The organism is Acidovorax sp. CCYZU-2555 (assembly GCF_018413525.1).
Taxonomy (GTDB): domain Bacteria; phylum Pseudomonadota; class Gammaproteobacteria; order Burkholderiales; family Burkholderiaceae_C; genus Comamonas.
The window spans coordinates 1-56770 of the sequence record NZ_JAHCDD010000001.1 but is presented as its reverse complement, the minus strand read 5'-3'; the positions used below and the strand labels follow the sequence as shown (position 1 = coordinate 56770).

Sequence of the window (56770 nt, the reverse complement as noted above, 5' to 3'; positions counted from 1 at the left end):
GCGCTGTGGCTGGCCTGGCTGGCCGTGGTGCAGGCGCATCGCATGGGCGTCAACTTCCTGCTGTCGGTGCTGCTGCTGGTCTGGGTGGCCGATATCTTTGCCTATTTCGCTGGCCGCGCTTTCGGCCTCAAGTTCACGCGCAACAAGCTTGCGCCCTCGATCAGTCCCGGCAAGAGCTGGGAAGGCGTCTGGGGCGGCATGGCCGGCGTGCTGGTGCTGGCCGCGGTCTGGGTGGTCGCCGACCGCCAGTTCGGCGCGGCGCTGCCGAGCTTCTATTCCCTTTTGCTGCGCCAGGGCCTGTGGTTCCTGGTGCTGGCCGTGGTCTTCATGGGCGCGATGAGCGTGGTCGGTGATCTCGTCGAGTCGCTGGTCAAGCGCAGCGTCGGCGTGAAGGACAGCAGCGCGCTGCTGCCGGGTCACGGCGGCGTGCTCGACCGCATCGATGCGCTGCTGCCGACCCTGCCATTGGCCATGATGCTTTCTTCTTTCGTATATCCATGAAACAACGTCTCACCATTCTCGGCTCCACGGGCTCCGTAGGCACCAGCACGCTCGACGTGGTGTCGCGCCATCTCGCGGATTACGAGGTGTTCGCGCTCAGCGCCGCGACCCAGGTCGATCTGCTGCTCGCGCAGTGCGCGCAGTTCAAGCCGCGCTTCGCGGTCATGGCCAGCCCCGCCCATGCGCGCGAACTGGCCGACAAGATCAAGGCCAATGGCCTGGCCACCGAAGTGCTGCAGGCGCCCGATGCGCTCGAGCAGATCGCCGCCCACGAAGAGGTCGATGCCGTCATGGCGGCGATCGTCGGCGCCGCGGGCCTGGGCCCCTGCCTGGCCGCTGCCAGGGCCGGCAAGCGCCTGCTGCTGGCCAACAAGGAAGCGCTGGTCGTCGGCGGCGCGCTGTTCATGGACACCGTCAAGCGCCATGGCGCGACGCTGCTGCCCATCGACAGCGAGCATTCGGCGATTTTCCAGTGCCTGCCCGAAGACCGCAGCACCTGGGCGCGGCGCGTCGACAGCATTTTGCTCACGGCCTCGGGCGGACCGTTTCGCACGCGGGATCCCGCAAGCCTCTCGCAGATCACGCCCGAGCAGGCCTGCGCGCACCCCAACTTCTCCATGGGCCGCAAGATTTCCGTCGACTCCGCGACGATGATGAACAAGGCGCTCGAAGTCATCGAAGCCCGCTGGCTGTTCGACATGACGCCCGATCGCATCAAGGTGGTGATCCATCCCCAGCAGATCGTGCACTCGATGGTGCAGTTCAACGATTCGTCGGTGCTGGCCCAACTGGGCACGCCCGACATGCGCGTGCCCATTGCCTGCGGCCTGGCCTGGCCCGAGCGCATCGAAAGCGGTGCGGCACGCCTAGACTTCTCCCAGTTGACGGCGCTGACTTTCGAGGACGCCGACGCCCAGCGCTTTCCGGGGCTGCACCTGTCATGGCAGGCGCTGCGCGCGATCGAAGGCACGACCACCGTGCTCAACGCGGCCAATGAGATGGCCGTCGATGCCTTCCTGCAGCGCCGGCTGACGTTCGACCGCATCCATGCGGTCAACCTCGAAACGCTGGCAAAAATGCAGCTGCCGCAGGCTCCGGGCTCGCTCGAAGACCTGCTGGCCGTCGATGCCCAGGCGCGCGATTGCGCGCGCGCCGCGGTCGAACGCTGGGCGCTGGCCTGAACGGCCGGGCCCGGTTCTCTTTTTCTAGGAATAGGCGCCACCCATGTTGATGACTGTTCTTGCTTTCGTGCTTGCGCTGGGCGTGCTGATCGCCGTGCACGAGTACGGCCACTACCGCGTGGCCGTGGCCTGCGGCGTCAAGGTGCTGCGCTTCTCGGTGGGCTTCGGCAAGCCCTTGCTGCGCTGGACGCCCAAGGGCTCATCGACCGAGTTCGTGCTCGCGGCGTTTCCGCTGGGCGGCTACGTGCGCATGCTCGACGAGCGCGAAGCGCCCGTCGAGCAAGGCGAGCGCCACCTGGCGTTCAACAACAAGCCCTTGCGTTCGCGCGCGGCGATTGTCGCTGCCGGCCCCGCGGCCAATCTGCTGCTCGCGGTGCTGCTGTATGCGGGCGTCAACTGGATAGGCGTGCAGGAGCCCAAGCCCTATGTGGCCAACCCCCAGGCCGGCTCCCTGGCCCAGGCCGCGGGCCTGCAGGGCGCCGACCTGGTGCAGGCCGTGGCGCGGGGCGACGGCCCCTTTGAGCCCGTGGTCTCGTTTGACGAACTGCGCTGGGCATTGGCCCGTGCGGCGCTCGAAGGCGAAGATGCGCGCCTTGAAATCCTGCGCCCCAAGGCTTCCGCCGCCACGGTGCTCAAGCTGCCCCTGGGCACGCTCGAAACGCGCGAAGCCGACGAAAAACTGTTCGAGCGCATAGGCGTGGTCGCGCCCTGGACGCCGGCCGTCATGGGCGAGTTGCTGCCCGACAGCGCGGCCAAGCGCGCAGGTCTGCGCGAAGGCGACAAGGTGCTGTCGGTGGGGCCGGTTGCGGTTGTCGACGGCCAGCAGCTGCGCGGCCTGATACGCGCTTCGGTGAGCGGCACCGAAGGCCTGGCGCAAGACTGGCGCATCGAGCGCGACGGCCAGCCGCTGCAGTTGTCGGTGCGCCCGGATGCCGTGCAGCAGGATGATCAATGGGTGGGGCGCATAGGCGCGTTCGTCGGCGCCGCGCCTGAAATGACGCTGGTGCGCCGCGGTTTCGTGGAAGGCCTGCAAAATGGCGCGCAGCGCACCTGGGACCTGTCGGTATTGACCTTGCGCATGATGGGCCGTATGGTCATCGGCGAAGCGTCGCTGAAGAATATAAGCGGCCCGCTGACGATTGCCGACTATGCCGGCAAATCGGCGAGCATGGGCTTCACGCAGTACCTGGCGTTCCTCGCGCTCATCAGCGTGAGCCTGGGCGTTCTCAACCTGCTGCCCCTGCCGGTTTTGGACGGTGGGCACCTGATGTATTATCTTTGGGAAGGCGTGACGGGCCGGCAGGTGTCCGAAGCTTGGATGGAAAGATTGCAGCGTCTCGGCGTGGCTGTGCTGCTGCTGATGATGTGCATCGCCTTTTTCAACGATATCAACCGGCTTTTGGGCTAACTATTTTTGCCGAATTTGCCAAGCAAGTCGGCGGCAATTCACTCATGAAAAAACACATCAATCGCTTAGGCGCGCGTACCGCTTCGGCCTTGACCGCCATGGTTCTCGCGGCCAATGCCGCCTGGGCACTGGAGCCCTTCAAGGTACAGGACATCCGCGTCGAAGGTCTGCAGCGGGTGGAAGCCGGCACCATCTTCGCGTCCATTCCCCTGCGCGTCGGTGACGATTACAACGACGAAAAGGGCTCGGCCGCGATCCGCGCGCTGTTTGCCCTGGGCCTGTTCAAGGACGTGCGCCTCGAAGCCAACGGCAATGTGCTGACCGTGGTCGTCGAGGAACGCCCGACGATTGCCGACGTCAACTTCGCCGGCACCAAGGAGTTCGACAAGGACACTTTGAAGAAGGCCATGCGCGACGTGGGTCTGGCCGAAGGCCGGCCTTTCGACAGCGCGCTCTCCGACCGTGCCGAGCAGGAGCTCAAGCGCCAGTACATCAACCGCAGCCTTTACGGCGCGGAAGTCGTGACCACGGTCACGCCCATCGAGCGCAACCGCGTCAACCTGACGTTCACGGTGACCGAAGGCGAGCCGGCGAAGATCAACGAGATCCATGTGGTCGGCAACAAGGCCTTCAGCGAATCCACGCTCAAGGGCCTATTCGACCAGGACACGGGCGGCTGGCTCAGCTGGTACACCAAGTCCGATCGCTATGCGCGCTCCAAGCTCAACGCCGATCTGGAAACCCTGCGCTCGTACTATCTGCAGCGCGGCTACCTCGAGTTCCGCATCGAGTCGACCCAGGTCGCGATCTCTCCAGACAAGCAGACGATTTCGCTGACGGTGAACATCCACGAAGGCGAACGCTATGTGGTGTCCGACGTCAAGCTCGAAGGCAATTTCCTCGACCGTGAGGACGAATTCAAGTCCCTGGTCGCGATCAAGGCCGGCGAGCCCTACAACGCCGACCAGGTAACGCAGACCACCAAGGCGTTTTCCGACCACTTCGGCAATTTCGGCTTTGCGTTCGCGCGCGTCGAAGCCGTGCCCGAGATCGATCGCGTCAACAACCGTGTTTCCATTGTGGTCAAGGCCGAGCCTTCGCGCCGCGCCTATGTGCGTCGCATTCAGGTCAATGGCAACAACCGCACGCGCGACGAAGTGATTCGCCGCGAGTTCCGCCAGTTCGAAGCCTCGTGGTACGACGGCGACAAGATCAAGCTGTCGCGCGACCGCGTCGATCGTCTGGGCTTCTTCACCGAAGTCAACATCGAGACCCAGGAAGTGCCGGGCTCGCCCGACCAAGTGGATATCGTCGTGACGGTGGCCGAGAAGCCCACGGGCTCGTTGCAATTGGGTGCAGGTTTTTCAAGTGCTGAAAAGATCTCCCTGTCGTTCGGTATCAAGCAGGAAAACGTGTTTGGGTCGGGTAACTATCTGGGTATTGATGTAAATACCAGTAAATACCGCCGCACCCTGGTGGTGAGCACCACCGATCCTTATTTCACCAAGGACGGCATCTCGCGCACGCTCGATGCCTACTACCGCACCGACAAGCCTTACGAAGACCAGGGCGGCAACTACCAGCTCGTGACCGCGGGTACGGGCGTGCGTTTCGGCGTGCCGTTCAGCGAACTCGATACGGTCTTCTTCGGCGCGGGCCTGGAGCAGACGCGCATCAAGCCGGGTACCAACATTCCCGCGGCCTACCTCGCCTATGGCGACACCTATGGCTACACCAGCACGGCCGTGCCGCTGACCATTGGCTGGTCGCGCGACAGCCGCGACAGCGCGCTGGCGCCCAATGACGGCCGCTATCAGCGCCTCAATACCGACTGGTCGGTGGCCGGCGACGCGCGATACGTGCGTGCCAACTACCAGATCCAGCAGTACGTGCCGCTGAGCAAGAAGTTCACGCTGGCCTTCAACGGTGAGCTGGGCTGGGGCAAGGGCCTCAACGGCCGTCCGTTCCCGGTATTCAAGAACTTCTACTCGGGTGGCCTGGGTTCGGTGCGTGGTTTCGACCAGGGCACGCTGGGCCCGCGTGACGTGATCGGTTCGTCGCTGGGCGGACCGAAGAAAGTCACGCTGAATGCAGAATTCATGGCGCCGCTGCCAGGCGCCGGCAATGACAAAACTTTGCGTGTGTTCACCTTTGTTGACGTCGGTAATGTGTTTGGCGACCGCGAAACGGTCGACTTCTCAATGATGCGGGCTTCGGCTGGCATTGGTTTGAGCTGGATTTCCCCGCTGGGGCCATTGCGCTTGGCGTATGCTCATCCCGTGCGTAAATTCGCTGGGGATAAAATCCAGAAACTTCAATTCCAAATCGGAACGTCCTTCTAATGAAATCACTCTCTCGCCAAATCTCTCTGGCCGTGCTGATGGGCACTATGGCTCTGGCTGCGCATGCGCAAGAATTCAAGGCCGGGTTTGTCAATACGGACCGTATCTTCCGCGAAGCCACCACGGCCAAGGCCGCACAGGCCAAGCTCGAACAAGAATTCTCCAAGCGCGAAAAAGAGCTCGTCGACACGGGCAACACGCTGAAGACCGCTTCGGACAAGTTCGAGCGCGAAGCGCCCACGCTGTCTGAATCGCAGCGCACTGCACGCCAGCGTCAGCTGGTCGACCAGGACCGTGAATTCCAGCGCAAGCGCCGCGAATTCCAGGAAGACCTGAACTCGCGCAAGAACGAAGAACTGTCGGCCGTGCTCGAGCGCGCCAACCGCGTGGTCAAGACCGTTGCCGAAGCGGAAAAGTACGACGTGATCCTGCAGGAAGCCGTCTACATCAACCCCAAGCACGACATCACCGACAAGGTGCTCAAGGCGCTCAACGCCGGCAAGTAAGCTGCTGAAGACGTACAGACAGTGAGCTTGATACTCGGGCAAATTGTGGGTGCGCTGGGGGGCACGCTGGAGCTGGCGGGTAGCGATACGGAGATTTTCCGTATTGCTCCGCTGGACTCCGCAGGCGCAGGAGACCTGAGCTTCCTGAGCAATCCACGCTACCAGCAGCAACTGGCCGCCTCCAAGGCGGCCTGTGTCATTGTGGCGCCCGCCATGCGGGAAGCTGCAATGCAACGCGGCGCGTGCATAGTCACGCCCGACCCCTACGTTTATTTCGCGCGCGCGACCCAGCTGTGGAAGCGCCTGCACGAGCGCGCGCTGCAAAGCGGCGTGCATGCGAGCGCGGTGGTCGACCCGGAGGCGGTGATCGATCCAACGGCCTATATAGGCCCGCTGTGCGTGGTCGAGCGCGGTGCGCGCATAGGCGCGGGCACGGTGCTCAAGTCGCGCGTCACGGTGGGTGAGAACTGCATCGTGGGTGCGCGTTGCCTGCTGCATGCGGGCGTGGTGCTGGGTTCCGACGGCTTCGGCTTCGCGCCCGAGCGTGGAACCTGGGTCAAAATCGAGCAGCTCGGTGCGGTGCGCATCGGTGATGATGTGGAAATTGGTGCCAATACCTGCGTGGATCGCGGCGCACTTGATGACACTGTGATTGAAAACGGCGTGAAGCTGGATAATCTCGTCCAGATCGGACACAACGTCCATGTCGGACAGCATGTCGCCATGGCCGGGTGCGTGGGCGTGGCGGGCAGCGCGCGGATCGGTGCGCATTGCACCGTCGGCGGCGGCGCGATCGTTCTCGGGCATTTGCAGTTGGCCGAAAATGTACATATTTCGGCGGCGACTGTGGTGACGCGTTCTTTGAACAAGCCTGGCGTCTATACAGGAATGTTTCCTGTCGATGAAAACAACAAATGGGAAAAAAATGCTGCCACTTTGAAGCAGCTGCATAGCTTGCGCGAGCGCATCAAGGCGCTTGAGCAACAGCAGCCGCAGGGCAGCAAGATCGGAACGCAATGATGGATATCCACGCAATTCTCAAGCAACTGCCTCACCGCTACCCGTTTCTGCTGGTGGACAAGGTACTCGAGCTCGAGAGCAACCAACGTATCAAGGCGATCAAGAACGTCACGTTCAACGAGCCTTATTTCCAGGGTCATTTCCCTGGCCGTCCCGTGATGCCCGGCGTGCTGATGCTCGAAGCATTGGCCCAGGCCGCGGGCCTGCTGGCGTTCGACGCCATGGGCAAGGTGCCGGACGAAAACAACATCTACTACTTCGTCGGCATCGATGCCGCGCGCTTCAAGCGCCCGGTCGAGCCCGGTGATCAGCTGGTGCTCGAGATCACCATCGATCGCGTGCGCGGCGGCATCTGGAAGTTCAAGGGCGTGGCCCGCGTCGGTGACGAGGTGGCCTGCGAAGCCGACCTGATGTGCACCATGCGGGCCGTGGGCTGAAAGCGCTGGATTGGTCGTGAGCCGCATTCACTCCACCGCGCTGGTTGATCCGGCAGCCCAGCTTGACGCATCGGTGACCGTGGGTCCCTATGCGGTCATCGGCCCCCATGTGCGCATTGGGGCCGGCACCACCGTGGGCGCGCATTGCGTCATCGAAGGCCATACGACCATAGGCGCGGACAACCAGATCTTCCAGTTCGCCTCGCTGGGCGCGCAGCCGCAGGACAAGAAGTATGCGAACGAGCCTACCCGTCTGGTCATCGGCGATCGCAACACCATCCGCGAGTTCTGCACGTTCAACACCGGCACCGTCCAGGACGAAGGGCTGACGCAGATCGGCAACGACAACTGGATCATGGCCTATGTGCACATCGCGCACGACTGCGTCGTGGGCGATCACACGGTGCTGGCGAACAACGCCACGCTGGCCGGCCATGTGAAGGTCGGCGACCATGCGATTCTCGGCGGGCTGACGGGTGTGCACCAGTTCACCCAGATCGGCGCGCATGTAATGGCCGGCTTTGCCAGCCATATCTCGCAGGACGTTCCGCCGTTCATGCTGGTCGACGGCAATCCGCTGTCGGTGCGCGGCTTCAACCTCGAAGGCCTGCGCCGCCGCGGCTTCACACCGCAGCGCCTGGCCGCGGTCAAGCAGATGCACAAGCTGCTGTACCGCCAGGGACTGACGCTGGAAGCCGCACGCCAGGCGATTGCCGAGCTGCCGGCGCAATATCCCGAAGCCGCTGTCGATATAGCCGCGTTGAGCGCGTTCATCGCGGGCTCCAAGCGCGGTCTCGCGCGCTGAACGGGAGCTTCCAATGACTGCAGCGCGTGTGGCGATGGTGGCCGGCGAGACTTCGGGCGACCTGCTGGCCGGCCTGATTCTCGACGGTCTCAAGACCCAGTGGCCGGCGCTGCAAAGCGCGGGCATTGGCGGCCCGCACATGCAGGCGCGCGGTTTCGACGCCTGGTGGGACAGCCAGCGCCTGGCCGTGCATGGCTACAACTGGGAAGTCTTCCGGCGCCTGGCCGAGCTGCTGCGCATTCGCCGGCAACTGCGCGATCGTCTGCTCGCCGATCCGCCCAGCGTGTTCGTCGGCGTCGATGCGCCCGATTTCAACCTCGGGCTCGAAGCCGATCTGCGCGCCAAGGGCGTGAAGACCGTGCATTTCGTCTGCCCGTCGATCTGGGCCTGGCGTGCCAACCGCGTGGAGAAGATCCGCCGTGCGGCCGACCATGTGCTGTGCATTTTTCCGTTCGAGCCCGAGCTGCTCGCCGGCCATGGCATTGCGGCGACCTATGTCGGTCACCCGCTGGCCAGCGTGATTCCGCTAGAGCCCGACCGCCTGGCCGCGCGCCAGCGACTGGGCCTGGCGCCCGATGCGCTGGTGCTGGCCGTGTTGCCCGGCAGCCGGACATCCGAAATTCGTTATATCGCGCCCGCGTTCTTCGCGGCCGCAGCCCTGGTCAGCAAGGCTTTTCCGGCGGTGGAAATCATCGTTCCGGCCGTGCCTTCGCTGATCGACACTGTGCGCCAGGCGGCGCGCGCCGCCGGCGTCGAGGCGCGGATCCGCATTCTGTCGGGTCAGTCGCACGATGCGCTCGCGGCCTGCGACTGCACGCTGATTGCCAGCGGCACGGCCACCCTCGAAGCGGCGCTGTTCAAGCGCCCGATGGTGATCGGCTACCGCATGCAGTCGCTGAGCTGGCGGCTGATGCGCCGCAAGCAGCTCCAGCCCTGGGTCGGCCTGCCCAATATCCTGTGCGGCGAGTTCGTCGTGCCGGAGTTGCTGCAGGACGCGGCCACGCCCGAAGCCCTCGCGGCCGAGGTGTTGCGCTGGCTGCGCGCGCGCGCTGATTCTTCTCCAACCATTGAAGCGCTAGAGCAGCGCTTCACAGCGCTGCACCATCTGCTGCGGCGCGATACCGCCAGATTGGCCGCTGATGCAATCCAGAAAGTTGTCTCTTCCACTTGAACAGGTCTGCTTGCCGTGGCATCCGCCCGGCCTGGTAGCTGGGGTGGATGAGGCGGGGCGTGGTCCTCTGGCCGGCCCCGTGGTGGCGGCCGCCGTGATTCTCGATGACCTGAACCCGATCGCGGGCCTGGCCGATTCCAAGAAGCTCACGGCCGCGCGCCGCGAAGCGCTGTTCGACGAAATCCGCGCGAAGGCGCTGTGCTGCTCCATTGCCGAAGCCAGCGTGCAGGAAATCGACGAACTCAATATCCTGCAGGCGACCATGCTGGCCATGCGCCGCGCCGTCATGGGGCTGCGCCTCAAGCCGGTGCTCGTGCTGGTCGACGGCAACCGCATTCCGGTTCTCGACATGCACGCCGAAGCCATCGTCAAGGGCGATGCGCTGGTCAAGGCGATTTCCGCGGCGTCGATTCTCGCCAAGGTGCACCGCGACCGCTGGTGCGAGCGCCTGGACGCGCAATATCCCGCGTACGGCTTTGCGGGCCACAAGGGCTATGGCACGCCCGCCCATCTGACGGCGTTGCAGGCGCATGGCGCCTGTCCCGAGCACCGTCGTTCCTTTTCTCCCGTGGCCCAGGTGCTGGCGCCCTCATTTTTCTGAACGGCCATGACTTCACCTGTGACCCCCATCCATTCGCGTGACAACGCCTTCGTCAAGGAGCTGCGCAAGCTCTCCCACGACAGCACGGCCTACCGCAAGCAGGGCCAGGTCTGGCTCGAAGGCGACCATCTGTGCCGCGCTGCGCTGGCGCGTGGTCTGCGCCCCAAGGTCGCGGTGTTCGCCGAATCGTTCTGGCCGCAGGCGCCCGCCGAATGGGTGCAGGCCGCCGACAAGGTGGTGGTGCTGGCCGATGCGCTGTTCGCCGACATCAGCGGCCTCGAGTCGCCGGCGCGCATGGGCTATCTGCTCGAATGGCTGCCGGGCCAGACGCCCCAGCCGGGCCTGGCGACCGTGGTGCTGGACCGCGTGCAGGACGCGGGCAATGTGGGTTCCATCCTGCGCAGCGCCGCGGCTTTCGGTTTCCTGCAGGTGGTCGCGCTCAAGGGCACGGCCGCGCTGTGGAGCCAGAAAGTCTTGCGCGCGGGCATGGGCGCGCATTTCGGCCTGCATCTGGTCGAGTCTGTCGATGTCGAAGCGCTGGACGCGCTGCAGGTGCCGCTGATCGTCACCAGCTCGCACCAGGGCAAGCTGATCCAGCACACAGAACTTCCCTGGCCTTGCGCCTGGGCCATGGGCCATGAAGGGCAGGGCGTGGGCCCTGCCGTCGAAGCGCGCGCGGCGCTGCAGGTGCGCATTGGCCAGCCCGGCGGCGAGGAGTCGCTCAATGTGGCGGCCGCAGCCGCGATCTGTCTGCATGCGAGTGCGCTGAGCGCGGCCGGCTAGGCGCGGCCGGCTAGGCGCGGCCGGCTAGGCGCGGGACTGTAGGGCAGGCCGTTCATGGTTCGACGGGTCCGCCCAGGCAGGCTCACCACGAACGGTTTTCCCCGTTCGCCCTGAGCGGGGTAAGCGAGGCGAAGCCTTGCAATGCGTTTGAAGGAAACAGAGCCAGGCAAGGCCTAAAAATCCCGTTCGTCCTGAGCTTGCCTCGCCGGCCGCGTCGAAGGATGAATGGGCGCGCTGGCCGAGGATGGAGACGCCCTTCGACAAGCTCAGGGCGAACGGCCATTAGTTATTCGTTTTAAAGACGTAACGGACGTTGGCAAGGCGCATTGCAAACGCGCGCAACGGGCGCCTATAGGTCTCCTGCGCTCTCGGGTAATCCCCGGCCCGGCCACGGGCCTGTCATGGCACACGGCTATAATGGGCGGCTTTCAAGCATTCCACATCTACGCCTAGCGCCGCTTCGAGCCTTCCCCCGCAACACAAGCTATAGCCAGACTCACGTCTAGGCTCGCTGGGCGTAACCGTAATTAGAACCGGAGAACCCAGTGCTTTTGTCTCTCAAGGGATCCTTCCCCCCAGCCATCCTGGCGCTCGCAGACGGCACGGTCTTTATCGGCAACTCGATCGGTGCAGTCGGCACCACCGTCGGCGAAGTGGTGTTCAACACCGCGATCACCGGCTACCAAGAAATCCTCACCGACCCAAGCTATTGCCAGCAGATCGTGACCCTCACGTATCCGCATATTGGCAACTATGGTGTCAACGCCGAGGACATCGAGGCTGAAAAAGTCCACGCCGCAGGTTTGATCATCAAGGATCTGCCGCTGCTGGCAAGCAACTTTCGCTTGACCCACACCTTGCCCCAGTACCTGGTGCGCGAGAACACCGTCGCCATCGCCAACATCGATACCCGCAAGCTCACGCGCCTGCTGCGCGACAAGGGTGCGCAAAACGGTGCGATCGTCGGCCTGGCCGAAGGCGAAAGCGTGACGCCCGAGCGCATCGCCGCCGCACTGGCAGCCGCCAAGGCCGCGCCGTCGATGAAGGGCCTGGACCTCGCCAAGGTGGTGTCCACGACCAAGACCTACACCTGGGACCAGACCGAATGGCAACTGGGACAGGGCTATGGTCAGCAGACCGCGCCGCGCTTCCACGTCGTTGCCTATGACTTCGGTGTCAAGCTCAACATCCTGCGCATGCTCGCCGAACGCGGCTGCAAGCTCACGGTGGTGCCGGCCCAGACTTCGGCCGCCGACGTGCTGGCACTCCATCCCGATGGCGTGTTCCTGTCGAACGGCCCTGGCGATCCACAGCCTTGCGACTACGCCATCCAGGCGACCAAGGAGCTGATCGAGGCCGGCGTGCCCACGTTCGGCATTTGCCTGGGCCACCAGATCATGGCCCTGGCTTCGGGCGCGACCACGTTCAAGATGGCCAACAGCCACCATGGCGCGAACCACCCGGTCAAGGACCTCGACACCGGCCGCGTGAGCATCACCAGCCAGAACCACGGCTTCGCGGTCGAAATGGAATCGCTGCCGGCCAACCTGCGCCCCACGCACGTGAGCCTGTTCGACGGCACGCTGCAAGGCCTGGAGCGCACCGACAAGCCCGCGTTCTGCTTCCAGGGTCACCCCGAAGCGTCGCCCGGCCCGCACGACATCGCGTACATGTTTGACCGCTTCACGGCATTGATGGCCAAGGCCCAGGAGAATAAATAATGCCAAAGCGCACAGACCTCAAAAGCATTCTGATCATCGGCGCCGGCCCCATCGTCATCGGCCAGGCCTGCGAGTTCGACTACTCCGGCGTGCAAGCCTGCAAGGCGCTGCGTGAAGAGGGTTACAAGGTCATCCTGATCAACAGCAACCCCGCGACGATCATGACCGACCCGGCCACGGCCGACGTCACCTACATCGAGCCCATCACCTGGCAGACGGTCGAGAAGATCATCGCCAAGGAGCGTCCCGACGCCATCCTGCCTACCATGGGTGGCCAGACCGCGCTGAACTGCGCGCTCGACCTGTGGCGCAACGGCGTGCTCGACAAGTACAAGGTCGAGCTGATCGGCGCCACGCCCGAAGCCATCGACAAGGCCGAAGACCGCCTGAAGTTCAAGGACGCCATGACCAAGATCGGTCTGGGCTCCGCGCGCTCGGGCATCGCCCACACGATGGACGAAGCCTGGGTCGTGCAAAAGCAGATGGGCTTCCCCACCGTGATCCGCCCCAGCTTCACGCTGGGCGGCACGGGTGGCGGCATCGCCTACAACCCCGAAGAATTCGAGACCATCTGCAAGCGCGGCCTCGAAGCTTCGCCGACCAACGAGCTGCTGATCGAAGAATCGCTGCTCGGCTGGAAAGAGTACGAGATGGAAGTGGTGCGCGACAAGGCGGACAACTGCATCATCATCTGCTCGATCGAGAATCTGGACCCGATGGGCGTGCACACCGGCGACTCGATCACCGTCGCGCCCGCACAGACGCTGACCGACAAGGAATACCAGATCATGCGCAATGCCTCGCTGGCAGTGCTGCGTGAAATCGGTGTCGACACCGGGGGCTCGAACGTGCAGTTCTCGGTGAACCCCGCCGACGGCCGCATGATCGTCATCGAAATGAACCCGCGCGTGTCGCGTTCGTCGGCGCTCGCCTCCAAGGCCACGGGCTTCCCCATCGCCAAGGTCGCGGCCAAGCTGGCCGTGGGCTATACGCTCGACGAACTGAAGAACGACATCACGGGCGGCGCTACGCCCGCGTCGTTCGAGCCTTCGATCGACTACGTGGTCACGAAGATACCGCGTTTCGCGTTCGAGAAGTTCCCCACGGCAGACAACCGCCTGACGACGCAGATGAAGTCGGTCGGTGAAGTCATGGCCATAGGCCGTACCTTCCAGGAATCGTTCCAGAAGGCGCTGCGCGGCCTCGAAGTCGGCGTCGACGGCATGAACGAGAAGACCCAGGACCGCGAGACCCTGGAAAAGGAACTGGGCGAACCCGGTCCCGACCGCATCTGGTACGTGGGCGATGCCTTCGCCATGGGCCTGTCGGTCGACGAAGTGTTCAACCTGACCAAGATCGACCGCTGGTTCCTGGTGCAGATCGAGCAGATCGTGAAGATCGAACTCGAACTCGACGAAGTCTACGCCGCCAAGGGCGAAGGCGCGCTGGCCGCGATCGACGCCGCCACGCTGCGCACGCTCAAGCAAAAGGGCTTCTCCGACCGCCGCCTGGCCAAGCTGCTGCACACCACGGAACATGTGGTGCGCGCCGCGCGCCACGCGCACAACATCCGTCCGGTGTACAAGCGCGTCGACACCTGCGCCGGCGAGTTCGCCACCGACACGGCCTACATGTACTCGACGTATGACGAAGAGTGCGAAGCCGCGCCCACCGACAAGAAGAAGATCATGGTGCTCGGCGGCGGTCCCAACCGCATCGGCCAGGGCATCGAGTTCGACTACTGCTGCGTGCATGCCGCGCTCGCCATGCGCGAAGACGGCTATGAAACCATCATGGTCAACTGCAACCCCGAAACCGTGTCCACCGACTACGACACTTCGGACCGCCTGTACTTCGAGTCGCTGACGCTCGAAGACGTGCTCGAGATCGTCGCTGTCGAGAAGCCCGCTGGCGTGATCGTGCAGTACGGCGGCCAGACGCCCTTGAAGCTCGCCCTGGGCCTCGAGGAAGCCGGCGTGCCCATCATCGGCACCACCCCCGACATGATCGACGCGGCCGAAGACCGCGAGCGTTTCCAGCAGATGCTGCACACGCTGGGCCTGCGCCAGCCGCCGAACGCCACCGCGCGCACCGATGCCGAAGCGCTTGAAAAGGCTGCCACGCTGGGTTACCCGCTGGTCGTGCGTCCCAGCTACGTGCTGGGCGGCCGCGCGATGGAAATCGTGCACGAGCAGCGCGACCTCGAGCGCTACATGCGCGAAGCCGTGAAGGTCAGCCATGACTCGCCCGTGCTGCTGGACCACTTCCTGTCGAACGCCATCGAATGCGATGTCGACTGCATTCGCGACGTCGAAGGCAAGGTCTTCATCGGCGGCGTGATGGAACACATCGAGCAGGCCGGCGTGCACTCGGGCGACTCCGCCTGTTCGCTGCCGCCTTACTACCTGGCCAAGGACACGATCGAGGAAATCAAGCGCCAGACCGCGGCCATGGCCGAAGGCCTGAACGTGGTGGGCCTGATGAACGTGCAGTTCGCGATCCAGGAGCGTGACGGCAAGGACGTGATCTACGTGCTTGAAGTCAATCCGCGCGCCTCGCGTACCGTGCCTTTCGTTTCCAAGGCCACGGGCATCCAGCTGGCCAAGGTCGCCGCACGCTGCATGGTCGGCCAGACGCTGGCGTCGCAGGGCATCACCAAGGAAGTGACTCCGCCTTACTTCAGCGTCAAGGAAGCCGTGTTCCCGTTCGTCAAGTTCCCCGGCGTGGACACCATCCTCGGCCCCGAAATGAAGTCGACCGGCGAAGTCATGGGCGTGGGAAAGACCTTCGGCGAAGCCTTCGTCAAGAGCCAGCTGGGCGCGGGCACGCTGCTGCCCCAGTCGGGCCGTGTGTTCCTCACCGTGAAGAACAACGACAAGGCGCGCGCCGTGAACATCGCGCGTGAACTGGCCGCCATGGGCTTCGAGCTGGTGGCGACCAAGGGCACGGCCGCGGCGATCGCCGAAGCCGGCATCGCGGTGCAAGTGGTCAACAAGGTCACCGAAGGCCGTCCGCACATCGTCGACATGATCAAGATGGGCGACATCGCCATGGTGATCAACACCGTCGAAGAGCGCCGCAATGCGATCGCCGACTCGCGCGCCATCCGTACCAGCTCGCTGCTGGCACGCGTGACCACCTTCACCACCATCTTCGGCGCCGAAGCGGCCGTGGAAGGCATGAAGAGCATGAACAACCTGGAGGTCTATTCCGTCCAGGAGCTGCATGCCCAACTGGCCCAGGCTTGAACGCCAGGCCGGGTTATACCGGGTGAATGCCGCGCCAATCGCGGCATAATGACCCCATGACCAGAAACCGCCGCGCGGCAACGTGCGGCGGTTTGCTTTTGGGGGCAGCGATCGCTCCCAGGCAACGCAGCCCCGTGTCCCGGGCATCCGCTGGTTTTTTTATGAATTGCCGCGCCCGGCGCGGAACATGCTGAACGTGGAGATTCAACAATGAACACCATCCCTATTACCAAGCGCGGTGCGGAAAAACTCAAGACCGAGCTGCACCGTCTGAAGACCGTGGAGCGCCCCAGCGTGATCCAGGCGATCGCCGAAGCGCGCGCCCAGGGCGACCTGAGCGAAAACGCCGAATACGAAGCCGCCAAGGACCGCCAGGGCTTCATCGAAGGCCGCATCCTCGAAGTCGAAGGCAAGCTCTCGGCCGCGCAGATCATCGACCCCACCGCCGTTGACGCGGGCGGCCGCGTGGTGTTCGGCGCCACCGTCGACCTCGAAGACGAGAAGACCGGCGACAGCGTGACTTACCAGATCGTGGGCGAGGACGAAGCCGATCTGAAGCAAGGCCTGATCAACATCTCCAGCCCGATCGCGCGCGCGCTGATCGGCAAGGAAGAGGGCGACACCGCCGAAGTCCAGGCCCCGGGCGGCCTGCGCCGCTACGAAGTGGTGGCGGTGCGCTACCTCTGAGCCAGGCGATGGCGAAATTCGCTTCCCAGCTCGCCGAGCGCCTGCCGGCGCTTGCCGCCGCGCTGTGGTGGGGCGGGCTGAGCGTCGTCGGCTTCATCGTCGTGCCGCTGCTGTTCGCCCATCTGCCTTCGCCGTCGATGGCGGGGCGCATGGCGGCCACGCTGTTCACGGCCCAGACCTGGGTGTCGGTGGCCTGCACCGCCTTGCTGCTGGTGCTGGCCAAGCGCCGCCACGCCGAGGCCGAAGAGCCCTGGGCGCGCGATGTGCTGGTCTGGGTGATCGTCGGCATGCTGCTGGCACTGCTGGTGCAGTTCGGCGTCTCGCCGCGCATCGTGGCCAGGCAGGATCTGAAGCTGTGGCACAGCGTCGGCACGCTGATGTATGCGGTGCAATGGCTTTGCGCCTTGCGGGTCTTATGGCGTACCTGCGCACAGCGCTGAAGGCGGCGACGCGCCGGCGCGTCGGCACAAAAAAAAGGCGGTTCCAAGGAACCGCCTTTTTTGTCTGCCAGGGCGCAGGGCGCCCGCAAGAATCCCTCGTGCCAGTAGTCGGCAACCCAGGTCGCGGGCAAGATGTACCGAAAGCGCCGGTTGCGCCGGCCGGCCAGGGCGTCGGGCGGATTGCATTCGCCATGGAAAATCACCACGCGCGCGCCTGCGGGCACGAATGGCGCTTTCCAGTAGTTCGTCGGCCAGGCCGGAATGCCGTGGTACTTGAAGCTCGGGCACCATTCGCTGGGCCAGTACTGCAGCTTGCCCTGGCGGTGCAGGAAGTCGGACAGATAGGCCTGCTCGTTGCGGAACTGCTTGCGGATTTCCTCGAAGTGGCTGCGGAAGTACGCGAGCACGTCGGGGTGCGCACCCAGCTCCCAGCGGTACACGGACGAATTGCCCGTGATTCGCCAAGGGCGCTTGTAGTCGTGGATGATCAGGAACTCGCCCGGCTGCGTGAAGAACTCGTCGAGCGGGCCGGTGACGACCACGTCCACGTCGAGAAACAGCGCCGTGCCGCGCAGACCATGGAGGTCGGGCGTGAAGGTGGCGAGCTTGGTCCAGCCGCGCTCGGGCAGGCCTGCAGGCAGGTCCAGCGAGGGAATCGGCAGGCACTCGACCTCGGCGCGAATCCCCTTGCTGTCATCGGTCAGGCAGATAAAGCGAAAATCACCTTGCAGATTGCGCCGCACCATGGCGTAGAGCCGGTTGACGTATTCAGGGCCGTATTTCGTGCCCCACTTCATGCAGATGACATGGCGCTCGCGCGCTGGAATATTCGAAATGGCGTTCATGGGCAGCGCAACAACAAGACTTTAGTCGCCTTGTTGGCGTTTTTTGACAGACTTTTGCTTCACTTTGGCGCGTTTGACCATGCCGCCTGCGGTCAGGCGCTGGTTGCCCAGCACGCGCAGTTGCTTGACTTCGGGGCGCTGGCCGCCGCGCGAGCTGAACTTGAGCACCTTGACGTCGCGCGGGCCGGCCATGCGGTCCTCATCGACGGTCTTTTCCTTTTCGGGAATCGGGCGCCACAGCACCAGCAGCTTGCCGATGTGCTGGATCGGTGCGGCGCTGAGTTCTTCGGCGAGTTGTTGATAGACCTGGTCGCGTGCGGCGCGATCGTCATTGAAGACGCGGACCTTGATCAGACCGTGCGCATTGAGCGCCGCGTCGATCTCTTTTTGCACGGCGGGCGTGAGGCCGTCGCCACCGATCATGACCACGGGGTCGAGATGGTGGGCGTTGGCGCGGTGTTCCCGGCGCTCGGCGGGAGTCAATTGAATTTGGGGCATGGCCCGTATTATCTAGGCAGGACGTAATCAGTATGAAAACCAAGACCAAAAGCAAGAAGGTCAATAAGGCATGGCTCAACGACCATGTCAACGATACCTATGTCAAGCTCGCCAAAATTGAGGGCTTTCGCGCCCGTGCGGCCTACAAGCTCAAGGAGATCGACGAGCAGCTGGGGCTGATCCGTCCCGGCGATTTCGTGGTCGATCTGGGCTGCACGCCCGGGGCCTGGAGCCAGTACGTACGCCGCAAGCTGTCGCCCAAGGGCGCGGCGGTGGGCGAGCTCAACGGCCGCATCATCGGCCTGGACCTGCTGCACATGGAGCCCATCGAGGGCGTGCACTTCCTTCAGGGCGATTTCCGCGAGGAGTCGGTGCTGGCCGAACTCGAGGCCTTGCTCGAAGGCAAGAAGGTCAATGTGGTGGTGTCCGATATGGCACCAAATTTGTCGGGTAATGACGCGACCGACGCCGCGCGCATCGCGTTGCTGGTCGAGTTGGCCGTCGATTTCACCAAGCAGCACATGAAGCCCGAGGGCGCGCTGGTGGTGAAGCTGTTCCACGGCAGCGGCTACAGCGAGCTGGTGGAGCTGTTCAAGCAGACGTTCAAGACCGTCAAGCCGATCAAGCCCAAGTCCTCGCGTGTCAAGTCGTCGGAAACCTTTCTGGTCGGCATGGGTCTGAAGTAGGCGCAATGCCCGATCCGCGCAGTCTCGCAGCCCCGCATTTGCCCAGGGAATACCCTCGAATGCCCTGCGCGTCTGCGCGACATCAAGGGAATTAAGGGTGCATCGCCTTGAAGCACCTAAAATGGTCCCCAAATAAGCCATGAAGATTTCGTGACTCTTTCTCTGCATTCCATCTGGAGCCCCGCTTGAACAATCAGTGGTTTTCAAAAATTGCCGTGTGGCTGGTCATCGCCATGGTGCTGTTTACGGTGTTCAAACAATTTGACACCCGTACCAGCGCTGCGTCCGGTCACATCGGCTATTCCGAATTTCTGGAAGAAGTTCGCAACAACCGCATCAAGAGTGCGACCATCCAGGAAGGACAGGGCGGCACCGAGATCGTCGCTGTCGCGGCGGACGGCTCCAAGCTGCGCACGACGGCCACCTACCTGGACCGCGGTCTGGTGGGCGACCTGATCGCCAATAACGTCAAGTTCGACGTCAAGCCACGCGAAGAAGGTTCACTCCTGATGTCGCTGCTTGTGAGCTGGGGCCCCATGCTGCTGTTGATCGGCGTGTGGGTGTACTTCATGCGTCAGATGCAAGGCGGCGGCAAGGGCGGCGCATTCAGCTTCGGCAAGAGCAAGGCGCGCATGCTCGACGAGAACAACAACACCGTGACGTTCGCCGATGTCGCCGGTTGCGACGAAGCCAAGGAAGAAGTCAAGGAAGTCGTCGACTTCCTGAAGGACCCGAGCAAGTTCCAGAAGCTCGGCGGCCGCATTCCGCGCGGTCTGCTGCTGGTCGGCCCTCCGGGTACCGGCAAGACCCTGCTGGCCAAGTCGATCGCCGGCGAAGCCAAGGTGCCGTTCTTCAGCATCTCGGGTTCCGACTTCGTTGAAATGTTCGTCGGCGTGGGCGCGGCCCGCGTGCGCGACATGTTCGACAACGCCAAGAAGAACGCTCCCTGCATCATCTTCATCGATGAAATCGACGCGGTCGGTCGCCAGCGTGGCGCGGGCGTGGGCGGCGGCAATGACGAGCGCGAACAGACTCTGAACCAGATGCTGGTCGAGATGGACGGCTTCGAGACCAACATGGGCGTGATCGTGGTGGCTGCCACCAACCGCCCCGACATTCTCGATGCGGCGCTGCTGCGTCCCGGTCGCTTCGACCGCCAGGTCTATGTGACGCTGCCCGACATCCGTGGCCGCGAGCAGATCCTCAACGTGCACATGCGCAAGATTCCCGTGAGCCAGGACGTGAACCCCGGCATCATCGCCCGCGGCACGCCCGGCATGTCGGGTGCCGATCTGGCCAACCTGTGCAACGAAGCCGCGCTGATGGCCGCGCGCCGCAATGCGCGCACCGTTGAAATGCAGGACTTCGAGAAGGCCAAGGACAAGATCATCATGGGCCCCGAGCGCAAGTCCATGGTCATGCCCGAGGAAGAGCGCCGCAACACGGCCTACCACGAAGCCGGCCATGCCCTGATCGGCAAGCTGCTGCCCAAGTGCGATCCCGTGCACAAGGTCACGATCATTCCGCGCGGCCGTGCGCTGGGCGTGACCATGAGCTTGCCCGAGAAGGATCGCTACTCCTTCGACAAGGAGTTCATGCTCAACCAGATCGCGATGCTTTTTGGTGGCCGTATTGCCGAAGAAGTGTTCATGCACCAGATGACCACGGGCGCGAGCAACGACTTCGAGCGTGCGACGCAGATCGCGCGCGACATGGTCACGCGCTACGGCATGACCGAAGCGCTGGGCCCCATGGTCTATGCGGAAAACGAAGGCGAAGTGTTCCTGGGCCGCTCGGTGACCAAGACCAACAACGTCAGCGAACAGACCATGCAGAAGGTCGACGAGGAAGTGCGCCGCATCATCGATGAGCAGTACCACCTCGCACGCAAGCTGATCGAAGACAACAGCGACAAGATGCACGCCATGGCCAAGGCCATGCTCGAATGGGAAACCATCGATGCCGATCAACTCGACGACATCATGGCCGGCCGTGCACCACGTCCGCCCAAGGACTGGACGCCACGCATTCCTCCGTCGGGCGGCGACGATGCCAGCGGCGGTACACCTGCCGTGAAGGCGGATGCAGCGGCTGCGCCTGGCGCAGATGCGGCACCGGCGGCACCTGCGGCGCCCAACGCCGCCTGACGCCTCGGGTAGCAACAGCACGACAGCGGGGCCTACGGGCCCCGCTTTCTATTGGGTAATGACTTTTTGAATTCGGAACAGTGACCATGCAGCAATGGCAGACCAGCCGCTTCCTGTTGGACCTCGAGCGTCCGCAGGTGATGGGCATCGTCAACGTGACGCCCGATTCCTTCTCGGACGGCGGGGCGCACTACAGCCTCGCGCCCGCGCTTGCGCACTGCGAGCAGCTGCTCAAGGACGGCGCCGACATGCTCGACATCGGCGGTGAATCCACGCGCCCGGGCAGTCCGGCCGTAGGGCTGGAGGACGAGCTCGCGCGCGTGCTGCCGCTGGTGCGCGAAGCCGTGAAGCTGGGCGTGCCGATCTCGGTGGACACCTACAAACCTGAAGTGATGCAGGCCGTGCTCGATCTGGGCGCTGACATCATCAACGACATATGGGCGCTGCGCCAGCCGGGCGCGGCCGCCGTGGTTTCCGGGCATGCGCAATGCGGCGTGTGCCTGATGCACATGCACAGCGTGCCGCAGAGCATGCACCGTGAGCACATGCAGGGCGACGCCGTGGTCCAGGTGCGCGACTTCCTCGCGGCCGCAGCGCAGGCTTTGGAAGCGCAGGGCGTGGCGCGCGCGCGCATCGTGCTCGACGCGGGTACGGGTTTCGGCAAGACCGTGGCGCAGAACTTCGCGCTGCTCGCGCGCGAGCCCGAGCTGGCCGCACTGGGCTACCCGCTGCTGGCGGGCTGGTCGCGCAAAGGTTCGCTGGGCCAGGTCACGGGTCTGCCCGTCGACGAGCGCATGGTTCCCAGCGTCGCCGCGGCGCTGCTGTCGGTGGAGCGCGGCGCGCGCATTGTGCGCGTACATGATGTACGTGACACCGTGATGGCGCTCAGGGTCTGGCAGGCGATGAACGACAATGCTGCCTGGGCTGGCTGACCCCCGGCTTTAATTCAATTGAGAGACAAGAAGGTTCGTAATGGCTCGTGAATATTTCGGCACCGATGGCATTCGAGGCACTGTCGGTCGCACTCCCATCACTCCGGATTTCGTGCTGCGCCTCGCGCACGCGGTAGGGCGCGTGCTGCGCCGCACGCAGGAGCGCCCGACGGTGCTGATCGGCAAGGACACGCGGATTTCGGGCTACATGCTGGAAAGCGCGCTCGAGTCGGGGTTCAACTCCGCGGGCGTCGATGTGGTGCTGCTCGGACCCTTGCCCACGCCGGGCGTGGCCTATCTCACGCGCACCCAGCGCGCGAGCCTGGGCGTGGTGATCAGCGCCAGCCACAATCCTTTCGCCGATAACGGCATCAAGTTCTTCAGCGCCCAGGGCAGCAAGCTGCCCGACAGCTGGGAAGAGGACGTCGAGCGCGCATTGAAGGAAGAGCCCGTGTGGGCCGACTCCGCAGCGCTGGGCAAGACCCGGCGCCTGGAAGATGCGGCAGGCCGCTACATCGAGTTCTGCAAGAGCACGTTCGCTTCCGACCTCACGCTCAAGGGCTTGAAGATCGTGGTCGATGCGGCCCACGGCGCGGCCTACCAGATCGCGCCCAAGGTGTTCCATGAACTCGGCGCCGAAGTGATCGCCATGGGCTGCGCGCCCGACGGCCTGAACATCAACGACGGCGTGGGTGCAACCCATCCCGAAGCGATGGTGCGCGCCGTGCGTGCCAATGGCGCCAATTACGGCATTGCGCTCGACGGCGACGCCGACCGCCTGCTGGTCGTGGACGCCAAGGGCCGGCTGTTCAACGGCGATGAGCTGCTGTATCTGCTGGCCGCCGATCGCCTCGCGCGCGGCGAGACCGTGCCTGGCGTGGTCGGCACGCTGATGACCAACCTTGCGGTGGAGTCGGCGCTCAAGGCCCAGGGCGTGGGTTTCGTGCGCGCCAAGGTCGGTGACCGCTATGTGTTGGAAGAGCTCGCGCGCAATGGCTGGCTGCTGGGCGGCGAAGGCTCGGGCCACCTGCTGGCGCTTGATTGCCATTCCACGGGCGACGGTCTCATCAGCGCCTTGCAGGTGCTGCAGGCCTGCGTGCGCAGCGGCAGGACGCTGGCGCAATGGCTGCAAGCCGTTCCTCTGTATCCCCAGGTGCTGATCAACGTGCGCCTGGCTCCGAGCCAGGACTGGAAGAACAACCAGCTGCTCGACCAGACGCTGCTCGCCGTGCAGGCCGAGCTGGGCGATACCGGCCGCGTGCTGATACGCCCCAGCGGCACCGAGCCGCTGCTGCGGGTCATGGTCGAAGCGCGTGATCAGCAGCAGGCCAGCCGCTGCGCCCAACAGCTGGCCGACGCGGCCCGCGCTGGATAAACTGCGCCCGTTGCCGAACGGGTGTCGGCCGGCGCGCGCGCCAGCCGCTCAGAGCGGCAGGACCTGGGGTTTGGCGAACACCGGTGCCTGGCGGCTGCGCAAGAATTGCAGCAGGTCTTCGCCCGGCGGCAGAGGCCGGCTGAAATAGTAGCCCTGGGCTTCGTCGCAGCCCATGTCGCGCAGGAACTGCAGCTGGGCCTCGGTCTCCACGCCTTCGGCCGTGGTCTGCATGCCCAGTGCCTGGGCCATGCGGATGATGGCGCTGACGATGGCGCGATCGTTGCCGTCATGGTCCAGATCCTGCACGAACGACTGGTCGATCTTGAGCTTGTAGATCTGGAAGCGCTTGAGCTGGCTCAGTGACGAGTAGCCGGTGCCGAAATCGTCTATCGACAGGCGCACGCCGCGCGAGCGCAGCTGGTCCATGGTCGCGGTCGCGGCGCGCGGGTCGTCGACGGCCACGCCTTCAGTCAATTCGAGCTCCAGCGCATCCGGCGGAACGGCAGCCGCGTGCAGGATCTGGCTGACCAGATCGGGCAGTTGCGGCTGGTGGAACTGGATGGCCGACAGGTTGACCGCGACCTTGAGATCCGTCAGCCCGGCTTCGCGCCAGGCTTTGAGCTGTTTGACCGCATTGCGCAGCACCCATTCGCCGATCTGCAGGATCTGGCCCGTGTCCTCGGCCACGGGAATGAACTCCGACGGCGAGATCGGGCCGAGCTTGGGGTGGTTCCAGCGCAGCAGGGCTTCCACGCTGTGCACGCGGCCCGTGCGTATGCGCACCTGGGGTTGGTAGTGCAGCTGCAGCTCTTCGCGCTCCAGCGCGCGGCGCAGTGCGTTCTCCAGTTGCAGCGCGCGCAGCGACTGGGCGCGCATTTCGGGCGTGAAGAAGCGGAATGTATTGCGACCGTCGAGCTTGGCGTGGTACATCGCGACATCGGCCGACTGCGTGAGCGTGTCGAAATCCATGCCGTCCTGCGGGTACAGCGCGATGCCCATGGACGGCGCCATGGTCAGTTCATGGTGGTCGATCTGGTAGGGCTGGCGCGAGGCTTCGAGCAGCTTGTCGGCGACGCGCGCCGCGCCATGCGCGTTGGCGCCCGGCAGCAGCAGCACGAATTCGTCACCGCCTATGCGCGAGACCGTGTCCTTTTCGCGCACCACCGAGCGCAGGCGCTTGGCGATCTGCACCAGCAAGGTATCGCCCACGCGATGGCCCAGCGAGTCGTTCACATGCTTGAAGTGGTCCAGGTCGAGAAAGATCGCGGCCAGCGGCGTGTCGTTGTCGCGCGCCAGTTGAATGGCCTGCGTGCTGCGGTCGGCCAGCAGCGTGCGGTTGGGCAGGCCGGTCAGTGGATCGTAGTGCGCGAGCCAATAGATGCGGTCCTGGTCGCGCTTGCGGTCGGCCATTTCGCGGTGCAGGTCTTCGACCGTGGCGCTGAGTTCGCGCGTGCGGTCGCGCACCTGCTGCTCGAGCTGTTCGTGCACCTTGGCGAGCGCCGCCTGGGCCTGGGTGCGTTCGGTGATGTCGACCGTGATCCAGATCGTGCCCTGGCTGGGGTCGTTGGCATCGATGAGCTTGCAGCGCACTTCGCAGATGACCGTGCCGCCATCCTTCTTGCACAGCATCATCTCGCCTTCGAAGCTCAGGCCCACGGTCAGCTGGCGCGTGAAACTTTCCTCCAGGCGCTCCCATTCGGCGGTGCTGGCAAACCAGTTGTGCGCACTGGTGCCTATCAGTTCGCCCGGTCCATAGCCCAGCATGGTCTCGAAATGGCCGTTGCAGCGCGTCAGGTGGCCGCGGCGCATGAAGATGATGCCCACGCTCGCATGGTCGAACAGCAGCTGCTTTTCGCGCAGCGCGGTATTGAGCATGGTCTGGGCCTGGCGCTGCTCGTCGATGTCGTTGAGCGTCCAGATAGAGCCTTCTTCGGGCCGCGTGGGATTGATCAGCCGGCCGGTGACGCCGCCCCAGAAAAGCGCGCCGTTGTGGCGGCGCAGCTGGCATTCGGTGCGGAAAGTCAGCCCCTTGGACATGCGCACCCGGGCGAGCTTGCCCAGGCGATAAAACGTTCGGGTGTCGGGATGAAACGACGCTCCGTGGCGTCCCAGCATGTCGTCGGCGCCGGAGTGGCCGAAAATTTCGGCGCAACGTTCGTTGCAGCGCACGATTTCCTGCCTGTGCATGAAGGCAATGCCCACGCCGGCGCTGGCCAGAAGGGTGTGCTGCTCGCGCATGATGCGCTCAATTGCGTCGAGAGAGACGGTATTGGAGGACGGCACTTGGAGCGCTCTAGCGAATGGGGTGGGCCCGGTGCGGCAAATGCTGGCGCTCCACTGGGCAATGGATGTTAATGAAGTGTAGCATTTGATACTTCTTTACCTTCTCTGCGGGATCACCCGGCTTGTGGGGCTGATGCTCTTCGTGCATACATCGCCATCGCGGCCCATCGATCACCGCACATCCGGCGCCGCCGGCCGCAGGCTGTACAGCAGTCCGTGGCGCAGCGAACCCTGGGTGACGCGCATCTCATCGATACCGAAAAGCTGGAACACGGCCTGCATCACGCTCACGCCGCCGCCGATCACCGGGCGCAATTCTTCACGCAGACCCGCCAGATGCACGGCGCTGCTGTGGCCATCCTGCTGCAACCGGGCCTGCAGCCAATCGAGCCCCTGGCGGGTGATGAGGCCCGGAGTGCCGGCCTGGGCCGCCAGCACCCGGCTGATCGCGCCGGCCGTGCCTGAGGCGCCATAGGCCTGCTCCCAGTGAGGTGCGGCAAAGGCATCGGCCTGCGGCTGCAGCATGGCCTGCGCGCTGGCCTTGGCGGCGGCGAATTGTTCGGGCCGCAGGCCGCCGTCGGCGAAATGTCGCAGCGACCAGGCCACGCTGCCGATCTCCACCGAGCGCGTGATCCGCGCCTCGAATCCCTGGCCCAGGCACAGCTCGGTCGAGCGCCCGCCGATGTCGATCACCAGGCGTTTGCGGGACGAGGGCGGCAGCAGCCGCGCCACCCCCTGGTAGATCAGTCGGGCTTCCTCTTCGCCGCCTATGACTTCGATCGGCACGCCCAGAATGGCGCTGCCGCGGGCGAGAAACTGCGCCCGGTTGGTCGCTTCGCGCAGGGTCTGCGTCGCCACGGCGCGCACGCGTTCGGGCGGCAGATCGGCGATCAGCGGCGCGAAACGCTGCAGGCAGGCCCAGCCACGCTCCATGGCTTCGGCGCTGAGCTGGCCCTGGGCATCCAACGACCCGCCCAGGCGAATGGTTTCCTTGCGACAGGTTTGTGACACGAGGCGATCGCCGGTGAAATGTCCTAGTTCCAGCAGGCAGCTGTTGGAGCCGATGTCGATGGCGGCAAGCAGGCTGGCGTTTTGCATGGAAGGCGTGGCGAGGTCGAAAAAGCGCGCAGCTTAGCACCTTCGCCGCGCGGCGTCCGCCACCCATGCCAGCCGCAGGCGCAAGATACGTTGCGCGATGGGAGAATGTCACTGTCATCGTGCTGACACAAATGCGGTCAATACTCAGCGGCGCCGCGTCTTTCGCACGTTGTAGGATTGTTTGTGACCACTCTGACCTCTACCCATTCGGAGCGCGCAGCCCCTTTGGACGCCGACATGCCCGACCTGACGTCACCTGCAGATGGTGACAATGCGGGCATCGCGCCGACTTCAGGCACCGAGGAAGCTGTGCCGGCCGTTGCCGATCCCGTTGTCGACCCAGTAGCCGTCGCCGCGCCGGAGCCGGTACCCGCCGTGGACGCCACGCCCGCGAGTGTGCTGCTCGATCGCGACCATTGCATTCTGGCGTTCAACGACCGTGTGCTCGACTGGGCAGTGCGCTCCGACGTCCCGCTGCTCGAGCGTTTGCGCTACCTGTGCATCGTGTCGTCCAACCTCGATGAATTCTTCGAGGTCCGGGCCGCGCCGCACATCACGGCCGAGCTCAGCGGCGATGGCCAGGGCACCTACACCACCGCCTCCTTCAAGGCGCTGATGGAGCAGGCCCACGACCTCGTGGCGCGCCAGTACGAGCTCTACAACAAGGCCCTGGTGCCGGCGTTCGAACGCCATGGCATTCGCATCGTCTCGCATGGCGAGCGCTCGAACAACCAGCGTCGCTGGGTGCGCGAATATTTCCTGTCCGATGTGCGCCCACTGCTGATTCCGCTGGGCCTCGATCCCGCCCATCCGTTTCCCCAGGTGGCGAACAAGGCGCTGAATTTCATCGTCCGGCTCAAGGGGCCGGATGCCTTCGGTCGCACCAATGAAGTCGCGATCGTGAAGGTGCCTCGGGCTTTGCCGCGGCTGATCCGCATGCCGGCCAAGGTCGCGGGCAAGCAGCGCCTGTTCGTGAGCTTGTCGAGCGTCGTGCGCGCCCACCTCAAGGAGCTGTTCCCGGGGCGTGAAGTCGTCGAGTTCTCGCAGTTTCGTGCGACCCGCCATTCCGAGCTGGCCGTGGACGAGGAAGATGTCGGCAACCTGCGCATGGCCTTGCGCCAGGGTCTGCACCACCGCCATTACGGCCAGGCCGTGCGCCTGGAAGTCTCGTCGGGCTGCTCGCCGTTTCTGGCCGATCTGCTGCTCGCGCAGTTCCATCTGCCGCCGCAGGCGCTGTTTCGCGTTCCCGGCCCGGTCAATCTGGTGCGCCTGGGGCAGCTGGTCGACCTGGTCAACGATGCCTCGCTGCTGTTCCCGCCATGGCAGCCCGTGTGGCCGCGCCAGCTGCAGCGCAATGTGTCGGTGATGGCCCAGCTGCGCCAGCGCGATGTGCTCATCCACCAGCCGTTCGAAAGCTTCGAAGGCGTGCTCGCGCTGCTGCGCGAGGCCGTGAACGATCCCAACGTGCTGGTGATCAAGCAGACCATTTATCGCACCGGCTCCGACTCGGAACTGATGGATTTGCTGGCCGAGGCCGTGCGCCGCGGCAAGGAAGTCATGGCCGTGGTCGAGCTCAAGGCGCGTTTCGACGAGGAAGCCAACATCAACTGGGCCGAAGCGCTGGAGCGCGTCGGCGCCCAGGTGGTCTATGGCGTGGTCGGTCTCAAGACCCATGCCAAGATGATGCTGATCACGCGGCGCGAAGGCCGGGGACTGCGCCGCTACGGCCATCTCTCGACCGGCAACTACAACATGCGCAGCGCCCGGCTCTACACCGACATGGGCTACATGACGTCGGACCCGACCGTCACGGCCGACATGGACGAAGTGTTCAACCACCTCGCCAGCCACAACCGCCTGCCGCAGCTGCAGCGCCTGATCATGGCGCCTTTCCATCTGCACGACAGCATGATTGCGTTCATCACCCAGACGGGCGAGGCCGCGGCCAAGGGCCAGCCCGCACGCATCGTCGCGAAGATGAATGCGCTGACCGACGAAGCGCTGATCCACGCATTGATCGCGGCGGGGAAGAAGGGCGTGAAGATCGATCTGATCGTGCGCGGCGCCTGCATGCTCGCGCCGCAGCGCCCGGGGCTCACGGACAACATCCGCGTGCGCTCGGTGATAGGCCGCTTCCTCGAGCACACCCGGGTGTTCTATTTCCGCCAGGGCGACAAGGAAGACCTGTTCCTGTCGAGCGCCGACTGGATGAACCGCAACATGATGCGGCGCATCGAGCTGGCCTGGCCGGTGCGCGATCCGGTGCTGCGCCAGCAGATCGTCGACGAGTGCCTTGTGGCCTATCTGCACGACGACCGCGATGCCTGGACGCTCAACCCCGACGGCACCTACACGCGCTCGCCGCGGCCTTTCGACGGCAACGGCGCGCAGAACGCGCTGATGCTGCGCTACGGACCGCCGATGCTGGTGCAGCCGGATTGATTTGATGAATGTGAAAACCCCCTGAGCGGCAAAGCCACTCAGGGGGTTTTTTCTTGGGCCGGCGCGGCATCGAGCGATGCGCGCGCCGCTATGCCTCAGCCCAGATTCAAATCCAGCTGCCAGTGGGTCTTGAGCCAGGCCTGCTGCTCTTCTTCCAGCAGAAATGCCGATTGCGGATAGGTCTGCGACCAGTCGCTGCTGGCGCTGAGCTTGAAGCGCGGACCCACGGCTTCGATCTGCAGGCTCGCGAGTTCGGGCGGGCGGCGCGCATGGCACAGCAGCACGGCCAGGCGCAAGGCCAGCAGTGGATAGACATGCTGCGGCTCGGTGAGCATTTCGGGCTCGAGCTTGCGCAGCTTGCCGCGCTGGCCGCAGACCAGTTGGGCCAGCAGGTCGCGCTCGGCCTGGGTGAAGCCCGCAGCCGTTGTGTTCTGCAGCACATAGGCGCCGTGGCGGTGGTAGTTGCTGTGCGCGATATGGCTGCCGATCTCGTGCAGCAGGGCCGCATGGCGCAGCGGCTCGTGGTGCTCCGCCGGGGTTTCGGGCGCCAGTTGCTCGAGCAGGTTGCGCGCGACGCTGGCCACGCGCTGGGCCTGATCGGCATCAACGGAATACTTCTGCATCAGGCCCTGCACGGCGGCCGTGCGCAGGTCGGTGCACAGCGGGTCCTGCTCGACCAGGGTATGCAGCACGCCCTGGCGCAGCGCGCCTTCGGCCACGCGCAGCGAGCGCAGCTGCAGCAGGTCGAACAGCGCCTGCATGATGCTCACGCCGCCGGCAATCACCGCGCGCCGCTCTTCCTTGAGGCCTGCAAGCCGTATCTGGTCGGTGGTCTGGGCGCGCACCAGGCTGTCGTGCAGCCATTCAAGCCCTTCGGCGTCGATGATGCCCGGCGTGCGGCCGTTCGCGGCCAGGATGTCGCCAATGGCCGCGGCCGTGCCAGAAGACGCGTAGACGACGTCCCAGTCGCCGCCATGGATGATGTCGAGCGCTTCGTCGAGCACCGCGCGCGCGGCGACGGCCGCGAGCGAGAACGCCGCACGGCTGAGTTCGCCGTCGGGGAAGTAGCGCTGCGACCAGGCCACGCTGCCCAGGCGCAGCGACAGCGCCTGCTGCGCTTCCTGGTGCCGGCCCAGCACCAGCTCGGTCGAGCGACCGCCGATGTCGATGACCAGACGGCGCTCGTCGGACGCCGGCAGCAGGCTGCTCACGCCGCGGTAGATCAACCGGGCTTCCTCTTCGCCCGCAATGATTTCAATCGGGTAGCCCAGCAATTCGGAGCCGCGCTGCACAAAGGCCTCGCGGTTGCGCGCTTCACGCAGCGTCTGCGTCGCGACCGCGCGCACATGGCCTGCGGGAAACCCGGCCAGGCGTTCGCCGAAACGCGCAAGGCAGTCCCAGCCGCGTTGCATGGCTTCTTCCGACAGATAGCGGTCGGCATCGAGGCCGCCGCCCTGGCGCACGGTTTCCTTGAGGTACTCCACGCGCTGGAAGTGGTGGTGGGAAAAGTGACCGATCTCGAGCCGGAAGCTGTTGGATCCGAGATCAATGGCGGCAAACAATTGGGCGTGGGGCATGGGCAGGACCGGTCACGAAACGCAGGACGTGGAAGACAAAAAGAGCTGATGCAGCACGCACCACCTCGTGGAGCAGGAGCGTACACCCGGAATGTGGCAAATACATGAAAGGGATGCAACAGAAATAGGGCGGGCGCCGAAATTGTGTCGGGACAGGGTACGCGGCAGGCCGGCGCGACCCCCACTTTCAGCGCGGCCTCGGGCCACAGCGTTGCAGCGGACGCCGCCTTGAACCTCGCGGGCCTTGATCAAACCATCGCCGGGTCGAACAATGCCGGTGCGGTGCAATTGAGCGCGCCGTCGGCAACTCCCGCCAGCGTGCTCACCGTCACCGGCCTGGGTCAGGGCGGTGAATTGGCGATGGCGACCAACGACCATGCCGGCGACCGCCTGCGGCTCAGCGGCGCGGCGGCCGTGGCCAGCGCAAACACCACGATGCGCATGTGGGCATGCGGGGCGACATGCACCAGCGCCTGACTGATGCGCCCGGCGGCGCCGGCAACGAGCGCCGGGCCTGGGGGCGCGTGCTGCGCACCGACCCCGGCATCCGCGAGCAGGGCAGCGTGAACCCGCAAAGCAGCGGTCATCTGACGGGCTTCCAGGCCGGGCTGATCTGTATGCCGGCAAGAACGTTCATGCCGGTTTCTATCTGGGCCAGCTCAAGGGCGATACGGGTGTCAGGGGGCTGTCCGGCTCGCGTCGCTGGAAATAGGCCAGCCCTTCGGCATCGACAGCCGCTGGCAGATCGAACCCCAGGCCCAACTGGTGTACCGCCAGATCAGTCTGGATGACACGGCCTTGAGCCAGGCGACGGTGCAGCACAAGACTCCCACCGACTGGACGCTGCGCTGGTGACAGGATTCGCCGGCTGCCAGCCCATGTCACAACCCGCACATCAACTTGTCACGAGGCCGTCATAAAAGGTTTCTAAAGTCACGCACATCACAGTTTTTTCCAACCTGAGAGGTGCGTTCATGAAGTGGTCCGTGATTCAAATTCTGGTGGCTGGTGTTGTAGCTGGCTCCGGCGTGGGCACTGCCTTCGCTCAGCAAGAAGCCACCGGCGCCGGCGCCAGCTTCCCCGCACCGCTGTATTCCAAGTGGGCGGCTGATTACAACAAGGCCACGGGCGTCAAGATCAACTACCAATCGGTAGGTTCGAGCGCCGGTCTCAAGCAGATCGAAGCCAAGACCGTTGACTTCGGCGCTTCGGACGAGCCGCTGAAAGACGACGAACTGGCCAAGAAGGGCCTGGTTCAATTCCCCACCGTGATCGGCGGCATCATCCCCGTGGTCAACATCGTCGGCATCAAGCCCGGCGAACTCAAGCTCACCGGCAAGGTGCTGGGCGACATCTACCTGGGCAAGATCACCAAGTGGAACGATGCCGCCATCGTCGCGCTGAACCCCGGCGTGAAGCTGCCCGACGCGACCATCGCTCCCGTGCGCCGCGCTGACGGTTCGGGCACGACGTTCGGCTTCACCAACTACCTGAGCGCCGTGAACGCCGAGTGGAAGGAAAAAGTCGGTGAAGGCAAGGCTGTGAACTGGCCCACGGGCGCGGGTGGCAAGGGCAATGAAGGCGTCGCCGCTTTCGTCGGCCGCCTGCCCAACTCCATCGGCTACGTCGAGTACGCCTATGTGAAGCAGAACAAGATGACCTACGCGCTGCTGCAGAACCGCGACGGCAACTTCGTCTCGCCTGATGACACTTCGTTCAAGGCCGCCGCTGCCGGCGCCGACTGGACCAAGAGCTTCTACCAGATCCTGGGCAACCAGCCTGGCAAGGATGCATGGCCCATCACTTCGGCCACGTTCATCGTGATGCACAAGGTGCAGGACAAGCCAGCACAAGCCGCTGCTTCGCTGAAGTTCTTCGACTGGGCCTACAAGTCGGGTGATGCCACTGCCAGCGGCCTGGACTATGTGCCCATGCCTGACCAAGTGAAGAAGGTGATCTACAAAGCCTGGGGCGAGATCAAGGACTCTTCCGGTAACACCATCGCTGTAAAGTAAGCGTACCGATGGCGGTGCACCCTCGGTGCACCGCCTTTTCGGTGCTTGTGTGATGAACCTATTTTGAAGAGGCGCTCAGCGTGTCCACTCCATCGACTGCCCGTCCGATGCCTGCGTCTGTAAAGACTGCAGCCACACCACGCGGCCCAACACCCCGCCGCCTGAACGCCCTGTCCGGCGTCTGGGCCGACCGTGGCTTTGCCTGGCTCGCGCGCGCCGCGGCCATATTGACCCTCGGTCTGCTCGCTGCCATCCTGGGCTCGCTGCTGGTCGGCGCCTGGCCCGCAATCCATGAATACGGCTTGGGATTCTTCACCAGCAGTGTCTGGGATCCCGTGCAAAACCAGTACGGCGGACTGGTGATGATCTACGGCACGCTGGCCACCTCGATCATCGCTCTGGTGATCGCCGTGCCCGTGAGCTTCGGCATCGCCCTGTTCCTGACCGAACTCTCCCCGGCCTGGCTCAAGCGCCCGCTGGGAACGGCCATCGAACTGCTCGCCGCCGTGCCGTCCATCGTCTACGGCATGTGGGGCCTGATGGTTTTCGGCCCCGTGCTCGCCACCTATGTGCAGATTCCGCTGCAGTCGCTGTTCGCGGGCGTGCCCTATCTCGAAGCTTTTGTGTCCGGCCCGCCCGTGGGCATCGGCATTCTGTCTGCCGGCATCATTTTGGCGATCATGGTCATTCCGTTCATCGCTTCGGTGATGCGCGACGTGTTCGAAGTCACGCCGGCCCTGCTCAAGGAATCGGCCTACGGCCTGGGTGCAACCACCTGGGAAGTGGTCTGGAAAGTCGTGCTGCCGTACACCAAGACCGGCGTGCTGGGCGGCGTGATGCTGGGCCTGGGACGTGCGCTGGGTGAAACCATGGCCGTCACCTTCGTGATCGGCAACATGAACCAGCTCAATTCGCTGTCGGTTTTCGAAGCCGCCAACAGCATCACCTCGGCGCTGGCCAACGAATTCGCCGAAGCCGGCGAAGGCCTGCACCAGGCCTCGCTGATCTATCTGGGCCTGATCCTGTTCTTCATCACCTTCGTGGTGCTGTCGATGTCCAAGGTGCTGCTGTCCCGCCTGCAGAAGAGTGAAGGAACCCGGTCATGAGCCAGATCCCTGTAAACGGCACGGCCCAGCGGGTCCTGCAGGCGGCCGAGCTGGCCGCCCAGCGCCAGGCACGCTACGCCGGCCGCAAGCGTGTCAACCAGATCGCGCTGACGCTGGCGCTGGCCGCGATGGCCTTCGGCCTGTTCTGGCTGGTGTGGATCCTGTGGGAAACCATTCGCCTGGGCATCGGTGGCCTGAGCCTGATGCTCTTCTCCGACATGACGCCACCGCCCAACGAAGCCGGCGGCCTGGCCAATGCGATCTTCGGCTCGCTGGTGATGGTGACCATGGCGACGCTGATCGGCACGCCCATCGGCATTCTGGCCGGTGTGTATCTTGCCGAGTACGAGCAGCGCGGCTGGCTGGCGCGCACCACGCGCTTCGTCAACGACATCCTGCTGTCGGCGCCAAGTATCGTGATCGGCCTGTTCGTCTACGCCGTGGTCGTGGCCCAGCTCAAGAGCTTCTCGGGCTTCGCAGGTGTGGTGGCGCTGGCGCTGATCGTGATTCCGGTGGTCATTCGCACCACCGAGAACATGCTGATGCTGGTGCCTTCGAGCCTGCGTGAAGCAGCCTATGCGCTGGGTACGCCCAAGTGGAAAGTCATCATGATGGTCACGCTGCGTGCAGCGCGCGCCGGCGTGATCACCGGTGTGTTGCTGGCCGTGGCACGGATCGCGGGTGAAACCGCGCCGCTGCTGTTCACCGCCTTGAACAACCAGTTCTGGAATGCCGACCTGAGCAAGCCCATGGCGAGCCTGCCGGTGACCATCTTCAAGTTTGCAATGAGCCCGTACGAGAACTGGCAGCAGCTGGCCTGGGCCGGCGTGTTCCTGATCACCGTGGCCGTGCTGGGTCTCAATATCCTGGCGCGTGTGCTCACGCGTCAAAAATAAGGCAAGGTAACTTCCCATGTCGACCACTCTTTCTCCCGCTCCCGCCCTGTCTTCCAAACTGACGGTGCGCAACCTCAACTTCTACTACGGCAAGTTCCACGCCCTCAAGGGCATCAACCTGGACATCCCCGAAAAGAAGGTCACGGCGTTCATCGGCCCCTCGGGCTGCGGCAAATCGACGCTGCTGCGCACGTTCAATCGCATGTATGAGCTGTATGCCGACCAGCGTGCCCAGGGCGAGATCCTGCTCGATGGCGAGAACCTGCTGACCAGCAAGCAGGACGTGGCGCTGATCCGCGCCAAGATCGGCATGGTCTTCCAGAAGCCCACGCCGTTCCCCATGTCGATCTACGACAACATCGCCTTTGGCGTCAAGCTGTTCGAGCGCCTGAGCGCCACCGACATGGACGACCGTGTCGAATGGGCGCTGCGCAAGGCCGCGCTGTGGAATGAAGTCAAGGACAAGCTGCAGCAAAGCGGCTCGGGCCTGTCGGGCGGTCAGCAACAGCGTCTGTGCATTGCGCGCGGTATCGCGATCAAGCCCGAAGTGCTGCTGCTCGACGAACCCTGCTCGGCGCTGGACCCGATTTCGACGGCCAAGATCGAAGAACTGATCGCCGAACTGAAGAACGACTACACGGTGGTGATCGTCACGCACAACATGCAGCAGGCAGCGCGCTGCAGCGATTTCACCGCCTACATGTACCTGGGCGACTTGATGGAGTTCGGTGAAACCGAACAGATGTTCTTCAAGCCCCAGCGCAAGGAAACCGAGGATTACATCACTGGCCGTTTCGGCTGAGGAGACAGGCAACATGACCGAAAAACACCTCTCGTCGCAGTTCGACTCCGAACTTAACCGCATCTCCTCGCGCGTGATGGAGCTCGGCGGCATGGTCGAGTCGCAGATCCGCCTGGCCATCTATTCGCTTGCTGAGTTCAGCGTCGACGCCGCTGAGCAAGTGGATGCCGCCGAGCAGCAGATCAATGCGATGGAAGTCGAGATCGACCACGAACTGTCGTCGATCATCGCGCGGCGCCAGCCCACGGCGCGCGACCTGCGCCTGCTGATCGCGTTCTCCAAGGCCACGGCCAACCTCGAGCGCATGGGCGACGAGGCGCACAAGATGTCGCGCATGGTGCGCTCCATCGTCAGCAGCGGCTCGGCGCGGGTTTTGCCCTCGAACGAGCTGCGCGTTGCCGCCGACCTGGCTTCGGGCCTGCTGCGCAAGACGCTGGACGCGCTCGCGCGTCTCGACACCAAGGCCGCGGTCGCCATCCTCAAGGAAGACGACCAGATCGACCAGGAGTTCGACGGCTTCGTGCGCAAGCTCATCACGTACATGATGGAAGACCCGCGCACCATTTCGGCCAGCCTGGACCTGCTGTTCCTGGCCAAGGCCATCGAGCGCATCGGCGACCACTCGAAGAACCTGGCGGAATTGATTATTTATCTGGTGGAAGGCAAGGACGTGCGCCACCAGACCATGGCCGCCATCGAATCGGCCGTGCTCTAAGCCAGAAAGACGACAGGGATGAAAAAACTGCCCTTGGTCCTCATCGTCGAGGACGAACCCGCGATTGCCGAATTGATTGCAGTGAATCTGCGGCACAACGGTTTCCAGCCCATCTGGGCCGAAGACGGCATATCGGCGCAGCGCGAGCTGGACGCCGTGCTGCCTGATGTGATCTTGCTGGACTGGATGCTGCCCGGCACGAGCGGTATCGCGCTGGCGCGCAAGTGGCGCGCCGACGCGCGCACCAAGCCCGTGCCGATTCTGATGCTCACGGCCCGGGGCGACGAGCCCGACAAGGTCGCGGGCCTGGACGCGGGCGCCGACGATTACATCACCAAGCCGTTTTCGACCCAGGAACTGCTGGCGCGCATCCGCGCGGTGCTGCGCCGACGCGCGCCCGAGCAGTTGCAGGACCAGGTCAGTGCGGGCGCGCTGGTGCTCGACGCCGCGGCCCACCGCGTGAGCTACAGCGGCGAGCCGCTCAAGCTCGGACCGACCGAGTTCAAGCTGCTGCACTATTTCATGAAGCACCCGGAGCGCGTGCACAGCCGGTCGCAGCTGCTCGACAAGGTCTGGGGCGACCATGTGTTCATCGAGGAACGCACGGTAGACGTACATGTCAAGCGCCTGCGCGAAGCGCTGGGCGAAGCCAGCGGTCTCGTCGAGACGGTGCGCGGTGCGGGCTACCGGCTGAGCGTGCCGGCAATGAACTCAAGCGCCTCCTGATCTGGGGCAGGTCGGTCTTGGTGGGCACCCTGGCACACTGAGAATCGGCATGGGGCGCATGGTATGCGCCGTGGGCGCGCTTCCGGAGATCAGGGGCCGCGCAGCAAAAGGCGAAAAATATGGTTTGGCGTAGTTTCTGGTTCCTGGCAATGCAATTGACTGGCGCCGCGGTGGGGTGGTGGCTGGGCAATCTGGTCGGCGCGCTGTTCGGTCTGCTGCTGGGCAGCTGGCTCTGGCTCGCCCAGGACAGTTGGAGTGCATCCCGGCTGCTGGCATGGCTGCGCAGCTCGGAGCTCGCGAATGCGCCCGCACAGCGCGGCCTGTGGGGTGAAGTCGGCGAACGCGCGCGCCGCTGGCTGCGCCTGCAAAGCCAGCAGACCCTGGCCAGCGACGAACGCCTCAATGACATGCTGTCGGCGCTGCAGGCCAGCCCGAACGGCGTGGTGCTGCTCGATGACGAAGGTCGCATCGAATGGTGCAACCAGATTTCCTACGCACAGTTCGGCTTCGACGCGGCACGCGACCGGATGCAGAACATCGGCAATCTGGTGCGTGATCCGTCCTTCAGCCACTATCTGAGCGCCCAGGACTTTTCCCATGATCTGATTCTGCAAGGCCGTGACAGCACGCCCGGCAGGCCGGTGCGCCTGTCGGTGCAGATCTATCCGTACGGCGACGGCCGGCGCCTGCTGCTGGCGCGCGACGTCACGGCGCAGGAGCAGGCCGAAGCCATGCGCCGCGATTTCGTCGCCAACGTCTCGCACGAAATCCGCACGCCGCTCACGGTGCTGGTCGGATTCGTCGAAACGCTGCAGACGCTGCAGCTGCCCGACGAGGAGCGTTCGCGCTATCTGACGCTGATGGCCCAGCAGTCGGCGCGCATGCAGCACCTGGTCGAAGATCTGCTGGCGCTGTCGCGGCTCGAAGGCAGCCCCTTGCCGAGTCTGACGCAATGGACGCCAGTGGGCTTGCTGCTGCGCCAGTGCGAAGACGAGGCGCGCGGGCTGTCGGTGGCACTGACGCGTGCGCAGAACCGACCCCATCTGATCGAATTCCCCGACTCGCCGCCAGGCGCGGCGCTGGGCGAGATCGCGGGCGCGGCGACCGAGCTGCAAAGCGCGTTTTCCAACCTGCTGGCGAATGCGCTGCGCTACACCCCGGCCGGCGGCCGCGTGGTGGTGCGCTGGGAAAGGAACGCCGAAGGCAGCGCGACTTTTTCGGTGCAGGATGCGGGCCCGGGCATCGACCCCTCGCATCTGAGCCGGCTGACCGAGCGCTTCTATCGCGTGGACCGCAGCCGTTCGCGCGATACCGGCGGCACGGGCCTGGGGCTGGCCATCGTCAAGCATGTGCTGCAGCGCCATGGCGCGACGCTGGCCGTGCGCAGCACCGTGGGCAGCGGCTCGGTGTTCTCCGTCACGTTTCCCGCGCAGCGCCTGCGCCCGCCAGCGGTGCCGGACGCGACCTGATTGAGTTCATGACGCAGGCTGCGCGCTGTACTTGCGCAGTGCGTGCCACAGCAGGCCGCTGAAGGCGAGGGCGGTGACCCCCAGGGCCAGCGCGCTCGCGGCCCAGAACGCCGCCGGCGTGGGCTGGTCGGCCCAGGGGCCGATGCCGCCGTAGGCCAGCCCGTAGCCGCCGGTCAGGCCTACGCCCCAAAGCAGCACGCAATAGGTCAGCAACGGCAGCACCGTGATGCGGTAGCAGCGCAGCACGAAGATGCAAAAGCACTGCACGGCATCGGCGGCCTGATAGAGCGCAACCCACAGCAGCAGCGCAGCGGCCAGCGCGGCGACCGCGGGGTCGTTGGTATAGACCGAAGCCAGCCAATGCCGGCCCAGCAGCAGCACGCCGCCGAGCAGCAGGCCCAGCAGCGCCGCGAGGCGCCAGCCCAGCAGCGCCAGCCGGCGCGCGTTGTCCTCATTGCCCGCGCCGCGCCACCAGCTCACGCGCGCGCTGCAGGCAATGGCCAGCGACAGCGGCACCATGTAGCAGACCGCGGCCAGGTTGGCAGCGATCTGGTGGCTGGCTGCGGCGAGATTGCCCTGGCGCGCGACAAACAGCGCGACCAGCGTGAACGAAGTGATTTCCACCAGGATTGCCAGGCCCGCGGGCACGCCCAGACGCAGGAACTGGCCGATCTGGGCCCAGTCCGGGCGCTCCATGCGCTGCCACAGTTGCAGCGGCACATACAGCGACTGGGTGCGCATCAGCCACAGGCCCACGCCCAGCAGCGTGTAGTTGACGATCAGCGTCGCCCAGGCGCAACCGGCCACGCCCAGCGCAGGCAGGCCGGCGCCGCCAAAGGTGAGCCAGATCGACAGCGGCAGCTTGAGCGCCAGCGCACCCACCTGCAGCCAGGTGACGAGCTGGGGCCGGCCCAGCGACTGGTTGAGCGTGCTGTAGATGCGAAACAGCATGGCCGGCGGCAGGCCCCAGGCCAGGATGGCCAGGTAGTGGCGTGCATCGTCCTTGAGCGCTTCGGGCACGTCGGTCCAGCGCAATATGGCGTCAGGCGACAGCAGCACGCCCATGCCGATCACGCAGATGCCCAGCCACAGATACAGCGCCTGGCGCAGCGAGCGGCCCATGGCCGGCAGCTGGCCCGCGCCGCGCTGCTCGGACCACAGCGGCAGCAGCGCCTGCAGAATGCCCATCAGCGAAATATAGACGCTGACGAACACCGCCGAGCCCACCGACAGCGCGGCCAGCGCCGCGGGCGAGTAGCGGCCGGCGACGATGGTGTCGGTCACGCCGAAAGCCATGATGGCCAGTTGGCCCGCGAGCACCGTGAGGGCGTGGCGGGCAATCGTCGAGAGCTCTGACCTCATCGGCCGGGGCGCTTGCGCAGTATCAGCAACTGGTCGTTCTTGACCGTGGGCCGGGCGATGCGCGCCACGGGTTCCCAGCCGCGCTGCAGCACGCGGTCCTGCGTCGCGTCCCACATCTGCGCATCGGCGACCAGCCAGTCGCAGGGGTGGCGGTTTTCGCTGGTGGTCGAGATTTGCATGGTTGTCAGCTGGCCGTGGAATTCAAGGCCCGTCAGCTGAGCGCGGCTCAGGCCATAAGTGGCGACGCAGCGCGGCGCTGGGCTCCCCATCGCGGCCATGACTTGCTGGACCTGGGGCGCATAGCTGCGCGCGTAGTCGAGCAGCGGCAGCCACAGCGTCATCAGCAGCAGCCAGCCCAGGGTCGCGCCGCCCGCGGGCAGCACCAGTGTTTTCCAGATGGCCGCGCGATTGCGCGAAGTTCGCCAGACCACCAGGGCGCACCAGGCGACGCTGGCGCTGAGCGCGACGATGAAGGCCAGCAGCGAGAACTCGGGCACGAAGCCCGGGGCGAGCTTGGCGACGTTGGCCGCCGGTTTGGCGGGCACGCCGGTCTGCATGGAAATCCAGATGACCCAGATGGCGATCGCCGACACGCTGAAGAAGATCAGCGTGAACCAGTCGATCAGCGCGCCGATGCTGCGGCGCAGCGTCGGCAGCGCGAATGCGGCCAGCGTGGCGATCGCGGGCAGGCCGGGCAGCAGCGCGCGGTCCGCGGGCTGGGTGAACACCGCGGCGATGAAGGCCAGTCCCGCAAACCAGATCGGCAGCACCAGATGGCGGTGGCGCATGGGATGGGCAATCTGTTTGCGCCAGCGCCACAGCGTCCACAAGGCCAGCGGCCAGGCCGGCCAGCTGAACCACGCGAGCAGGCGCAGCAGGCTGGGCCATTCGGGGCTGTCCAGCGGCGGCAGCGAGATGCGCCATTGCCACAGGTCGAGTGCCGTGGCAAGCAGGGCGGCGAGCACCGTGGTCGCGAGCCAGGCCAGGCTCCAGCCGCGCGCGGCGCAGTTGGCTTCGGCCGGAGGCGAGAACCAGGCCAGGGCCGCACAGCCCAGGCCCATCATCACGGCCATTGCGGGCGCGCCGCTGAGCACCAGGCCGGCCATGCCGAGCAGCATCGCCGCGGCGGGGCCGTTGCGCCGGTAAGGCATGGCGGCGGCGGCGAAGAACACCAGCGTGGTGCAGGCCAGCTGCGTCACATAGCTCGTGGTTTCATGCGACAGCTGGGCCAGGCCCAGGCAGGCGATCAGTGCCAGCAATCCGCCATCGGCCATGGCGCGCGCATAGTCGATAGGGTTGGCTTCGCCGCCAAACGCAAACGCCACGGGCTGGGCGCCCGGGCTGCGCGCGAGGCAATAGACGCCCCACCAGGTGGCGGCCATGGCCACCAGCAGCAGCAGCATGAAGGGCAGGCGCACGGCCATTTCCTCGGGCATCGCGGCCGGTGCGAGCTGCAGCGCCCAGGCGCCCAGCCAGTAGGGCAGCAGGCCGTCGGGCTGCGGCGCCATGCCGGCGAGCACGGGCGTCATCCATTCGGTCCGGCCCTCGAACAGCGCCAGCATGTAGCCGAAGGCCGTGATGTCGGTGTTCCTCCAGGGCGCGCGGCCGACGAAGCCCGGTACTACATAGGCCAGGCACAGCAAGACCAGTGCCCAGCGCGGCAGGGTGCGCACGGCTTGTTGTGAAACGATGGCGGGGGTAGGTTGATTCACGCGGCGTAGGAACGACAAGAAAGACCGCAAGAATACGCGAACCCGGGGCGTTCAGCGGTGGACCTGGGCGTTTGGGCGACTTTTGTCGGTGTGATCTACGCAGCGAGCGTGCAAGGCCGTGGGATATGTGTGCAGCTGGGGTGTACCACGCATGGCAAACGCTGGCTGCATTGGCGTCAATACCAGTAGAACTTCGCCAGCTTGGCGCGCGTTGACGCGGGCTGGTAGGCTTCGGAAATCATGTTCATGAAGAAAAGCTGGATACGGTTGAAAAATCCAGGGACCGGCGGATTGATCTTCTTGACAATGCTGCGGCACATTTCGGTTTGTTTGTTGCGCTTCGCGGTGATGAAGGCGGTGGTTCCGAATACGTTGGAGATTTCAAGCTGCTCCTTGGTCATTTTCTCGACGATGGCTAGCTGAATATCATTTTTCTGGAATCTCTGTGCGATCATCAACGCCGTGTTTCCAAGTTTATCCTGCAGGCCAAAATGGGACTGACTGACGTTGTCGATGATGTGCTGACATATATCGTCCTGGCTGTTCTGCAGGGCAAGCATCAGGGCGCAGGTGCCATCACGATTGCATATCTCAAGCTGCTCCTTGGGCATCTTCTCCATTAGTGCCATGGCAGTTTTTGTCTCGCCAAACTGCAGTGCCAGCATCAGCGCCGTGTTGCCATTTCTGTCTGTAATTCCCAGTTGCTCAGGCGTCATTTTCGCGATGAGTGCAAGGCTGGAATCTTCCTGATTTCTTCTCAGTGCCATCAATAAAGCAGTATCGCCCTGGCTGTTTTTAATGCCAAGATGCGGGGTGAGCATTCGTTGGATGACGCTTAATCCCCCCTTAAAAGTGTCAAATTTTTTCTGAAGATTTTGCAGAAGAATGTGATGGCGCTTGGTAAGTGAATTTACGTCCATCTTCTTGCCTATGGCCTCGGCCATGGCGGATTGGTTCAAGTTGAGCGCTATGCTCAGTGCTGTATTGCCTGCGTTGTTTCTGAGATCAAGTTGTTGTTGGCTCATCCTGTCGGCGATCAGCTCGGCGATTTCAGGATTATTGTGCTTGAGCGCGAGCATCAGCGGCGTATCGCCATCGATGTTGCTGATGCCGAGCTGCTCCTGGCTGGTCTGGGCGAGCAGAATGTCCACGCTTCGGGCGTCCTCCATTTTGAGTGCGAGCATCAAGGCAGTGTCGCCATTGTTGTTCTGCAAACCCAGCTGCTGCGGGCTCATTTTTTCGCTGATGCCTTGGGTGAACTCGGGGTAGAGCTGCTGAATGGCGGTCATCAATGCGGTAAAACCCTCGCTGTTCTTGATGCCGAAATGTGCCTAGCTCATGTGGGGGAGCACTGTTTTCACAATATCTCGACGATCGCTGTACATTGCCAGCATCAGCGCAATATCGCCATTCTTGTCAGTCTTGCCAAATGTCATTGGCAACATCTGCTCGATGTGTTTGCCGGCTTCTTGCGGATCCTCTGATTTCAAGGATTGTCCCAATTGCTCCAGCAGCTGGCCTTGTTGGCTGTCGATGGTTTTCTGCTGTGCTATTTTTTGGATGATGACGCCGTGCAGTTCATCCAGGCCTCTTTCCCTGGCGATGGTCGCACAGTCCTGGCCTCGGTTGTTTTTGTTGCTCAGTTGTTCGGCGCTCATCTTTTCGACGAGAGTATTGGCGACTTCGAGATAGCCTCTCATTGCGGCAATGTGCAGTGCGGTGTTGCCGTTGTCATCCTTGTCGCCCAGATGCGGCGCGCCCATCATGGCCAGGATGACCTGTGAAATTTCGGGTTTTCCTTCTCTCAGCGCCTGCGCCAGCGATATGGCCAGCAAGGTTTCCTTCGCCGGGTCCGACCACAGCAATGCCACCGATTCGTCAAGAATGTTCTTGGCGTCATTGACATCTGTGGCTTGGCTTATTCTTTTGGCGGCAGTATGGGAGATTTTCTGCAGGATATCATCCTGAATATTCTTGACCTCGGTTTTTTCAGTGGCCTTGGTGTTGAGTTGATCCAGCAGTGCCTTGGCCTGCAAATTATTTTGCCAAATGAATTCTTCCAGGATCTGGTGGTGATGGTTCTTTGAATTGTCGGTGGTGCTGACGTATACCGTTTTTTCGCCGGATATTTTGAGCTTGGCGCCAGGGCCTTTTTCTCCTGCCAGATAATCGGCATCAAAAGTGATGGAGCCCACTGCACGCAGATTGCGTGCGATGGAATGCGCCAGCAATGAATTGTCAATGGTCAGTCGGTATTTTTCGTTCTCATCTTCGCTGTTCTCGTAAAATGCGCTGAAGATATCGGATGAAAGAATAGGGCCGAAAGCAAGCTCTATTTTAGGTTGAACGGCATTGTGAAATTTTATGTTGACCTCACCATATTCTTCGATCTCCATGGGAACTGACTGCAGGTTGGGGTGGTCTTTTGCGTAGAGTTCGATGATCTGGTTGCGGCAGTCTTCTGCCATGACTTCGATGGCACGATCTATGATGGTCTTGTCATGAAGATGTTGAGCGAATTCATTGAGATATCTCTCTGAAATATCGGGAGCGAATGGATCTGATCGTGGCGGGAGGCCGAAGCTAGGTGCGATGTAATTGAACAATGCCGCTATGTAGTGAATCTCGTTGCCTATATATTCGCATATATTGTTCTTGTCAATATAATCAGTTATTTCGGCGTTGATGACGCTTATCAGTTGGTGGATGAAATTCTGTGGCAATCCATTCTTGAGGACTTGCAGCTTTCGCGCTGCTTCTTCGATGTGCTGGGCCATGCCCGGTGCGCAGACATCAAGATGTGTTGTCAGTTCCTCGATGGTTTCCTTGCGTATGTCTTCGGGAAGATCTGCATCGATTGCAAGGTTGCAGACCATGCTCAAGTCATCGAAAACTACAGTTTTGTAACTCGCCAGAATTTCATTTGTGAAGTCTTTTGTTATTCCTGATTCGACTAATTCGGCGAATTTATCAAGATTTTTCCCTTGAGTGCTTCCCGGTTTCTTGTCGGTGAATTCTCGCAATATTGCTATATTGTTTTTATAGCCAAGAATTAGTTATTGTTCTGACTTTCCATAATGAGAGTCGGCGGTTTTTTCTTTTGGCGATCGATTGCCGTCATTGCCCGCAGCGCGCGCCATGAAATCCGGATTGAGATTGAAATGGTGGCTGTGTTCTGCGCGCATTTTTATGATCAACTTTCACTGAAAGCCGCTGACGAAGGACGGCAGGCCTCTATTGCGCCGATCCGGTCGGGGCAGGAGCACATGGTTCTGTATGTGGCGTTGACTTAGTGGTCACGGCGCGCGCAGAGTTCCAAGGTCAACCCTGCGGTCTGCGCGCAAACGCGGTGCAAAAAAAGCAGCCCGGTGGACCCGGACTGCTTAAAGCATAAAAAATGCAGCGCGGTCGCCCGGGCTGCATAAGGCATAAAAAAAGGCAGCCTGGTTGCCCAGGCTGCCTTTTTGGCGTGAATGCGCAGATTTACTTGGTGACAGTCGTCTTGCCGAAACGGTTGCGGAAGCGCTCGACGCGGCCGCCCATGTTGTCGACCGACTTTTGCGTGCCAGTGTAGAAGGGGTGCGATTCGCTCGACGTGTCCAGCTTGAACATAGGCAGTTCGCGGCCGTCGTCGGTCGTGCCCTTTTCCTTGGTGTTCACGCAGGAACGGGTCACGAATTTGAAGCCGTTGGACAGGTCAACGAACAGCACTTCGCGGTAGTTGGGGTGAATTCCTTCTTTCATGATCTTCCTTAGGTCAAGTGCGGTAGCCGTGCCCAACCCAATGCAACCTTTGCATTGGTTCGAATTGAACGTACTTTCCGCAATAGAAAAGCCCCCGAGTATACCTCGGGGGCTTCGCTGTCTGCACAGGCCCTGTGCAATGCTGGGGATTAACCGCCGCGACGCATCATGTCGAAGAAGTCGTTGTTGGTCTTCGTGGCCTTCATGTTCTTGATCATCAGCTCGGTGGCTTCGACGTCGTCCATGTTGTAGAGGAACTGGCGCAGGATGCGCGTCTTGTTCAGGATCTCGGGCGACAGCAGCAGCTCTTCGCGGCGCGTGCCGCTCTTGTTGAGCTCGATCGCCGGGAACACGCGCTTCTCGTAGAGGCGGCGGTTCAGGTGCAGTTCGCTGTTGCCCGTGCCCTTGAATTCTTCAAAGATCACTTCGTCCATGCGGCTGCCCGTATCGACCAGCGCCGTGGCGATGATGGTCAGCGAGCCGCCTTCCTCGACCTTGCGCGCCGCGCCGAAGAAGCGCTTGGGGCGTTGCAGGGCGTTGGAGTCGACACCGCCCGACAGCACCTTGCCCGACGAGGGCACGACGTTGTTGTAGGCGCGGGCCAGACGCGTGATCGAGTCGAGCAGAATGACCACGTCCTTCTTGAGTTCGACCAGGCGCTTGGCGCGCTCGATGACCATTTCGGCCACGTGGACGTGGCGCGTGGCGGGCTCGTCGAAAGTCGAGGCAATGATTTCGCCCTTGACCGAGCGCTGCATTTCCGTGACTTCTTCAGGGCGCTCGTCGACCAGCAGCACCATCATGTGCACGTCGGGATGATTGGCGGTGATCGCGTGGGCGATGTTCTGCATCATCATCGTCTTGCCGCTCTTGGGCGGGGCGACGATCAGCGCGCGCTGGCCGCGGCCGATGGGGGCGATGATGTCGATGATGCGGCCGGTGATGTTCTCTTCCGACTTGATTTCGCGTTCCAGGCGCAGCTGTTCCTTGGGGAACAGGGGCGTCAGGTTCTCGAACATCACCTTGTGCTTGTTCTGCTCCGGCGGGCCGCCGTTGACCTTGTCGAGCTTGGTCAGCGCGAAATAGCGTTCGCCATCCTTGGGCGTGCGCACTTCGCCTTCGATCATGTCGCCGGTGTGCAGGTTGAAGCGGCGCACCTGGCTGGGCGAGATGTAGATGTCGTCCGTGCTCGCGGTGTAGCTGGTGTCGGGGCTGCGCAGGAAACCGAAGCCGTCGGGCAGGATTTCGAGCACGCCGTCGGCAAACACTTGCTCGCCGGCTTTTGCGCGCTTCTTGATGATGGCAAACATGATTTCCTGTTTGCGCATCCGGCCAACGTTTTCGATCTCGAGCTCTTCGGCCTGCTTCAAGACTTCAGACACGTGCTGTGCCTTGAGTTCATTAAGGTGCATGGGGTTACTCCTTGGCGGAGTTAGTGGAATCAGGAATGAGGCGGAAGGCTGGGCGATACACGGGGTCGTGGGCCAAGCTTGCCTAGGGATCTCGAAACGGCCGTCAATGCAGGGGCCGGTGATCTGTACAGATTATGACAGGAAAAGATCTGCAGGTCTGAAATAAAGAACCGGGGCTGCGTCGCGCTGCCCCGGTTTCTGGCAAAGCCGGTGCGCAGGAGCTGCGCGCCAGGCTGCCAGTGGATCAGGCGATCTGTTCGTCGAGGAATGCCGTGAGCTGGGCCTTGCTCAGAGCGCCAACCTTTGTCGCGGCGAGTTCGCCGTTCTTGAACAGCATCAGCGTGGGGATGCCACGGATGCCGAACTTCGCGGGAATTTCGCGGTTTTCGTCAACGTTCATCTTGGCGATGGTGACCTTGCCCTGGTACGTGCCAGCGACTTCGTCGAGGATGGGGGCGATCATCTTGCAGGGACCGCACCACTCTGCCCAGTAGTCCACCAGCACCGTGGTGCCGGCTTGCAGCACTTCGGCTTCGAACGAGGCGTCGGAGAGATGTTTGATGAGGGCGCTTGCCATGGACGTTTCCTTGGTGTGTGGGCTGAATGGGGCGAAGGTTCGCTACTGGTTTCGATTGTGACAGAAACACATCTCCAGTCGGTGCGTGTGGGCGACACTTGGTGCTATGACTGTCATAGCGTAAAACGATGAGAATACGGATGTGGCAGTGCGCGCTGCGGATGCGCGCGCCGCCGATTTGTCTTAACGAGGAAACCTGAATGACTGAAGCCCCCACCCACTTTGCGCCACTGGACTGCGAGGTCGCCATCGTCGGTGGCGGACCGGCCGGCCTGATGGCCGCGCAGCGCCTGGCCCAGGCCGGCGTCAGCGTGCATCTGTTCGATGCCATGCCTTCGGTGGGGCGCAAATTCCTGCTGGCCGGCAAGGGCGGCTTGAACCTGACCCATTCCGAGCCTGCCGATGCATTTGCCGGCCGCTTTGGCGCGCGCCGCGCGCAGATCGAGCCGCTGCTCGCGGGTTTCGGCGCCGACCAGGTCAAGGCCTGGGCCGCGGCCCTGGGTGTGGAAACTTTTGTCGGCACGTCGGGCCGTGTATTCCCGGTGGGAATGAAAGCCGCGCCGCTGCTGCGCGCCTGGCTGGTGCAGTTGCGCGGCCTGGGCGTGCAGTTTCATACGCGCCACCGCTGGCTGGGCTGGGACGAAGAGGGCGCATTGCGCTTTTCCACGCCGGCCGGCGAGCAACTGGTGCGCGCGCGCGCACTGGTGCTGGCGCTGGGCGGCGCGAGCTGGCCGCAACTGGGCTCCGACGGCGCCTGGGCGCCGTGGCTGCAGGAGCGCGGCGTTGCGGTCGCGCCGTTGCAGGCCGCGAACTGCGGCTTCGATGTGCTGAACGTGGCGGCGGGCACGGCCGAAACACGGCGTGACTTCCTGCGCGAACTGGTGGGCCTGGAAACCGCGCCCGCGCGCGGCTGGACGCCGCACTTCCAGGAGCGTTTCGCGGGCCAGCCGCTCAAGTCGGTGGGCCTGTCGTTCGCCGACAGCCACGGCCATGAATTCAACCGACGTGGTGAATTCGTCGTCACCGAGGCCGGTATCGAAGGCAGTCTGGTCTACGCGGCTTCGCAATGGCTGCGCGACGAAATCACGGCCCAGGGCCATGCCACGCTGCACCTCGATCTGCTGCCCGAGCACGACGCCGAGCGCGTCGCCACCGAAGTGCGCCACCCGCGCGGTTCGCGCAGCCTCAGCAGCCATCTCAAGAGCCGTCTGGGCATCGACGGCGTGAAGATGGGCTTGCTGTTTGAAGTGCTGGGGCGCGACGGCGTCAACGACGCGCAGGCGCTGGCCGCGGCGATCAAGGCGCTGCCGCTGACGCTGATCGCGGCCCGTCCCGTGGCCGAAGCCATCAGCACCGCGGGCGGCGTGACTTTCGAAGCGCTTGACGCCAAGGGCATGCTGCAGGCGATTCCGGGCGTGTTCTGCGCGGGCGAAATGCTCGACTGGGAAGCGCCCACGGGGGGGTACCTGCTGACCGCGAGCCTGGCCAGCGGTGCGCAGGTTGCTGAAGGTGTAACGCAGTACCTTGAGACCCGCGCGGGTGCCTGATCCGTCGAGGTGAAGAGACCGCCTTGGCGCCGCAGGGCGCCAGCGGCTGTCTGTTACACGGGCGCGGTGGCCTTGGGGAGGTAAGACGGAAGCAGCAGCGAGGCCTTCTGCAGGAAGCTGAACTCCTCATCCGATATGGGCTGGGAAATCAGGTCGTAGTGGCAGATCGTGCCATACAGCCCGCCCTGCGGTCCCTCCAGCGGAAGGCCGACGTAGCTGCCCAGATGCTCCACGAAAGGGTTGCTGTCCAGGCGCGCATCGCTCTTGGTGTTCTTGGTCAGGAAGAACCCGTCGTGCATCGCCATTTCGCAGAAACTGTTGGCGATCGGCACCCGAGCAAAAGGATTGGCGGTGCGCTCGTTCTGCTTGTCGTACATGGCCTGGACGTTCATCGACATGTCGTGAAAGCGGTAGATCGAGGTGAACCGGTGCCCGACCCGGTGGTTGAGAAATTCAAGCCCGCCGAGCAGCCCGAACTGTTCCAGATGGCTGCGCAATTCCTCAAGTTGTTGTTTCATTTTGGCTCCTTCGCCTTTAGACCGGCGAAATGTTAGCAGGTCGGATGGCGGCTCTGCATGCGGCTTCGCGCATTTGCATGCGTCATGCCTGGATGCGCGAACAGATGGGCGCGCAAACGAAAAGGCCGCCGCAATGCCGGGCAAGCCGTGGCCAGAAAAGTATCAAGGGGAGGGGCGATCTCTGCGGATCGCAAGGGCAAAGGCGGCGTTGCCGGCCTTGCCATGAGGACCTCTGCGAATGCAGACATCCTGAAAAGAAGTTGACGAGCCTTACCCCCGGCTAGTCAAAGCCTAAGTGCTTGTTTTTAAACAAGTTTCTCAGTCTCTGCGGCCTCGTGTGCATCAGGTTAGTGACACACCTGTATGCATTTTACGCTTGGCTAGGCGGAGGTGGAAAGCTTGAGAAACTTTAAACATTTGCTTGGGGTGCAGAATCTCGTGATGTGTAGATGCCTGTCCGTACCGATGATGTACCGATCAGCTGGTGCGGCAACATCCGGTTGCCTCTTGTTTGACAATGCGGCTCTAGCCAGCATGCTCAAGGTTGAATCGTTTCACAAATGCCTCGAAGGCAGAAGCAGAAGCAGAAGCAGAAGCAGAAGCTTGCGGCATGGCTGTCGTTAGACTAAGACTATGCAAAAGCACAATGATCCCGAAGCGCCTGTTGATTTGACCTTACGCGAGGCCGGTGAGCTAGACGCAGTGGATGACAGCAAGCTCTCGGACTATTTGTCCGATCTCGCGCCCGAAATCGGTTGGATCGTCATCTACTTCAACTCTCTAGAAGACGGCATCTCTTGCTTCATCCGTGAAGCTATCCTTCGGGATGCGATCCAAGACGAGAGAATGGACGTTTTCCTGGCTGGAATGATGTTCTCCGGAAAGGCACGAGCGCTCCTTGACCTCTACGGGCAGATGATCTTATCTGGCGGCTTTGCGATTGCCCCCGAAGACCTACGCAAGGTCGAAGTGATGCTCACTGAGTGCGCAGCTCGTAGAAACGAGTACGCACATGCAGACTGGATCGGGATGAAGCTAGGTGGGTATGTACGTGTCAAGTCTCAATCCAAGCGCAACGGCATCAGCCATCGCTACAAGCGTTATGACTTGGGGCGAATACAGGCAGATGTTAACTTTATAAGAGATGCACGTGACACGCTTTTTGAGTTTAACGAGCGCATGTGGGATCTAATCCGAGCACATGGGCAAGTGCCGTTCGAACAACGTTAGGCCGTGGCTGGGTCGGTTGCGTTGCAAAGCAAGGGGGATTGGAGCCGTAATAGCCTCCACGCCGGGGAATATCTGCGGCTGGCGCTGCCTGGGGCCCTCACACACTCAGTGCTTAAGCGTCTACGGCCATGGTGTTCGCCATTTCTCATCTCGACGACATGCAGAACGACCGGGGGCAGGTAGTTGGGCATCATCGACGACGTGGTTGAGCACCGAGAGGGCGAAAAACTGTTGCCGTTTTGCCACTTGCAGGGAATTCAAATTATTTTTTCGAGGGTTAACCTTGGGGTAAATGATGATTTACCGTGTATTTCCGTGAATCCGCGTGAAAAGGGGTGATGACGCGGGTCCATTTTTTGAGATTGCACACGGACCGTGGCCTTTTGTATGGAACCTGAAATGCCGGAAACCTCGCTAGAATTTGTCCCATGTTCAATTTCTTTAGCTACACAACATGTGCATTTGAATTGGACTTGATTAATGAAAAAAGCCACTCCTTGCAGGGAGTGGCCTGATTCAGCTGTCTATGTCCTAGCGCCCTGGTAGTCAGAGAGTAGGTCCATTGCATTGCAGTTGTGGTGGTTGCATTGTATGAGGACTGTTGATATCAAAGCAACACACTCATGATTCAAGGGATTTCATGTCAGCCTCGATGGGGGGCGGCAGGGGCCTAGCTTCGCGGCTAGGTCGTAACGTTCTCTCCGTGAGGTTCTATGAACCAGCTCACCGAGGCGATGCAGATTGTTGTCATGGGCCTTTTCGTCCTAGCAATACTGATCGCCATCATCAAGTCCTGACAAGGCAAAAGGCCCGCTTCGGCGGGCTTTTACGTGATGCGCATGTATGCCTTAAAGCAACAGACTTTAGTGCTGGGACGTTGGTTAATTTTCAGTCGAACGGATGTATCATATTGTTTCTTTGCTCAACGAACATAGGAAACGTATGTCAATACCTCAAGGCATAGGACTCGGAATCATTGGTGATGAGTTAGGTAAAAAAGTGGCTGGTGAGGAAGTTAGCGCTACACGAACGGCTACTTCAACAGTGATCGGAACAGGGCTTGGGGCTGCAGCCTCTGGAGCCTTAGTTGTCGCAGGTAGTGCTGCTGGTCTCGTTAGTGCAGCTGCTGCAGCTCCTATTGTGGTTCCTCTTGCCGCGATCGCTGGAATTACTGCTTTCATCAAAAGTCGCTGGTAACTAGCAGCGTCCTTCAAAGTCCCGCTTCGGCGGGATTTTTTCTTTCTGGTATCAATGATCGAGTTCGCTGCGGACGAGTCAACGTGGAGCGTGCCCAGCCTCTGTCAGTCCCTTGGCAAGCGCAGAGAGTGCAGCTCGTATCTCGTAGGCTTCTTTGTCGTCAGCAGCGCATGCACGCATCTCTGCCCATCACACGCGCTTGACGAACTGGGCCAAGGCGTCGGCCTGGTCAGGTAGCAATTCACAGGTGATGGTGTCCATGTCAGGCATATCAACTCCCAGCTTTCCAATGGTTGGGGGTTATCGGGAGCAATCAGGGTCTGGATCCGGAAAATTCAGCCAAGCCTCATTCAGCTCGACGTATCCGACCTGGCGGGCTTCTTCTAGAGCTTGTCGAAGCTCTGGCAGAGGCATGCCTGCATCAACCTCGATGGCCTTTGCAATCTTTTCTATGTCGATATTTCGGAGGTCTTTTAAAGACTTAACCATGCTCTCTCCTAAAATTTTCCAGTAGTTTGCATGCGGATTTGAACGCCTCTTTGAAGGCTCTTGGGCTTCCGCGCTCCGTTGCAGGGTCGGTTGCGTTGCCAAGCAAGGGGCATTGGGCCGAAATAGGCCTCCAAGCTCGTGAAATATCTGCGGCTGGCGCTGCCTAGGGCTCTCAGAGCCGCCTGCTGGCGCTGGCTTTACCCCGCACCTACCCCGCTTAAATGGAAGCCACGGCCGCGCCTGCAGTCCTTATGTTGATGACGGTGGCGCGGCTGATTTTGTACTTGGCCGGCAAGCTGCTGACCGTGGCACCGTGGGCCAGAGCTGACAAGATGGCTTCGCGGTCTGCCTCGCTGGTCAGGTCAACGCCACCAAGAGCCAGGCAGTGCACACGCACACCCATGCTGGCCAGTGCATCCACCGTGGCGCGTACATCCATTGCGTTGCGGCCGAGGCGGTCTAGCTTGGTGACGACCAGGACATCACTGGACTCCAGCTTGTCCAGCAGCTTTCTAAAGCTTGCGCGTTCGTTTGCGGCGACAGAACCCGAGACAGTCTCTGTGATAGTGCGTGCCTGCAATAGCTATCTTTCTAACGCATGAATTTGTTGTGTTGGAAAGTTGTCACTTGTTGACGACCTCTGCCCGGTCTGCTGGACGGTATGCTTAGGGCGGCAAGTCTTGCGCCGTGTTTCGGTAAACGTTGGTCGCATTCCTACAACCCTCTCGGAGCATGTCTGTGCGGCCGAGTCTGACTGCTCATTGTGCTGAAACGGAGAAATCATGATGAAAAACGGTATGCGCCCCGTGCATCCTGGGGAGGTCTTGCTGGAAGACTTCCTCAAGCCCCTGGGCCTCAGCGTCAACGCACTGTCGGAGGCTCTGCACGTTCCCTACTCGCAGCTACGCGACGTGGTAGACGGCAAGCGTGGCGTTACCGCCGACACGGCCCTACGGCTGGAGCGCCACCTCGGCGGCGAAGCTCAGTTCTGGCTCAGCCTCCAAGCGGCATATGACCAGCGGACAGCAGAGATTGCTGTTGGCGAGTAATCGACCAGGATGTATCTCCCTGCGGACTACGCTGGCGCTGCTGGGCGAATTTCGTGAGCCACTGCGCGTACAGAGTCGCTGCATGGAGGCTGGCCTCTGCTCGATGCGGTGTGCCCAGACTGACGCGGTGCGCCCATTGCTTGCCAGGGTAGAGGTGGGCAAGGTCCTTGGGGACTCGAATGCGCTACTGGAAGATGTTGGAGCCTGTGCGAAGGTATAGGCCAGTTGCCGGCTTAGGCATTGTGCTGTTGCTCATGTTGGATAGTCTAAGTGACACACCCAAATGACACACTGGCCGCGCTAAGTCGTTGAAATCACTTAAGTTATTGATTCTCAACGCCAAAGGCAATGATAGTTGACGAGCCTTACCCCCGGCACTGACTCTGCAGTTAGGGCTGCTTGGTTCCCCACCTGACCCGGTTGGCTGCTTCACCATGCGGGGAGGCCCGTCACTAGCGATTGTAGCGCAGACTGGCGCACCGGTTTGGAAAGAGACCCCAGGCAGGCCCGGGGTCGGTCTTCACAGGCGGAAAGCGCTGAGCGAACGGTTCAGCTGCGCGGCCTGGATTTCGAGCGACTGGGTCGCGGCCGACGATTCCTCGACCAGCGCGGCGTTCTGCTGCGTCATCTGGTCCATCTGGGCGACAGCCTGGTTGACCTGCTCCAGGCCGGCCATCTGCTCGCTGCTCGCATGGCTTATCTCGCCGACCAGGTCGGTGACCTTCTGCACGCCCTGGACCACCTTGTCCATGGTGCTGCCGGCCTGCTCGACCAGGCGGCTGCCCGTGGCGATGCGCTGGGCCGAGGCATCGATCAGGCCCTTGATTTCCTTGGCGGCGTTGGCGCAGCTTTGCGCCAGGCTGCGCACATCGCCGGCGACCACGGCAAAGCCGCGGCCCTGCTCGCCCGCGCGCGCGGCTTCGACGGCGGCGTTGAGCGCCAGGATGTTGGTCTGGAACGCGATCTTGTCGATCACGCCGATGATGTCTTCGATGCGCTTGGACGTTTGCAGGATGTCGGCCATGGTGCGAACGACCTGATTGACGGACTCGCCGCCTTGCACTGCCAGCACCGAGGTTTCCTTGGCGAGCTGGTCGGCCTGCTGGGCGCTGGCGGTGTTGTTGCGCACGGTCGAGGTCAGTTCTTCCATCGATGCCGCGGCCTGTTCGAGCGAGCTGGCCTGCTCTTCGGTGCGCGCCGACAGGTCGAGGTTGCCCGAGCTGATTTCCGCAGCGGCATTGGCGACCGAGTCGCTGCCCTTGCGCGCTTCGGAGACCAGGCGGCGCAGATTGGTTTCCATCTGCGACAGCGATTGCATCAGCTGTGCGGTTTCGTCGCGGCCGCGCAGGCTGTCCTGGGCGATTTCCAGGTGCAGATTGCCGCCCGCGACTTCGTCGGCGATCTTCACTGCGGCGCGCAGCGGACGCACGATGCCCAGGCTCAGCACGGTGGCGATGATTGCGCCTATGGCCACGATCAGCACGCTCAGCAGCAGCAGCAGGTTGCTGCTGGTCTGGTAAGTGCTTTCAATGGCCGCAGCCGTGGTGTCGATTTCCTTGCGCTGCAGCTCGAGCAAGGCCTTGATGCTGTCCACATAGGCCTGCGTGCGCGGCGCATAGGTATTGTTGAAGAAGGTCTCGGTTTCCTGTCCCTCGGCCTTGGCCTTGGTGACTTCGTTGCGCGCCGCGTTGTATTTCTCGCGGGTTTCGCTCGCATGCGCGAACAGCGCGCGTTCGGCGTCCGAGCTGATCAGCGGCTCGAAGCGCTTGAGCAGCTGGCCGGCGTCGGCCGACGACTTGCTTGCCGTTTCCGCGAAGAAGCGTCCGAGTTCGGCGTCGGGGCTGCGCACGATGGCCGTGGTGCGCTGCGAGCCGGCGAGCACCAGTGCATACCAGTCGGCGATCAGGCGCTCCTTGGCAAGCGGGTTGTTCATCATGGTGCGCGTTTGCTGCGCGACGCTGGACAGCTGGATCAAGCTTGCGGCGAGACCGAAGATGGTCAGCAGCAGAACGGCGGCGAAGCCCAGGGCAATACGTTGCCCGATTTTCAAGGAAGAGAAACGCATCGATATCTGAAATTCGTAGGGGGTAATTATGAGTAGACGGAATATGTAAAAAGCGCTTACGGATGATAAACCTTGTAGCAACTTCAGTGCTTGCACCCGCCCAATGACCGCCGTGCGCTGGCGGTCACCCGGCGCGTCGTGGGCCTGGCTTGGCCCTGATCGCGCAGGTAAAAATACCGGGATCGGTGCCGGTCCCGGTTGGCCCCCGTAGAATCGCAGCCATGTCCTACCTCGTGCTTGCCCGCAAATACCGTCCCCGCAATTTCTCCGAAATGGTGGGGCAAGAGCACGTCGTGCAGGCGTTGTCGAATGCCTTGACCCAGCAGCGCCTGCATCACGCCTACCTGTTCACGGGAACGCGCGGCGTCGGCAAGACCACGGTGTCGCGCATTCTGGCCAAGTCGCTCAACTGCCAGGGCGTCGACGGCCTGGGCGGCATCACCGCCACGCCTTGCGGCGTCTGCGCGGCCTGTACTGAAATCGACAGCGGCCGCTTCCCCGATTACACCGAGCTCGACGCGGCCTCGAACCGCGGCGTGGACGAAGTCCAGGGGCTGCTGGAACAGGCGGTCTACAAGCCGGTGCAGGGGCGCTTCAAGGTCTTCATGATCGACGAAGTGCACATGCTCACGAACACGGCGTTCAACGCCATGCTCAAGACGCTCGAAGAGCCGCCCGAATATCTGAAGTTCGTGCTGGCCACGACCGATCCGCAAAAGGTGCCGATGACGGTGCTGTCGCGCTGCCTGCAGTTCAACCTGCGGCCCATGGCGCCCGAAACCGTGCTCGACCATCTGGGCCAGGTGCTGGCCGCCGAGAGCGTTCCCGCCGAGCCGCAGGCGCTGCGCCTGCTGGCGCGCGCCGCGCGCGGCTCCATGCGCGATGCGCTGTCGCTGACCGACCAGGCGATTGCGTTCGGCAGCGGGCAGCTGCTCGAAGCCGGCGTGCGCCAGATGCTGGGCAGCGTCGACCGCTCCTATGTGTTTCGCCTGATCGCCGCCTTGGCCGAAGGCGATGGCCGCAGCGTGGTGGAAACCGCCGATGCACTGCGCCTGAACGGCCTGTCGGCGGCTTCCACGCTGGAAGAAATGGCCGCGGTGCTGCAGCGCATGGCCGTGGTGCAGGCCGTGCCGCAGATGGGGCATGACGCCAGCGACCCCGAAGCCAGCGAGATCGCACGGCTGGCGGGCACCATGCCGGCCGACGAAACCCAATTGCTTTACAGCATCTGCCTGCATGGGCGCGCGGAACTCGGCCTCGCTCCCGACGAGTACGCGGCGCTGACCATGGCGCTGCTGCGGCTGCTGGCCTTCAAGGCCCCGGCTGAAAAAAAAACTCCAGCGATAGCTGAAGCGGCCGCTGCCGCGCCGCTTGCGCCGCCTGCATCAGCCGCTGCGCCAAGGCC

At 63.0% G+C, this 56770-nt stretch carries 51 protein-coding genes, 1 other RNA gene and 2 pseudogenes (1 of these 54 cut by a window edge); 35 read left to right on the top strand and 19 right to left on the bottom strand.

Going from position 1 to position 56770, the window contains the following annotated elements:
- From KHY18_RS00260 to KHY18_RS00190, 15 genes are all read left to right on the top strand, one after another.
- Positions 1–501, top strand: partial view of a phosphatidate cytidylyltransferase gene (locus tag KHY18_RS00260; protein WP_213293201.1) — the 3' portion only. Its footprint begins 354 nt before the window's first position; the window shows 501 of its 855 coding nt (coding positions 355–855); its start codon lies beyond the left edge, outside the window; the stop codon is at positions 499–501.
- Complete coding sequence (ispC, locus tag KHY18_RS00255; protein ID WP_213293200.1) at positions 498–1682, top strand: 1-deoxy-D-xylulose-5-phosphate reductoisomerase; 1185 nt, start codon at positions 498–500, stop codon at positions 1680–1682. The genes KHY18_RS00260 and ispC overlap by 4 nt, the downstream gene beginning before the upstream one ends.
- Positions 1683–1725: 43 nt before the next feature.
- Positions 1726–3090, top strand: coding sequence for an RIP metalloprotease RseP (rseP, locus tag KHY18_RS00250; RefSeq protein WP_213293199.1), 1365 nt, complete (start codon positions 1726–1728; stop codon positions 3088–3090).
- Positions 3091–3134: 44 nt separating this feature from the next.
- Positions 3135–5432, top strand: a complete 2298-nt coding sequence (gene bamA / locus KHY18_RS00245; RefSeq protein WP_213293198.1) for an outer membrane protein assembly factor BamA — start codon at positions 3135–3137, stop codon at positions 5430–5432.
- Positions 5432–5938 (top strand): OmpH/Skp family outer membrane protein, encoded by a 507-nt coding sequence (locus KHY18_RS00240; protein WP_213293197.1) that lies wholly within the window; start codon positions 5432–5434, stop codon positions 5936–5938. The genes bamA and KHY18_RS00240 overlap by 1 nt, the downstream gene beginning before the upstream one ends.
- 21 nt (positions 5939–5959) lie before the next feature.
- Positions 5960–6958, top strand: coding sequence for a UDP-3-O-(3-hydroxymyristoyl)glucosamine N-acyltransferase (gene lpxD, locus KHY18_RS00235; protein ID WP_213293196.1), 999 nt, complete (start codon positions 5960–5962; stop codon positions 6956–6958).
- Entirely contained in the window at positions 6955–7395 is a 441-nt protein-coding gene (gene fabZ / locus KHY18_RS00230; protein WP_213293195.1) for a 3-hydroxyacyl-ACP dehydratase FabZ, read from the top strand. Before lpxD ends, fabZ begins: the two co-directional genes overlap by 4 nt.
- Before the next feature lie 16 nt (positions 7396–7411).
- Positions 7412–8200 carry an acyl-ACP--UDP-N-acetylglucosamine O-acyltransferase gene (gene lpxA, locus KHY18_RS00225; protein WP_213293194.1) on the top strand — a complete coding sequence of 263 codons (789 nt, stop codon included), beginning with the start codon at positions 7412–7414 and terminating at the stop codon, positions 8198–8200.
- Between the two features lie 13 nt (positions 8201–8213).
- Complete coding sequence (gene lpxB / locus KHY18_RS00220) at positions 8214–9371, top strand: lipid-A-disaccharide synthase (protein WP_249728811.1); 1158 nt, start codon at positions 8214–8216, stop codon at positions 9369–9371.
- Positions 9340–9972, top strand: a complete 633-nt coding sequence (rnhB, locus tag KHY18_RS00215) for a ribonuclease HII (protein WP_213293193.1) — start codon at positions 9340–9342, stop codon at positions 9970–9972. The genes lpxB and rnhB overlap by 32 nt, the downstream gene beginning before the upstream one ends.
- A 6-nt stretch (positions 9973–9978) precedes the next feature.
- Positions 9979–10755, top strand: a complete 777-nt coding sequence (locus KHY18_RS00210; protein ID WP_213293192.1) for a TrmH family RNA methyltransferase — start codon at positions 9979–9981, stop codon at positions 10753–10755.
- Positions 10756–11300: 545 nt separating this feature from the next.
- Positions 11301–12476 (top strand): glutamine-hydrolyzing carbamoyl-phosphate synthase small subunit, encoded by a 1176-nt coding sequence (carA, locus tag KHY18_RS00205; protein WP_213293191.1) that lies wholly within the window; start codon positions 11301–11303, stop codon positions 12474–12476.
- Positions 12476–15724, top strand: coding sequence for a carbamoyl-phosphate synthase large subunit (gene carB, locus KHY18_RS00200; RefSeq protein ID WP_213293190.1), 3249 nt, complete (start codon positions 12476–12478; stop codon positions 15722–15724). The genes carA and carB overlap by 1 nt, the downstream gene beginning before the upstream one ends.
- A gap of 210 nt (positions 15725–15934) precedes the next feature.
- Entirely contained in the window at positions 15935–16411 is a 477-nt protein-coding gene (gene greA / locus KHY18_RS00195) for a transcription elongation factor GreA (protein WP_213293189.1), read from the top strand.
- A gap of 8 nt (positions 16412–16419) precedes the next feature.
- Positions 16420–16851 carry a DUF4149 domain-containing protein gene (locus KHY18_RS00190; RefSeq protein ID WP_213293287.1) on the top strand — a complete coding sequence of 144 codons (432 nt, stop codon included), beginning with the start codon at positions 16420–16422 and terminating at the stop codon, positions 16849–16851.
- Positions 16852–16946: 95 nt separating this feature from the next.
- On the opposite strand, the pseudogene KHY18_RS00185 reads toward KHY18_RS00190, so the two are convergent.
- Positions 16947–17696, bottom strand: a pseudogene (locus KHY18_RS00185) (glycosyltransferase); the annotation flags it as partial.
- Positions 17697–17717: 21 nt separating this feature from the next.
- On the bottom strand, positions 17718–18194 hold the full coding sequence (locus tag KHY18_RS00180; RefSeq protein ID WP_213293188.1) for a YhbY family RNA-binding protein: 477 nt from the start codon (positions 18192–18194) through the stop codon (positions 17718–17720).
- Positions 18195–18226: 32 nt separating this feature from the next.
- Between KHY18_RS00180 and KHY18_RS00175 the strand changes: the two genes are divergently transcribed.
- From KHY18_RS00175 to glmM, 4 genes are all read left to right on the top strand, one after another.
- Complete coding sequence (locus KHY18_RS00175; RefSeq protein WP_213293187.1) at positions 18227–18880, top strand: RlmE family RNA methyltransferase; 654 nt, start codon at positions 18227–18229, stop codon at positions 18878–18880.
- Positions 18881–19065: 185 nt separating this feature from the next.
- Positions 19066–21027, top strand: a complete 1962-nt coding sequence (gene ftsH, locus KHY18_RS00170; protein WP_213293186.1) for an ATP-dependent zinc metalloprotease FtsH — start codon at positions 19066–19068, stop codon at positions 21025–21027.
- An 86-nt stretch (positions 21028–21113) separates the two neighbouring features.
- Positions 21114–21959 carry a dihydropteroate synthase gene (folP, locus tag KHY18_RS00165; protein ID WP_213293185.1) on the top strand — a complete coding sequence of 282 codons (846 nt, stop codon included), beginning with the start codon at positions 21114–21116 and terminating at the stop codon, positions 21957–21959.
- 40 nt (positions 21960–21999) lie between these two features.
- A complete protein-coding gene (gene glmM / locus KHY18_RS00160) occupies positions 22000–23334 on the top strand; it encodes a phosphoglucosamine mutase (RefSeq protein WP_213293184.1) in 1335 nt (444 codons plus the stop codon).
- Positions 23335–23382: 48 nt separating this feature from the next.
- On the opposite strand, the gene KHY18_RS00155 is transcribed toward glmM, so the two are convergent.
- Both KHY18_RS00155 and KHY18_RS00150 read right to left on the bottom strand, forming a co-directional pair.
- The gene (locus KHY18_RS00155; protein WP_213293183.1) at positions 23383–25572 is read right to left on the bottom strand and encodes a sensor domain-containing protein; all 2190 of its coding nucleotides are present in this window, start codon (positions 25570–25572) and stop codon (positions 23383–23385) included.
- Between the two features lie 216 nt (positions 25573–25788).
- The gene (locus KHY18_RS00150) at positions 25789–26715 is read right to left on the bottom strand and encodes a Ppx/GppA family phosphatase (RefSeq protein WP_213293182.1); all 927 of its coding nucleotides are present in this window, start codon (positions 26713–26715) and stop codon (positions 25789–25791) included.
- Between the two features lie 237 nt (positions 26716–26952).
- On the opposite strand from KHY18_RS00150, the gene ppk1 reads away from it, so the two are divergent.
- On the top strand, positions 26953–29157 hold the full coding sequence (ppk1, locus tag KHY18_RS00145) for a polyphosphate kinase 1 (protein WP_213293286.1): 2205 nt from the start codon (positions 26953–26955) through the stop codon (positions 29155–29157).
- 95 nt (positions 29158–29252) lie between these two features.
- Here the strand turns inward: ppk1 and KHY18_RS00140 are convergent, their stop codons facing one another.
- Positions 29253–30734: a Ppx/GppA phosphatase family protein gene (locus KHY18_RS00140; RefSeq protein WP_213293181.1), complete on the bottom strand. Its 1482-nt coding sequence runs from the start codon at positions 30732–30734 to the stop codon at positions 29253–29255.
- A gap of 228 nt (positions 30735–30962) precedes the next feature.
- Here KHY18_RS00140 and KHY18_RS00135 point away from each other — a divergent pair, with 228 nt between their 5' ends.
- From KHY18_RS00135 to phoR, 9 genes are all read left to right on the top strand, one after another.
- Positions 30963–31211 carry a hypothetical protein gene (locus KHY18_RS00135; protein WP_213293180.1) on the top strand — a complete coding sequence of 83 codons (249 nt, stop codon included), beginning with the start codon at positions 30963–30965 and terminating at the stop codon, positions 31209–31211.
- A 225-nt stretch (positions 31212–31436) separates the two neighbouring features.
- Complete coding sequence (locus KHY18_RS00130) at positions 31437–31589, top strand: autotransporter outer membrane beta-barrel domain-containing protein (RefSeq protein WP_213293285.1); 153 nt, start codon at positions 31437–31439, stop codon at positions 31587–31589.
- A 119-nt stretch (positions 31590–31708) separates the two neighbouring features.
- Positions 31709–32749 carry a phosphate ABC transporter substrate-binding protein PstS gene (gene pstS, locus KHY18_RS00125; RefSeq protein WP_213293179.1) on the top strand — a complete coding sequence of 347 codons (1041 nt, stop codon included), beginning with the start codon at positions 31709–31711 and terminating at the stop codon, positions 32747–32749.
- 107 nt (positions 32750–32856) lie between these two features.
- Entirely contained in the window at positions 32857–33855 is a 999-nt protein-coding gene (gene pstC / locus KHY18_RS00120) for a phosphate ABC transporter permease subunit PstC (RefSeq protein ID WP_249728810.1), read from the top strand.
- A complete protein-coding gene (gene pstA, locus KHY18_RS00115) occupies positions 33852–34751 on the top strand; it encodes a phosphate ABC transporter permease PstA (RefSeq protein WP_213293178.1) in 900 nt (299 codons plus the stop codon). The genes pstC and pstA overlap by 4 nt, the downstream gene beginning before the upstream one ends.
- Before the next feature lie 16 nt (positions 34752–34767).
- Positions 34768–35553, top strand: coding sequence for a phosphate ABC transporter ATP-binding protein PstB (gene pstB / locus KHY18_RS00110; RefSeq protein ID WP_213293177.1), 786 nt, complete (start codon positions 34768–34770; stop codon positions 35551–35553).
- A 13-nt stretch (positions 35554–35566) separates the two neighbouring features.
- Positions 35567–36268, top strand: a complete 702-nt coding sequence (phoU, locus tag KHY18_RS00105; RefSeq protein WP_213293176.1) for a phosphate signaling complex protein PhoU — start codon at positions 35567–35569, stop codon at positions 36266–36268.
- Between the two features lie 18 nt (positions 36269–36286).
- Entirely contained in the window at positions 36287–36994 is a 708-nt protein-coding gene (gene phoB / locus KHY18_RS00100; RefSeq protein ID WP_213293175.1) for a phosphate regulon transcriptional regulator PhoB, read from the top strand.
- Between the two features lie 119 nt (positions 36995–37113).
- Entirely contained in the window at positions 37114–38463 is a 1350-nt protein-coding gene (gene phoR, locus KHY18_RS00095) for a phosphate regulon sensor histidine kinase PhoR (RefSeq protein ID WP_213293174.1), read from the top strand.
- 6 nt (positions 38464–38469) lie between these two features.
- Here phoR and KHY18_RS00090 read toward each other — a convergent pair whose 3' ends face one another.
- The 4 genes from KHY18_RS00090 to KHY18_RS00075 all read right to left on the bottom strand — a co-directional run bounded on the left by KHY18_RS00090 (position 38470) and on the right by KHY18_RS00075 (position 44560).
- Positions 38470–39825 carry an MATE family efflux transporter gene (locus KHY18_RS00090; RefSeq protein ID WP_213293173.1) on the bottom strand — a complete coding sequence of 452 codons (1356 nt, stop codon included), beginning with the start codon at positions 39823–39825 and terminating at the stop codon, positions 38470–38472.
- Positions 39822–41537, bottom strand: a complete 1716-nt coding sequence (locus KHY18_RS00085; RefSeq protein WP_213293172.1) for a glycosyltransferase family protein — start codon at positions 41535–41537, stop codon at positions 39822–39824. The genes KHY18_RS00090 and KHY18_RS00085 overlap by 4 nt, the downstream gene beginning before the upstream one ends.
- A gap of 176 nt (positions 41538–41713) precedes the next feature.
- Complete coding sequence (locus tag KHY18_RS00080; RefSeq protein ID WP_213293171.1) at positions 41714–42826, bottom strand: ankyrin repeat domain-containing protein; 1113 nt, start codon at positions 42824–42826, stop codon at positions 41714–41716.
- A 42-nt stretch (positions 42827–42868) separates the two neighbouring features.
- Positions 42869–44560 (bottom strand): ankyrin repeat domain-containing protein, encoded by a 1692-nt coding sequence (locus KHY18_RS00075; protein WP_213293170.1) that lies wholly within the window; start codon positions 44558–44560, stop codon positions 42869–42871.
- 54 nt (positions 44561–44614) lie between these two features.
- Here KHY18_RS00075 and KHY18_RS00070 point away from each other — a divergent pair, with 54 nt between their 5' ends.
- Complete coding sequence (locus KHY18_RS00070; protein WP_213293169.1) at positions 44615–44830, top strand: hypothetical protein; 216 nt, start codon at positions 44615–44617, stop codon at positions 44828–44830.
- 190 nt (positions 44831–45020) lie between these two features.
- Here KHY18_RS00070 and KHY18_RS00065 read toward each other — a convergent pair whose 3' ends face one another.
- The 3 genes from KHY18_RS00065 to trxA all read right to left on the bottom strand — a co-directional run bounded on the left by KHY18_RS00065 (position 45021) and on the right by trxA (position 47270).
- Positions 45021–45281 carry a type B 50S ribosomal protein L31 gene (locus KHY18_RS00065; protein WP_213293168.1) on the bottom strand — a complete coding sequence of 87 codons (261 nt, stop codon included), beginning with the start codon at positions 45279–45281 and terminating at the stop codon, positions 45021–45023.
- A 149-nt stretch (positions 45282–45430) separates the two neighbouring features.
- Positions 45431–46693 (bottom strand): transcription termination factor Rho, encoded by a 1263-nt coding sequence (rho, locus tag KHY18_RS00060; RefSeq protein WP_159913814.1) that lies wholly within the window; start codon positions 46691–46693, stop codon positions 45431–45433.
- A gap of 244 nt (positions 46694–46937) precedes the next feature.
- Positions 46938–47270, bottom strand: coding sequence for a thioredoxin TrxA (trxA, locus tag KHY18_RS00055; protein ID WP_213293167.1), 333 nt, complete (start codon positions 47268–47270; stop codon positions 46938–46940).
- Between the two features lie 200 nt (positions 47271–47470).
- Between trxA and KHY18_RS00050 the strand changes: the two genes are divergently transcribed.
- The gene (locus KHY18_RS00050; RefSeq protein ID WP_213293166.1) at positions 47471–48817 is read left to right on the top strand and encodes a TIGR03862 family flavoprotein; all 1347 of its coding nucleotides are present in this window, start codon (positions 47471–47473) and stop codon (positions 48815–48817) included.
- 53 nt (positions 48818–48870) lie between these two features.
- On the opposite strand, the gene KHY18_RS00045 is transcribed toward KHY18_RS00050, so the two are convergent.
- Complete coding sequence (locus tag KHY18_RS00045) at positions 48871–49335, bottom strand: GAF domain-containing protein (RefSeq protein ID WP_213293165.1); 465 nt, start codon at positions 49333–49335, stop codon at positions 48871–48873.
- A gap of 633 nt (positions 49336–49968) precedes the next feature.
- Here KHY18_RS00045 and KHY18_RS00040 point away from each other — a divergent pair.
- Both KHY18_RS00040 and KHY18_RS00035 read left to right on the top strand, forming a co-directional pair.
- On the top strand, positions 49969–50565 hold the full coding sequence (locus tag KHY18_RS00040) for a hypothetical protein (RefSeq protein WP_213293164.1): 597 nt from the start codon (positions 49969–49971) through the stop codon (positions 50563–50565).
- Between the two features lie 900 nt (positions 50566–51465).
- Positions 51466–51762 carry a hypothetical protein gene (locus tag KHY18_RS00035; protein ID WP_213293163.1) on the top strand — a complete coding sequence of 99 codons (297 nt, stop codon included), beginning with the start codon at positions 51466–51468 and terminating at the stop codon, positions 51760–51762.
- A gap of 78 nt (positions 51763–51840) precedes the next feature.
- Here KHY18_RS00035 and KHY18_RS27385 read toward each other — a convergent pair whose 3' ends face one another.
- The 3 genes and pseudogenes from KHY18_RS27385 to KHY18_RS00025 all read right to left on the bottom strand — a co-directional run.
- Positions 51841–51942, bottom strand: a complete 102-nt coding sequence (locus KHY18_RS27385; RefSeq protein ID WP_502767969.1) for a DUF7706 family protein — start codon at positions 51940–51942, stop codon at positions 51841–51843.
- Between the two features lie 120 nt (positions 51943–52062).
- Positions 52063–52251 carry a hypothetical protein gene (locus tag KHY18_RS26910; RefSeq protein ID WP_249728808.1) on the bottom strand — a complete coding sequence of 63 codons (189 nt, stop codon included), beginning with the start codon at positions 52249–52251 and terminating at the stop codon, positions 52063–52065.
- Positions 52252–52468: 217 nt separating this feature from the next.
- Positions 52469–52822 (bottom strand): annotated as a pseudogene (locus KHY18_RS00025) (recombinase family protein); the annotation flags it as partial.
- A 211-nt stretch (positions 52823–53033) separates the two neighbouring features.
- On the opposite strand from KHY18_RS00025, the gene KHY18_RS00020 reads away from it, so the two are divergent.
- Positions 53034–53300 (top strand): HigA family addiction module antitoxin, encoded by a 267-nt coding sequence (locus KHY18_RS00020; RefSeq protein WP_213293161.1) that lies wholly within the window; start codon positions 53034–53036, stop codon positions 53298–53300.
- Here KHY18_RS00020 and KHY18_RS27380 read toward each other — a convergent pair.
- The 3 genes from KHY18_RS27380 to KHY18_RS00010 form a co-directional block, all read right to left on the bottom strand.
- Positions 53245–53481 (bottom strand): DUF6538 domain-containing protein, encoded by a 237-nt coding sequence (locus tag KHY18_RS27380; protein WP_502768013.1) that lies wholly within the window; start codon positions 53479–53481, stop codon positions 53245–53247. The genes KHY18_RS00020 and KHY18_RS27380 overlap by 56 nt on opposite strands.
- A gap of 173 nt (positions 53482–53654) precedes the next feature.
- An RNA gene (ffs, locus tag KHY18_RS00015) (signal recognition particle sRNA small type) lies at positions 53655–53751 on the bottom strand.
- Positions 53752–53820: 69 nt separating this feature from the next.
- Positions 53821–55350, bottom strand: coding sequence for a methyl-accepting chemotaxis protein (locus KHY18_RS00010; protein ID WP_249728807.1), 1530 nt, complete (start codon positions 55348–55350; stop codon positions 53821–53823).
- Between the two features lie 236 nt (positions 55351–55586).
- Between KHY18_RS00010 and dnaX the strand changes: the two genes are divergently transcribed.
- On the top strand, positions 55587–56770 hold a 1184-nt coding region (gene dnaX, locus KHY18_RS00005), incomplete at its 3' end, for a DNA polymerase III subunit gamma/tau (RefSeq protein WP_213293159.1).

What these genes read in the sequence shown, in the direction of transcription:
- ispC (WP_213293200.1), top strand. Translation starts at nt 498, where the DNA reads ATGAAACAACGTCTCACCATTCTCGGCTCCACGGGCTCCGTAGGCACC.
- rseP (WP_213293199.1), top strand. Translation starts at nt 1,726, where the DNA reads ATGTTGATGACTGTTCTTGCTTTCGTGCTTGCGCTGGGCGTGCTGATC.
- bamA (WP_213293198.1), top strand. Translation starts at nt 3,135, where the DNA reads ATGAAAAAACACATCAATCGCTTAGGCGCGCGTACCGCTTCGGCCTTG.
- KHY18_RS00240 (WP_213293197.1), top strand. Translation starts at nt 5,432, where the DNA reads ATGAAATCACTCTCTCGCCAAATCTCTCTGGCCGTGCTGATGGGCACT.
- fabZ (WP_213293195.1), top strand. Translation starts at nt 6,955, where the DNA reads ATGATGGATATCCACGCAATTCTCAAGCAACTGCCTCACCGCTACCCG.
- lpxB (WP_249728811.1), top strand. Translation starts at nt 8,214, where the DNA reads ATGACTGCAGCGCGTGTGGCGATGGTGGCCGGCGAGACTTCGGGCGAC.
- rnhB (WP_213293193.1), top strand. Translation starts at nt 9,340, where the DNA reads ATGCAATCCAGAAAGTTGTCTCTTCCACTTGAACAGGTCTGCTTGCCG.
- KHY18_RS00210 (WP_213293192.1), top strand. Translation starts at nt 9,979, where the DNA reads ATGACTTCACCTGTGACCCCCATCCATTCGCGTGACAACGCCTTCGTC.
- carB (WP_213293190.1), top strand. Translation starts at nt 12,476, where the DNA reads ATGCCAAAGCGCACAGACCTCAAAAGCATTCTGATCATCGGCGCCGGC.
- greA (WP_213293189.1), top strand. Translation starts at nt 15,935, where the DNA reads ATGAACACCATCCCTATTACCAAGCGCGGTGCGGAAAAACTCAAGACC.
- KHY18_RS00190 (WP_213293287.1), top strand. Translation starts at nt 16,420, where the DNA reads ATGGCGAAATTCGCTTCCCAGCTCGCCGAGCGCCTGCCGGCGCTTGCC.
- KHY18_RS00180 (WP_213293188.1), bottom strand. Translation starts at nt 18,194, where the DNA reads ATGCCCCAAATTCAATTGACTCCCGCCGAGCGCCGGGAACACCGCGCC.
- KHY18_RS00175 (WP_213293187.1), top strand. Translation starts at nt 18,227, where the DNA reads ATGAAAACCAAGACCAAAAGCAAGAAGGTCAATAAGGCATGGCTCAAC.
- folP (WP_213293185.1), top strand. Translation starts at nt 21,114, where the DNA reads ATGCAGCAATGGCAGACCAGCCGCTTCCTGTTGGACCTCGAGCGTCCG.
- glmM (WP_213293184.1), top strand. Translation starts at nt 22,000, where the DNA reads ATGGCTCGTGAATATTTCGGCACCGATGGCATTCGAGGCACTGTCGGT.
- KHY18_RS00155 (WP_213293183.1), bottom strand. Translation starts at nt 25,572, where the DNA reads ATGCGCGAGCAGCACACCCTTCTGGCCAGCGCCGGCGTGGGCATTGCC.
- KHY18_RS00150 (WP_213293182.1), bottom strand. Translation starts at nt 26,715, where the DNA reads ATGCAAAACGCCAGCCTGCTTGCCGCCATCGACATCGGCTCCAACAGC.
- ppk1 (WP_213293286.1), top strand. Translation starts at nt 26,953, where the DNA reads ATGCCCGACCTGACGTCACCTGCAGATGGTGACAATGCGGGCATCGCG.
- KHY18_RS00140 (WP_213293181.1), bottom strand. Translation starts at nt 30,734, where the DNA reads ATGCCCCACGCCCAATTGTTTGCCGCCATTGATCTCGGATCCAACAGC.
- pstS (WP_213293179.1), top strand. Translation starts at nt 31,709, where the DNA reads ATGAAGTGGTCCGTGATTCAAATTCTGGTGGCTGGTGTTGTAGCTGGC.
- pstC (WP_249728810.1), top strand. Translation starts at nt 32,857, where the DNA reads ATGCCTGCGTCTGTAAAGACTGCAGCCACACCACGCGGCCCAACACCC.
- pstA (WP_213293178.1), top strand. Translation starts at nt 33,852, where the DNA reads ATGAGCCAGATCCCTGTAAACGGCACGGCCCAGCGGGTCCTGCAGGCG.
- pstB (WP_213293177.1), top strand. Translation starts at nt 34,768, where the DNA reads ATGTCGACCACTCTTTCTCCCGCTCCCGCCCTGTCTTCCAAACTGACG.
- phoU (WP_213293176.1), top strand. Translation starts at nt 35,567, where the DNA reads ATGACCGAAAAACACCTCTCGTCGCAGTTCGACTCCGAACTTAACCGC.
- phoB (WP_213293175.1), top strand. Translation starts at nt 36,287, where the DNA reads ATGAAAAAACTGCCCTTGGTCCTCATCGTCGAGGACGAACCCGCGATT.
- phoR (WP_213293174.1), top strand. Translation starts at nt 37,114, where the DNA reads ATGGTTTGGCGTAGTTTCTGGTTCCTGGCAATGCAATTGACTGGCGCC.
- KHY18_RS00090 (WP_213293173.1), bottom strand. Translation starts at nt 39,825, where the DNA reads ATGAGGTCAGAGCTCTCGACGATTGCCCGCCACGCCCTCACGGTGCTC.
- KHY18_RS00080 (WP_213293171.1), bottom strand. Translation starts at nt 42,826, where the DNA reads ATGACCGCCATTCAGCAGCTCTACCCCGAGTTCACCCAAGGCATCAGC.
- KHY18_RS00070 (WP_213293169.1), top strand. Translation starts at nt 44,615, where the DNA reads ATGAGAGTCGGCGGTTTTTTCTTTTGGCGATCGATTGCCGTCATTGCC.
- KHY18_RS00065 (WP_213293168.1), bottom strand. Translation starts at nt 45,281, where the DNA reads ATGAAAGAAGGAATTCACCCCAACTACCGCGAAGTGCTGTTCGTTGAC.
- rho (WP_159913814.1), bottom strand. Translation starts at nt 46,693, where the DNA reads ATGCACCTTAATGAACTCAAGGCACAGCACGTGTCTGAAGTCTTGAAG.
- trxA (WP_213293167.1), bottom strand. Translation starts at nt 47,270, where the DNA reads ATGGCAAGCGCCCTCATCAAACATCTCTCCGACGCCTCGTTCGAAGCC.
- KHY18_RS00050 (WP_213293166.1), top strand. Translation starts at nt 47,471, where the DNA reads ATGACTGAAGCCCCCACCCACTTTGCGCCACTGGACTGCGAGGTCGCC.
- KHY18_RS00045 (WP_213293165.1), bottom strand. Translation starts at nt 49,335, where the DNA reads ATGAAACAACAACTTGAGGAATTGCGCAGCCATCTGGAACAGTTCGGG.
- KHY18_RS00040 (WP_213293164.1), top strand. Translation starts at nt 49,969, where the DNA reads ATGCAAAAGCACAATGATCCCGAAGCGCCTGTTGATTTGACCTTACGC.
- KHY18_RS00035 (WP_213293163.1), top strand. Translation starts at nt 51,466, where the DNA reads ATGTATCATATTGTTTCTTTGCTCAACGAACATAGGAAACGTATGTCA.
- KHY18_RS27385 (WP_502767969.1), bottom strand. Translation starts at nt 51,942, where the DNA reads ATGCGTGCATGCGCTGCTGACGACAAAGAAGCCTACGAGATACGAGCT.
- KHY18_RS26910 (WP_249728808.1), bottom strand. Translation starts at nt 52,251, where the DNA reads ATGGTTAAGTCTTTAAAAGACCTCCGAAATATCGACATAGAAAAGATT.
- KHY18_RS00020 (WP_213293161.1), top strand. Translation starts at nt 53,034, where the DNA reads ATGATGAAAAACGGTATGCGCCCCGTGCATCCTGGGGAGGTCTTGCTG.